54 protein-coding genes are annotated in these 55,782 nt (G+C 73.1%); 33 read left to right on the top strand and 21 right to left on the bottom strand.

Annotation, left to right across the window (positions count from 1 at the left end; translation table 11 throughout):
* Window positions 1–77 precede the first annotated feature (77 nt).
* Window positions 78–1,187, top strand: coding sequence for an alpha/beta hydrolase (locus tag ACZ4M3_RS08625; RefSeq protein ID WP_467730887.1), 1,110 nt, complete (start codon window positions 78–80; stop codon window positions 1,185–1,187).
* A gap of 98 nt (window positions 1,188–1,285) precedes the next feature.
* Here the strand turns inward: ACZ4M3_RS08625 and ACZ4M3_RS08620 are convergent, their stop codons facing one another.
* Window positions 1,286–2,251: an ABC transporter ATP-binding protein gene (locus ACZ4M3_RS08620; protein WP_467730886.1), complete on the bottom strand. Its 966-nt coding sequence runs from the start codon at window positions 2,249–2,251 to the stop codon at window positions 1,286–1,288.
* Window positions 2,252–2,420: 169 nt separating this feature from the next.
* On the opposite strand from ACZ4M3_RS08620, the gene ACZ4M3_RS08615 reads away from it, so the two are divergent.
* The 4 genes from ACZ4M3_RS08615 to ACZ4M3_RS08600 all read left to right on the top strand — a co-directional run bounded on the left by ACZ4M3_RS08615 (window position 2,421) and on the right by ACZ4M3_RS08600 (window position 6,024).
* A complete protein-coding gene (locus tag ACZ4M3_RS08615) occupies window positions 2,421–3,149 on the top strand; it encodes an ABC transporter permease (RefSeq protein WP_467730885.1) in 729 nt (242 codons plus the stop codon).
* Window positions 3,150–3,152: 3 nt separating this feature from the next.
* Window positions 3,153–3,824 (top strand): ABC transporter permease, encoded by a 672-nt coding sequence (locus tag ACZ4M3_RS08610; protein WP_467730884.1) that lies wholly within the window; start codon window positions 3,153–3,155, stop codon window positions 3,822–3,824.
* 69 nt (window positions 3,825–3,893) lie between these two features.
* Window positions 3,894–4,877 carry an ABC transporter substrate-binding protein gene (locus tag ACZ4M3_RS08605; protein ID WP_467730883.1) on the top strand — a complete coding sequence of 328 codons (984 nt, stop codon included), beginning with the start codon at window positions 3,894–3,896 and terminating at the stop codon, window positions 4,875–4,877.
* A 112-nt stretch (window positions 4,878–4,989) separates the two neighbouring features.
* On the top strand, window positions 4,990–6,024 hold the full coding sequence (locus tag ACZ4M3_RS08600) for a coiled-coil domain-containing protein (RefSeq protein WP_467730882.1): 1,035 nt from the start codon (window positions 4,990–4,992) through the stop codon (window positions 6,022–6,024).
* 62 nt (window positions 6,025–6,086) lie between these two features.
* On the opposite strand, the gene ACZ4M3_RS08595 is transcribed toward ACZ4M3_RS08600, so the two are convergent.
* Entirely contained in the window at window positions 6,087–6,302 is a 216-nt protein-coding gene (locus ACZ4M3_RS08595) for a hypothetical protein (protein ID WP_190185956.1), read from the bottom strand.
* An 83-nt stretch (window positions 6,303–6,385) separates the two neighbouring features.
* Window positions 6,386–7,528 (bottom strand): NADH-quinone oxidoreductase subunit D, encoded by a 1,143-nt coding sequence (locus ACZ4M3_RS08590; protein WP_467730881.1) that lies wholly within the window; start codon window positions 7,526–7,528, stop codon window positions 6,386–6,388.
* A 31-nt stretch (window positions 7,529–7,559) separates the two neighbouring features.
* On the opposite strand from ACZ4M3_RS08590, the gene ACZ4M3_RS08585 reads away from it, so the two are divergent.
* The 3 genes from ACZ4M3_RS08585 (at window position 7,560) to ACZ4M3_RS08575 (ending at window position 9,994) form a co-directional block, all read left to right on the top strand.
* Window positions 7,560–8,051, top strand: coding sequence for a PH domain-containing protein (locus tag ACZ4M3_RS08585; protein WP_467730880.1), 492 nt, complete (start codon window positions 7,560–7,562; stop codon window positions 8,049–8,051).
* Window positions 8,048–9,418: a PH domain-containing protein gene (locus ACZ4M3_RS08580; RefSeq protein ID WP_467730879.1), complete on the top strand. Its 1,371-nt coding sequence runs from the start codon at window positions 8,048–8,050 to the stop codon at window positions 9,416–9,418. Before ACZ4M3_RS08585 ends, ACZ4M3_RS08580 begins: the two co-directional genes overlap by 4 nt.
* 102 nt (window positions 9,419–9,520) lie before the next feature.
* On the top strand, window positions 9,521–9,994 hold the full coding sequence (locus ACZ4M3_RS08575; protein WP_467730878.1) for a carboxymuconolactone decarboxylase family protein: 474 nt from the start codon (window positions 9,521–9,523) through the stop codon (window positions 9,992–9,994).
* A gap of 50 nt (window positions 9,995–10,044) precedes the next feature.
* Here ACZ4M3_RS08575 and ACZ4M3_RS08570 read toward each other — a convergent pair whose 3' ends face one another.
* Window positions 10,045–10,722: a response regulator gene (locus tag ACZ4M3_RS08570; RefSeq protein ID WP_467730877.1), complete on the bottom strand. Its 678-nt coding sequence runs from the start codon at window positions 10,720–10,722 to the stop codon at window positions 10,045–10,047.
* 3 nt (window positions 10,723–10,725) lie between these two features.
* Window positions 10,726–11,928 (bottom strand): sensor histidine kinase, encoded by a 1,203-nt coding sequence (locus ACZ4M3_RS08565; RefSeq protein ID WP_467730876.1) that lies wholly within the window; start codon window positions 11,926–11,928, stop codon window positions 10,726–10,728.
* Between the two features lie 107 nt (window positions 11,929–12,035).
* On the opposite strand from ACZ4M3_RS08565, the gene ACZ4M3_RS08560 reads away from it, so the two are divergent.
* A complete protein-coding gene (locus ACZ4M3_RS08560) occupies window positions 12,036–13,052 on the top strand; it encodes an SAM-dependent methyltransferase (protein WP_467730875.1) in 1,017 nt (338 codons plus the stop codon).
* A 39-nt stretch (window positions 13,053–13,091) separates the two neighbouring features.
* Here ACZ4M3_RS08560 and ACZ4M3_RS08555 read toward each other — a convergent pair whose 3' ends face one another.
* From ACZ4M3_RS08555 to ACZ4M3_RS08545, 3 genes are all read right to left on the bottom strand, one after another.
* The gene (locus ACZ4M3_RS08555) at window positions 13,092–14,648 is read right to left on the bottom strand and encodes a M28 family metallopeptidase (RefSeq protein ID WP_467730874.1); all 1,557 of its coding nucleotides are present in this window, start codon (window positions 14,646–14,648) and stop codon (window positions 13,092–13,094) included.
* Window positions 14,649–14,773: 125 nt separating this feature from the next.
* Window positions 14,774–15,898, bottom strand: coding sequence for a DUF5937 family protein (locus ACZ4M3_RS08550; RefSeq protein WP_467730873.1), 1,125 nt, complete (start codon window positions 15,896–15,898; stop codon window positions 14,774–14,776).
* A gap of 487 nt (window positions 15,899–16,385) precedes the next feature.
* A complete protein-coding gene (locus tag ACZ4M3_RS08545) occupies window positions 16,386–17,510 on the bottom strand; it encodes a threonine aldolase family protein (protein ID WP_467730872.1) in 1,125 nt (374 codons plus the stop codon).
* Window positions 17,511–17,619: 109 nt separating this feature from the next.
* Between ACZ4M3_RS08545 and ACZ4M3_RS08540 the strand changes: the two genes are divergently transcribed.
* The 11 genes from ACZ4M3_RS08540 to ACZ4M3_RS08490 all read left to right on the top strand — a co-directional run bounded on the left by ACZ4M3_RS08540 (window position 17,620) and on the right by ACZ4M3_RS08490 (window position 26,603).
* Window positions 17,620–18,621 carry a Rossmann-like and DUF2520 domain-containing protein gene (locus tag ACZ4M3_RS08540; RefSeq protein ID WP_467730871.1) on the top strand — a complete coding sequence of 334 codons (1,002 nt, stop codon included), beginning with the start codon at window positions 17,620–17,622 and terminating at the stop codon, window positions 18,619–18,621.
* Complete coding sequence (gene panC / locus ACZ4M3_RS08535) at window positions 18,618–19,628, top strand: pantoate--beta-alanine ligase (protein ID WP_467730870.1); 1,011 nt, start codon at window positions 18,618–18,620, stop codon at window positions 19,626–19,628. The genes ACZ4M3_RS08540 and panC overlap by 4 nt, the downstream gene beginning before the upstream one ends.
* The gene (locus tag ACZ4M3_RS08530; RefSeq protein ID WP_467730869.1) at window positions 19,625–21,367 is read left to right on the top strand and encodes an L-aspartate oxidase; all 1,743 of its coding nucleotides are present in this window, start codon (window positions 19,625–19,627) and stop codon (window positions 21,365–21,367) included. The genes panC and ACZ4M3_RS08530 overlap by 4 nt, the downstream gene beginning before the upstream one ends.
* Window positions 21,364–22,353, top strand: a complete 990-nt coding sequence (gene nadC, locus ACZ4M3_RS08525; protein ID WP_467730868.1) for a carboxylating nicotinate-nucleotide diphosphorylase — start codon at window positions 21,364–21,366, stop codon at window positions 22,351–22,353. Before ACZ4M3_RS08530 ends, nadC begins: the two co-directional genes overlap by 4 nt.
* Before the next feature lie 3 nt (window positions 22,354–22,356).
* Window positions 22,357–23,166 carry a type III pantothenate kinase gene (locus ACZ4M3_RS08520; protein ID WP_467730867.1) on the top strand — a complete coding sequence of 270 codons (810 nt, stop codon included), beginning with the start codon at window positions 22,357–22,359 and terminating at the stop codon, window positions 23,164–23,166.
* Between the two features lie 704 nt (window positions 23,167–23,870).
* Window positions 23,871–24,065, top strand: a complete 195-nt coding sequence (locus ACZ4M3_RS08515) for a DUF397 domain-containing protein (RefSeq protein WP_467730866.1) — start codon at window positions 23,871–23,873, stop codon at window positions 24,063–24,065.
* A gap of 105 nt (window positions 24,066–24,170) precedes the next feature.
* Entirely contained in the window at window positions 24,171–24,800 is a 630-nt protein-coding gene (locus ACZ4M3_RS08510; protein WP_467731329.1) for a hypothetical protein, read from the top strand.
* 14 nt (window positions 24,801–24,814) lie between these two features.
* Window positions 24,815–24,982 (top strand): hypothetical protein, encoded by a 168-nt coding sequence (locus tag ACZ4M3_RS08505; protein WP_453408385.1) that lies wholly within the window; start codon window positions 24,815–24,817, stop codon window positions 24,980–24,982.
* A gap of 108 nt (window positions 24,983–25,090) precedes the next feature.
* Window positions 25,091–25,552, top strand: coding sequence for a BlaI/MecI/CopY family transcriptional regulator (locus ACZ4M3_RS08500; RefSeq protein WP_467730865.1), 462 nt, complete (start codon window positions 25,091–25,093; stop codon window positions 25,550–25,552).
* Window positions 25,553–25,561: 9 nt separating this feature from the next.
* A complete protein-coding gene (locus ACZ4M3_RS08495; RefSeq protein WP_467730864.1) occupies window positions 25,562–26,092 on the top strand; it encodes an amino-acid N-acetyltransferase in 531 nt (176 codons plus the stop codon).
* 175 nt (window positions 26,093–26,267) lie between these two features.
* On the top strand, window positions 26,268–26,603 hold the full coding sequence (locus tag ACZ4M3_RS08490; protein WP_467730863.1) for a histone-like nucleoid-structuring protein Lsr2: 336 nt from the start codon (window positions 26,268–26,270) through the stop codon (window positions 26,601–26,603).
* On the opposite strand, the gene ACZ4M3_RS08485 is transcribed toward ACZ4M3_RS08490, so the two are convergent.
* Window positions 26,585–27,190 (bottom strand): SCO3374 family protein, encoded by a 606-nt coding sequence (locus ACZ4M3_RS08485; protein WP_467730862.1) that lies wholly within the window; start codon window positions 27,188–27,190, stop codon window positions 26,585–26,587. The genes ACZ4M3_RS08490 and ACZ4M3_RS08485 overlap by 19 nt on opposite strands.
* Before the next feature lie 462 nt (window positions 27,191–27,652).
* Between ACZ4M3_RS08485 and ACZ4M3_RS08480 the strand changes: the two genes are divergently transcribed.
* Window positions 27,653–30,178 (top strand): ATP-dependent Clp protease ATP-binding subunit, encoded by a 2,526-nt coding sequence (locus ACZ4M3_RS08480; protein ID WP_453355881.1) that lies wholly within the window; start codon window positions 27,653–27,655, stop codon window positions 30,176–30,178.
* A gap of 390 nt (window positions 30,179–30,568) precedes the next feature.
* A complete protein-coding gene (locus ACZ4M3_RS08475; RefSeq protein ID WP_467730861.1) occupies window positions 30,569–31,189 on the top strand; it encodes a M23 family metallopeptidase in 621 nt (206 codons plus the stop codon).
* Between the two features lie 63 nt (window positions 31,190–31,252).
* Here ACZ4M3_RS08475 and ACZ4M3_RS08470 read toward each other — a convergent pair whose 3' ends face one another.
* The 6 genes from ACZ4M3_RS08470 to ACZ4M3_RS08445 form a co-directional block, all read right to left on the bottom strand.
* Window positions 31,253–32,437 carry a LamG-like jellyroll fold domain-containing protein gene (locus ACZ4M3_RS08470; protein ID WP_467730860.1) on the bottom strand — a complete coding sequence of 395 codons (1,185 nt, stop codon included), beginning with the start codon at window positions 32,435–32,437 and terminating at the stop codon, window positions 31,253–31,255.
* A 69-nt stretch (window positions 32,438–32,506) separates the two neighbouring features.
* The gene (cseC, locus tag ACZ4M3_RS08465) at window positions 32,507–33,841 is read right to left on the bottom strand and encodes a two-component system sensor histidine kinase CseC (protein WP_467730859.1); all 1,335 of its coding nucleotides are present in this window, start codon (window positions 33,839–33,841) and stop codon (window positions 32,507–32,509) included.
* Window positions 33,842–33,854: 13 nt separating this feature from the next.
* On the bottom strand, window positions 33,855–34,565 hold the full coding sequence (cseB, locus tag ACZ4M3_RS08460) for a two-component system response regulator CseB (protein ID WP_467730858.1): 711 nt from the start codon (window positions 34,563–34,565) through the stop codon (window positions 33,855–33,857).
* Window positions 34,566–34,578: 13 nt separating this feature from the next.
* Entirely contained in the window at window positions 34,579–35,220 is a 642-nt protein-coding gene (locus tag ACZ4M3_RS08455; protein ID WP_467731328.1) for a hypothetical protein, read from the bottom strand.
* 44 nt (window positions 35,221–35,264) lie between these two features.
* A complete protein-coding gene (locus ACZ4M3_RS08450) occupies window positions 35,265–35,825 on the bottom strand; it encodes a SigE family RNA polymerase sigma factor (RefSeq protein ID WP_467730857.1) in 561 nt (186 codons plus the stop codon).
* Window positions 35,826–36,042: 217 nt separating this feature from the next.
* Window positions 36,043–36,948: an HhH-GPD family protein gene (locus ACZ4M3_RS08445; protein ID WP_467730856.1), complete on the bottom strand. Its 906-nt coding sequence runs from the start codon at window positions 36,946–36,948 to the stop codon at window positions 36,043–36,045.
* A gap of 302 nt (window positions 36,949–37,250) precedes the next feature.
* Between ACZ4M3_RS08445 and ACZ4M3_RS08440 the strand changes: the two genes are divergently transcribed.
* Window positions 37,251–38,036 carry a hypothetical protein gene (locus ACZ4M3_RS08440; RefSeq protein WP_467730855.1) on the top strand — a complete coding sequence of 262 codons (786 nt, stop codon included), beginning with the start codon at window positions 37,251–37,253 and terminating at the stop codon, window positions 38,034–38,036.
* Between the two features lie 36 nt (window positions 38,037–38,072).
* Here ACZ4M3_RS08440 and disA read toward each other — a convergent pair whose 3' ends face one another.
* Together disA and radA are read right to left on the bottom strand one after the other, a co-directional pair.
* Complete coding sequence (disA, locus tag ACZ4M3_RS08435) at window positions 38,073–39,197, bottom strand: DNA integrity scanning diadenylate cyclase DisA (protein ID WP_453353541.1); 1,125 nt, start codon at window positions 39,195–39,197, stop codon at window positions 38,073–38,075.
* Window positions 39,198–39,375: 178 nt separating this feature from the next.
* A complete protein-coding gene (radA, locus tag ACZ4M3_RS08430; RefSeq protein WP_467730854.1) occupies window positions 39,376–40,788 on the bottom strand; it encodes a DNA repair protein RadA in 1,413 nt (470 codons plus the stop codon).
* A 195-nt stretch (window positions 40,789–40,983) separates the two neighbouring features.
* Between radA and ACZ4M3_RS08425 the strand changes: the two genes are divergently transcribed.
* Entirely contained in the window at window positions 40,984–42,714 is a 1,731-nt protein-coding gene (locus tag ACZ4M3_RS08425) for a BACON domain-containing protein (RefSeq protein WP_467730853.1), read from the top strand.
* A gap of 9 nt (window positions 42,715–42,723) precedes the next feature.
* Here the strand turns inward: ACZ4M3_RS08425 and ACZ4M3_RS08420 are convergent, their stop codons facing one another.
* Window positions 42,724–43,545 (bottom strand): DUF3109 family protein, encoded by an 822-nt coding sequence (locus tag ACZ4M3_RS08420; protein WP_467730852.1) that lies wholly within the window; start codon window positions 43,543–43,545, stop codon window positions 42,724–42,726.
* A 63-nt stretch (window positions 43,546–43,608) separates the two neighbouring features.
* Between ACZ4M3_RS08420 and ACZ4M3_RS08415 the strand changes: the two genes are divergently transcribed.
* The 4 genes from ACZ4M3_RS08415 to ilvD all read left to right on the top strand — a co-directional run bounded on the left by ACZ4M3_RS08415 (window position 43,609) and on the right by ilvD (window position 48,292).
* On the top strand, window positions 43,609–44,538 hold the full coding sequence (locus tag ACZ4M3_RS08415) for a Ppx/GppA family phosphatase (protein WP_467730851.1): 930 nt from the start codon (window positions 43,609–43,611) through the stop codon (window positions 44,536–44,538).
* Window positions 44,539–44,865: 327 nt separating this feature from the next.
* Window positions 44,866–45,699 carry a sugar phosphate isomerase/epimerase family protein gene (locus ACZ4M3_RS08410; protein WP_467730850.1) on the top strand — a complete coding sequence of 278 codons (834 nt, stop codon included), beginning with the start codon at window positions 44,866–44,868 and terminating at the stop codon, window positions 45,697–45,699.
* Window positions 45,696–46,316 (top strand): TetR/AcrR family transcriptional regulator, encoded by a 621-nt coding sequence (locus ACZ4M3_RS08405; RefSeq protein ID WP_467730849.1) that lies wholly within the window; start codon window positions 45,696–45,698, stop codon window positions 46,314–46,316. Before ACZ4M3_RS08410 ends, ACZ4M3_RS08405 begins: the two co-directional genes overlap by 4 nt.
* A gap of 125 nt (window positions 46,317–46,441) precedes the next feature.
* Complete coding sequence (ilvD, locus tag ACZ4M3_RS08400) at window positions 46,442–48,292, top strand: dihydroxy-acid dehydratase (protein ID WP_467730848.1); 1,851 nt, start codon at window positions 46,442–46,444, stop codon at window positions 48,290–48,292.
* Between the two features lie 35 nt (window positions 48,293–48,327).
* Here the strand turns inward: ilvD and ACZ4M3_RS08395 are convergent, their stop codons facing one another.
* Complete coding sequence (locus ACZ4M3_RS08395; RefSeq protein ID WP_467730847.1) at window positions 48,328–50,490, bottom strand: protein kinase domain-containing protein; 2,163 nt, start codon at window positions 50,488–50,490, stop codon at window positions 48,328–48,330.
* A gap of 106 nt (window positions 50,491–50,596) precedes the next feature.
* Here ACZ4M3_RS08395 and ACZ4M3_RS08390 point away from each other — a divergent pair, with 106 nt between their 5' ends.
* The 5 genes from ACZ4M3_RS08390 (at window position 50,597) to proC (ending at window position 53,989) form a co-directional block, all read left to right on the top strand.
* Window positions 50,597–50,896 (top strand): peptidase, encoded by a 300-nt coding sequence (locus tag ACZ4M3_RS08390; protein WP_453355726.1) that lies wholly within the window; start codon window positions 50,597–50,599, stop codon window positions 50,894–50,896.
* Between the two features lie 89 nt (window positions 50,897–50,985).
* Entirely contained in the window at window positions 50,986–51,507 is a 522-nt protein-coding gene (locus ACZ4M3_RS08385; RefSeq protein ID WP_467730846.1) for a hypothetical protein, read from the top strand.
* Window positions 51,508–51,589: 82 nt separating this feature from the next.
* The gene (locus ACZ4M3_RS08380) at window positions 51,590–52,381 is read left to right on the top strand and encodes an ABC transporter ATP-binding protein (protein ID WP_467731327.1); all 792 of its coding nucleotides are present in this window, start codon (window positions 51,590–51,592) and stop codon (window positions 52,379–52,381) included.
* Complete coding sequence (locus ACZ4M3_RS08375; protein ID WP_467730845.1) at window positions 52,378–53,115, top strand: ABC transporter permease; 738 nt, start codon at window positions 52,378–52,380, stop codon at window positions 53,113–53,115. Before ACZ4M3_RS08380 ends, ACZ4M3_RS08375 begins: the two co-directional genes overlap by 4 nt.
* A 64-nt stretch (window positions 53,116–53,179) precedes the next feature.
* Window positions 53,180–53,989: a pyrroline-5-carboxylate reductase gene (proC, locus tag ACZ4M3_RS08370; protein ID WP_136217535.1), complete on the top strand. Its 810-nt coding sequence runs from the start codon at window positions 53,180–53,182 to the stop codon at window positions 53,987–53,989.
* A 47-nt stretch (window positions 53,990–54,036) separates the two neighbouring features.
* Here the strand turns inward: proC and trpS are convergent, their stop codons facing one another.
* Together trpS and ACZ4M3_RS08360 are read right to left on the bottom strand one after the other, a co-directional pair.
* A complete protein-coding gene (gene trpS / locus ACZ4M3_RS08365; RefSeq protein ID WP_467730844.1) occupies window positions 54,037–55,035 on the bottom strand; it encodes a tryptophan--tRNA ligase in 999 nt (332 codons plus the stop codon).
* A gap of 453 nt (window positions 55,036–55,488) precedes the next feature.
* Window positions 55,489–55,782, bottom strand: a 294-nt coding sequence (locus ACZ4M3_RS08360; protein ID WP_467730843.1) for a hypothetical protein, incomplete at its 5' end; no start/stop codon positions are given.

Below are 55,782 nucleotides of genomic sequence, written 5' to 3'. Positions count from 1 at the left end.
GACGACATCGAGGGCGAGCGGGTTCACTCTTCCGTCGAGAAAACTAGCCCTGCCACCAGAAAGTCGACTGACTGCTCATGGGTCTCACCAGTAATACGGTTCTGGTCCTGGCCATCATCCTCGGTGTGCTGCTGTTCGCGGCCACGGTGTGGTTCTGGCCGCGGCTCTCGGGCCGCACCTGGCGTGCGTTGCTCGGCCGGATCGGCCTCCTGCTCGTGACCCAGCTGGCGCTGTTCTCGGCGGTCGGCCTCGCGGCGAACAAGTCTTTCCTCTTCTACGGTTCCTGGGCCGACCTGTTCGGCCAGCAGACGTCCATGGGCAAGGTCGTCGACCACTCGATGAGCACGAAGGACATCAAGGTCGTCGACAAGCAGAGCCTGGACGTGCCGGGCGGCGCCAAGCCCCAGGTCGGTGGTCAGATCCTCAAGGTTGCCATAACCGGCGACAAGTCGAAGATAACCAGCCCCGGGTACGTGTGGCTGCCGCCGGAGTACTTCCAGCCGCACTACAAGAACAAGAACTTCCCGGCCTCCATCGTGCTGACGGGCTACCCGGGTACGGCCGAAAACCTGATCAAAGGGCTGAACTACCCGATGACGGCCTTCAAGCAGGCCAAAGCGGGCAAGATGCAGCCGATGATCCTCGTGATGCTCCGCCCGACGGTCGCGCCCCCGCGCGACACGGAGTGCGTGGACATCCCGGGCGGCCCGCAGACCGAGACCTTCTTCGGGCAGGACCTGCCGCGGGCGATCCAGTCCACCTTCCGGGTGGGCAAGAAGCCGCAGAACATGGGCTTCGTCGGGAACTCCACGGGCGGCTACTGCGCCTTGAAGATCGCCGCGCACTACCCGCAGACCTTCGGCGCCGGGGTGGGCCTGTCCGCCTACTACCAGGCCGCGGACGACCCGACGACCGGTGACCTGTTCAAGGGCGACGACAAGCTGAAGAAGCGCGCCGACGTCCTGCACAGCGTCGAAAACAAGAAGCCGACCGGCACCTCCTTCCTGGTCACGACCAGCGAGAAGGGCGAGGACAACCTGGGTGACACCAAGAAGTTCATCAAGCTGGTCAAGGGCTCGGACCGGGTCTCCTCGATCGTCCTCGACAGCGGCGGCCACAACTTCAACACCTGGCGCCGCGAGATCGCGCCGATGCTGGTCTGGCTGAGCGGCCGGATGCAGGCCTGACCCGGGCCGCCGGCGGGGATCCGGCGGGTGGAAGGCAGGAGAGTGACGGGCCCTGACGGCCGGTCACTCTCCTTTTGGTTTCCGCCCGCTCGCGGCCGTCAGGCCTCCTGGAGCTGGGCCCGCCGCAGCGCCCGGTGCACGGCCTCGGGGGTCAGTACGCCGAGCAGCGCGCCGGAGTCCGGGTCCTTGACGCCGATCCGGCCGGAGTCCTCCTGGAGCAGCGCCGCGAGCGCCTCGCGCAGCGTGGCGCCCAGCGGTACGTCGGCGGCCGGGGCCGCGGCGCCGCCCGCCGGGGCCAGGTCGGCCGGGTCGACGGCGGTGACCGCGAGCCGCTTGAGGCCGCGGTCGGCGCCGACGAAGGAGGCCACGTACTCGGTGGCGGGCGCGGCCAGCACCACGGCCGGGCGGGCGAACTGCTCGATGGTGCCCGTGCCGTAGACGGCGATGCGGTCGCCGAGCCGGATCGCCTCCTCCAGGTCGTGCGTGACCAGCAGGATCGTCTTGCGCACGGTGCGCTGGAGTTCCAGGAACTCGTTCTGGAGGCGTTCGCGCACCACCGGGTCCACCGCGCCGAACGGCTCGTCCATCAGCAGTACCGGTGGGTCGGCGGCCAACGCGCGGGCCACGCCGACGCGCTGGCGCTGGCCGCCGGACAACTGCTGCGGGTACCGGTCCCCGTACACCGACGGATCCAGTCCGACGAGGTCGAGGAGTTCGGCGGCGCGGGCCCGGGCCTTGGCCTTGGGGGTGCCGATCAGCTGGGGCACGGTCGCCGTGTTCTCCAGCACCGTTTTGTGGGGGAACAGCCCGACCTGCTGGATGACGTAGCCGATGCGGCGGCGCAGCTCCACGGGATCGGCGGCCGAAATGTCCTCGCCGGCCAGCAGGATCCGGCCCGACGTCGGCTCGATCAGCCGGTTGACCATCTTCATGGTGGTCGTCTTGCCGCAGCCGGAGGGGCCGACCAGCGTGACCAGCTCGCCTTCCGCCACCTCGAAGGACAGGTCCTCGACGGCCGTGGTCCCGTCGGGGTAGCGCTTGGTCACATGCTCGAATCGGATCACCTCGCCATCTTTCCTCACTCGGCGGGCAACGTGTGTGACGAGAGTGTTACCCGACTGCGAAGGATTCCGGCCAATGTCGGTGCTGGGGGTTAGGGTCGGTTCCGGCCGGGTCCCCGCGCGGCGGCCCTCGATCGCACACGTATGCGTCCGGTGACAGGAGGTGAGCAGGATGGACAAGCGGAACTGCCTGGTGGACAACGACTGGTTCTGCTGGGAGTACGTCACCTCCCGCTCCCAGGAGCTCACCGACGCCACCGTCCAGCACGTGTGGATCACCCTCGTCTCGGTGCTGATCGGTCTCGTCGTCTCGGTGCCGCTCGCGCTGCTGGCCCGCCGCGGCCGCCGTTGGGCGGCGCCGGTCCTCGGGCTGACCACCCTGCTCTACACGATCCCGTCCCTCGCGATGTTCTCGCTGCTGCTGCCGCTCTTCGGGCTGTCCGCGGCGCTGGTGGTGACCGGGCTCGTGCTGTACTCGCTGACCATCCTGGTCCGCAACGTGCTGGCCGGCCTCGCGGCCGTGCCCGAGGACGTACGGGAAGCGGCGCGCGGGATGGGGTACGGCCCGGGGCGGCTGCTGTGGCAGGTCGAACTGCCCCTGGCACTGCCCGCGCTGCTGGCCGGAGTGCGGATCGCCACCGTGTCCACGGTGGCGCTGACGACCGTCGGCTCCATCGTGGGCAAGGGCGGCCTGGGCAACCTGATCGCCCCCGCCGTGAACAGCTCCTTCAAGGCCCAGGTGCTCACCGCGTCGGTGCTCTGCGTGCTGCTCGCCCTGGCGGCCGACCTGCTGCTGCTCGGGGTGCAGCGGCTGCTCACGCCGTGGACCCGGGCGGCCCGCGCGCCGCGCAGGGCGGCGGCCCCGGACGTTCCCGTGCCGGTCCCGTCCGGAGGTGCCTGAGCCGTGGGCGTACTGGGCGGGGCGTGGGACTGGCTGACGGACGGCGCCAACTGGGCCGGGGAGAACGGTGTCTGGCACCGGCTCGGCGAGCACGTGTTCGTCAGCGGGATCGCGCTGGCCGTCGCCTGCGCGGTGGCGCTGCCGCTCGGGCTGTGGCTCGGCCACCTCGGCAAGGGCGGCACCCTCGCGGTGAACGTGTCCAATGCCGGGCGGGCCGTCCCGGTCTTCGCGGTGCTCGCCCTGTTCATGGTCTCGCCCCTGCGCAGCGCCGGCTATCTGCCGACCGTCATCGCGCTGGTGCTGTTCGCGATCCCGCCGCTGCTGACCAACGCGTACGTGGGCATGCGCGAGGTGGACCGTTCGGTGGTCGAGGCGGCCCGGGGCATGGGGATGTCCGGTGGGCAGCTGTTCCTGCGGGTGGAACTGCCGCTCGCTCGGGGGCTGGTGATGACGGGGCTGCGCTCGGGCGCCGTCCAGGTCATCGCCACCGCCACGATCGCGGCGATGGTCGGCCAGGGCGGCCTGGGCCGGATCATCACCGCCGGGTTCAACACGTACAACACAGCGCAGGTGGTGGCGGGCGCCGTGCTCGTGGCGCTGCTGGCCCTGCTGGTGGAGGGGGCGCTGGTGGCGGCCGACCGGCTGTTGCCGCGCCACCCGTCGGCGGCCCGCTGACCGTCCGCCCGCCGTCCCGTTCGACCTCTCACGTTTCCCGTCGGCCCCACTCCTCTGGAGGAGCACCACATGAGCAAGTCCCTGCACGTCCTCGGCGCGGCGCTGGGTGCGGCCGCCCTCGCCGCATCGCTCACCGCGTGCGGCGGCGACAGCCTGGAGAAGGCGAAGAACGGCGGCTCGGCCTCCTCCGCCCCGGGCGGCGGCGCGAAGGGCAAGCTGGTGATCGGCGCGGCCGGCTTCACCGAGTCCAACGTGCTGGCGGAGCTGTACGCGCAGGTCCTGCGGAACGCGGGCTACTCGACCTCCGTCACCACGGTCAACAACCGCGAGCTGTACGAGCCGTCGCTGGAGAAGGGCGAGATCGACGTCGTCCCCGAGTACGCGGCCACGCTCGCGGAGTTCCTGAACGCCAAGGTCAACGGCAAGGACGCGCCGAAGGACAAGCCGGTCGCGTCGAGCGACGCGACGGCGACGGTGGCGGCGCTGGAGAAGCTCGCGACCCCGCTCGGGCTCAAGGTGCTGCCGGCGGGTTCGGCGGTCGACCAGAACGCTTTCGCGGTGACCAAGGAATTCGCCGCGAAGAACAACCTCAAGAGCCTTTCCGATCTTGGTAAGTCGGGACTCAAGGTGAAGATCGCGGCCGGTGACGAATGCGCCGTCCGCCCCTTCTGCCAGCCCGGGTTGGAGAAGACATACGGAATTGCGGTCTCCGGTATTGACCCGAAGGGGGTCGGCACCCCGCAGGCCAAGCAGGCAGTCAAGGACGGCGTGGACCAGCTCGTGCTGACCACGACCACCGACGCCACCCTCGACGGCTACGGGCTGGTGCTGCTGGAGGACGACAAGAAGCTCCAGAACGCCGACAACGTCCTGCCGGTCGTCAACGCCAAGGACGCCGGCGCACCGGAGGTCGCGGCGGCGCTCGACGGGCTCACCAAGACGCTGACGACGGCCGACCTCGTCGACCTCAACCGGAAGGTGGACGCGGAGCGCGCGAAGGCCGCCGACGTCGCCAAGGCGTACCTGGAATCCAAGGGTCTGATCAAGAAGTAGCCCCGGGCGAAGATCAGTTACGCGTTTGATGCGGAAATGGCGGGTAACCGCCTGGTAAGAGATTGCCGGGCGGCTACCCCACACCACGCCCACGCCCTGTAAATTTCAGGCCATGCCCCGTGGACGCCACCGCAATCCAGAACCTCTGCACCGTCTGCTCACTCCGACGGCCCTCGCCGGTGTTTCCGTGGCCGGTGCCGGCGCGGCCTGGCTGCTCGCGGAACCGGTGGCGCTGCGCCTGCTCGTGGCCCTCACGGCCGCCGCGGGCGTGGCCGGCGCCGTCGTGATGCGCTCCTGGGACCGCTCGGCCGGACGCCGGGTGGCGGAGCTCGCCCGCGAGCGGGTCAAGGACGAGTGGAAGACGGAAGAGCGGATAGCCGAGCTCGAAACCGACCTGGAAGAAGCCCGCGTGCTGCGCGCCAAGCTCGATGCGAAGCTGCGCGCCAAGCGTGTGGAACTGGCGGGCCTGCGCGGCGAACACGCCGCGCTGCTGCGCCGGTACGCCACCGCCGAAACCGAACGCGCCAGCGCCCTGGAGCGGCGCCGGCTGCTCGCCCTTGAGGCGGCCTCGGGTCCGGCCGCGCCGAAGGAACTCCCGGCGGTGTCGCAGGAACGTACCAGCAGCGGCGCGCCCACGGCGGTCGGGTACGCCCGCGCCAACGCGGCGATGGCCGCGCTGGTGCGCAAGGCGGAGCAGCGGGCCGCGGTGGCGGGCCCGTCGGGCGCGCCCGGGGCGCAGGCCCCGGCGGGCGAGCCGGACGCGCACGGCCGTACGGCCGCGGCGGCTGCGCCGGGCGGTCCCGCCGCTCAGGTCCCGGCCCGGCGGCTCGCGGCGGCGGTGGCCCCGTACTCGCCTCCCCGGCGGTCGGCTTCGCGGGTCGAGGGCGGCTTCGACTTCTTCGGCACCAAGACCGCCGCGCAGGCCCGCGCCGTGATCGAGTCCGTGCAGAACGAGGACCTCGCGGACGTCGTCGGCGCGGAGGCCCTCGCGGTGCACAAGGCGGAGTCGGCCGGACAGGGCGACACCGAACCGGAGTTCAAGGCGCTCACCGCCGAACAGCGCGCGGTGGGCCAGGTCATCGACCTGACGGCCCACGACGAGACCGAGCCGGTCGACGTGGCCCGCCTGCGCAGCGCCATCTCGTAGGACCCGCCGTACTCGTAGCCCGGGTCCAGTCCGGCCGGGTCCCGGCTACGAGGCCGGCGCCGTCAGAACAGCGGCAGCTGGCCCGGGTGCGGGCCCAACGTGAAGCCGTCCAGGGTGGGGGCCGAGGCGCCCAGGACCACCCGGGCCCGGGAGCCGGGGCAGGACACCAGCCCACCGCGCTCCCGGCCGCCGGGCGGGTCGTGGCGGGCGATCCGGCCGGCCGTCACCGCGCAGTCGCGGCCGCAGGCGGGGCAGGCCCGCCGGGGGGAGTGGGACATGCCCCCAGTCTGCACCCCGCCACCGACATCCGGGCCGCCGGACCCGGCGGCGCCCCGGTCCGGCCGGCGGCCGCCCCGGCCCGTTACTTGTCGATGTCCCCGACCACGAAGAACAGCGAGCCGAGGATCGCCACCATGTCCGCGACCAGCTGGCCGGGCAGCAGCACCGCCAGCGCCTGGATGTTGTTGAAGGACGCCGAGCGCAGCTTCAGCCGGTAGGGGGTCTTCTCGCCCTTCGAGACGAGGTAGTAGCCGTTGATGCCGAGGGGGTTCTCGGTCCAGGCGTACGTGCTCCCCTCGGGCGCCTTCAGGACCTTCGGCAGGCGCTGGTTGACCGGCCCGGGCGGCAGCTCCGCCATCCGGTCCAGGCAGGCCACGGCGAGGTCGAGGGCGTTGTGGGTCTGGTCGAGCAGCACCTCGAAGCGGGCCAGGCAGTCGCCCTCGGTCCGGGTGATCACCTTGAGCACGTCCTGGAGTTCGCCGTAGGCCAGGTACGGCTCGTCGCGGCGCAGGTCGAAGTCGACGCCGGAGGCGCGGGCGATGGGGCCGGAGACCCCGTACGCGTGCACGGCCTCCGCCGACAGCACCCCCACCCCGCGGGTGCGGCCGCGGAAGATCTCGTTGCCGTGGACCAGCTTGTCGTAGACGTCCATGCGGGTGCGGACGTCGGCGATCGCGGCGCGGGCCCGGCCGAGCCAGCCGGCGGGCAGGTCCTCCTTGAGGCCGCCGACCCGGTTGAACATGTAGTGCATCCGGCCGCCGGAGATCTCCTCCATGACGGCCTGGAGCTCCTCGCGCTCACGGAACGCGTGGAAGATCGGGGTGATCCCGCCAAGTTCGAGCGGGTACGACCCGAGGAACATCAGGTGGTTCAGCACCCGGTTCAGCTCGGCGAGCAGGGTCCGCATCCACACGGCCCGCTCGGGGACCTCCATGCCCAGCATCCGCTCGACGGCCATGACCACGCCGAGTTCGTTCGAGAACGCGGACAGCCAGTCGTGGCGGTTGGCCAGCATCACGATCTGCCGGTAGTCGCGGGCCTCGAAGAGCTTCTCGGCGCCGCGGTGCATGTAGCCGACCACCGGCTCGGCGCTGACGATGCGCTCGCCGTCCAGGACGAGGCGCAGGCGCAGGACGCCGTGCGTGGAAGGGTGCTGCGGTCCGATGTTGAGCACCATGTCGGTGCTCTCCGCCGCCCCGCCGATGCCGACCGTGGTCTCCGTCATGGCCGTATTCTCGCAGCCCTACGCTGTGCGCATGGAAATCGGGACAACGGGTGAGACGAGCCTCCCCGACTGGGTGGGACTGCCGGGCGGCCTGCTCAGGCTGCGTCGGCTGCTGCTGGCGTGCTGGGCACTGCTCCTCACGGCGGTGACGGGGGTCGTGCTGGGGCTCACCGCCGGCCCGGCGTGGGCGGCCTGCGGGGCGGTGTGGCTGGCGGCGCTGGCGTGGGGCTGGGTGCTGCTCGGGCGGAACTGGCGGTCGTGGCGGTACGCGGAGCGGGCCGATGACCTGCTGATCACCCGGGGCGTGCTGTGGCGGGCCCAGACGGTGGTGCCGTACGGGCGCATGCAGCTGGTGGAGGTGACCTCGGGGCCGCTGGAGCGGCGCTTCGGGCTGGCCTCCGTACAGCTGCACACGGCGGCCGCGGCGACCGACGCGAAGATCCCCGGGCTGGTCCCGGCGGAGGCCGAGCGGCTGCGCGACCGGCTGACCGAGCTGGGCGAGGCAAGATCGGCCGGCCTGTGAGCACGGCGGACGCCCGGGGCGCCGAGGGGGTGGAGCTGCCGGAGCCGCCGGGGCTGCCGGGGGCGCCCGCGGCAGCCGCGTACGAGCGCCGGCTGCACCCGCTGACTCCGCTGCTGCGCGCCTGGGTGCCGATCGCGGCGGTCATCGGCGTGGTCGCCCAGCAGGGCGACCGGGCCGAGGAGTGGATCACGGAGCTGTCCGTGCCGCTCCGTTTCCTGGTCCTCCTCGCCCTGCTCCTCGTCTTCGGTACGTACGGGCTGCTGAGCTGGTGGTTCACGCACTACGCCGTCACCGGAACCGAGCTGCGCATCCGCAGCGGGCTGCTCTTCCGCCGCACCGCCCACATCCGGCTCGACCGGATCCAGGCGGTGGACGTCACCCGGCCGCTGCTGGCCCGGCTCGCGGGGGTCGCGAAGCTGCGGATCGACGTCATCGGCACCGACGACAAGGACGAGCTGGCGTACCTGGCGGAGCAGGACGCCGCCGCGCTGCGCGCCGAACTGCTGGCCCGGGCCGCCGGCTTCGCCCCGGCCGAGGCGGTGGCGCTCGGCGAGGCGCCGGAGCGGGCGCTGCTCCGGGTCGGGCCGCGCGAGCTGGTGGTCTCGATGCTGCTGAGCCTGGAGGTGCTCGCGGCGGTCGTCGGCGGGCTGCTCGTCCCCGTGGCGGTGTGGTGGTTCAGCGCCAACCCGTGGGCGGCCGCGGCGGTCCTGCTGCCGATGCTGGGCGGGGCCTGGAAAAGCAGCGCGGGCCGGTTCCTCACCGAGTACGACTGGACGGTCGCGGAGTCCCCCGACGGGCTGCGGCTCGACCACGGGCTGGCGGACCGGGTGCACGAGACGGTGCCGCCGGGCCGGGTGCAGACCGTACGGATCGTCGAGCCGCTGCTGTGGCGGCGGCGCGGCTGGGTGCGGGTGGAGCTGGCGGTGGCGGGCTCGAAGAACGACGTCCTGGTGCCGGTGGCCGCGCGGGACGCCGCGTACGGGGTGATCGCGCGCGTGCTGCCGGGCGTGGACCTGGCGGCGCTGCGCTTCGCCCCCGCCCCGCGGTCCGGCGCCCGGTGGGTGGCTCCGGTCCGGTGGCGCGGCTACGCCGTGGCCGTCTCCGCGGAGGTGTTCGCCGCCCGGCGCGGGCTGCTGCGCCGCCGTACGGAGATCGTCCCGCACGCCAAGGTGCAGAGCGTCCGGCTCACCCGGGGCCCGTGGATGCGGGTGCACGGCGTGGCCGACGTACACCTCGACACCGGGGCCAACGGCACGGTGACGGCCCGGCTCCGTCCGGCGCCGGAGGCGGCCGCCCTGCTCCACGCCCAGGCCGACCGCTCGCGCACCTCGCGCGGCACGGCCCGGCCGGACCGCTGGATGACCTGACGGCCCGGGGCGGTGACGTGCGTCTCGTCCGGGGCCTGTCACATCGGGCCGGGCCGCGCCGTCAGAGCTGTGTCAGCCCGTACCACGGCAGAGGAGTCCACGATGAGCGCCCGTTTGAACGTCTTCGGCAACGCGACCGCAGGCAAGTTCCTCAAGCACATCAATTCGGCGGGGAAGGTGATCTCCGACTCGGCGCTGCCCGCCGCGACGCAGGAGCTGGTGAAGATCCGTGCCAGCCAGGTCAACGGGTGCGGGTTCTGCACCGACATGCATGTCAAGGACGCCCTCGCCGCCGGTGAGGACGCGCAGCGCCTGCACCTGGTCGCGGTGTGGCGGGAGGCCACGGTGTTCACCGACGCCGAGCGCGCCGCACTGGAGCTGGTGGAGCAGGGGACCCGCATCGCGGACGCGGCCGGCGGCGTCCCGGACGAGGTGTGGGCGAACGCCGCCAAGCACTACGACGAGGAGCAGCTCGTCGCCCTCGTATCGCTGATCGCCCTCATCAACGCCTACAACCGGCTCAACGTCATCGTCCAGCAGCCCGCCGGCGACTACCAGCCCGGCCAGTTCGGCTAGGCCGTCTCCACTGGATACCGCCGGATACCGCCGGAACCGCCCGGCCGCCGTCAGGCGGCCGGGCCGCCGCCCGCGCGGACCAGGCCGGACTCGTAGGCCAGGACGACCACTTGCACCCGGTCGCGCAGGCCCAGCTTCGTCAGGATCCGGCCCACGTGCGTCTTCACCGTCGCCTCCGACAGCACCAGCCGGGCCGCGATCTCCCCGTTCGACAGGCCCTGCGCCACCAGCAGCATGACCTCCCGCTCCCGCTCCGTCAGCCGCTCGATCTCCTTGTTCCGCGGTTCCTGCGAGGTCGTCGGCAGCATCGGCGCGAACCGGTCCAGCAGCCGCCGCGTCGTCGACGGCGCCACCACCGCGTCGCCGCTGTGCACCGAGCGGATCGCGGCCAGCAGCTCCGCCGGCGGGACGTCCTTGAGCATGAAGCCGCTCGCGCCCGCCTTGAGACCGGAGAACGCGTACTCGTCCAGGTCGAAGGTGGTCAGGATGATCACCTTGGGGTGCTCCTCCGGCTCACAGATGCGCCGCGTCGCCTCGACCCCGTCGAGCCTGGGCATCCGCACGTCCATCAGCACCACGTCCACCTGGGTGGCCCGCAGCACCTCCAGCGCCTCCAGGCCGTCACCCGCCTCGGCCACGACCTCCATGTCCGGCTGGGCCGCGAGCACCATCCGGAAGCCCGTGCGCAGCAGTACCTGGTCGTCGACCAGCATCACGCGGATGGACATCAATCACCTCTTCTTGAGTGGGAGGAGCGCGCTGATCCGGAAGCCGCCGCCCGGCCGCGGGCCCGCGTCCAGCGTGCCGCCGACCATACCGATGCGCTCCCGCATGCCGATCAGTCCGTGCCCGGCGCCGTCGACGCCGCCGTCCTCGTACAGTTCGTGGGCGGCGCCCCGCCCGTCGTCCTCGATCAGCAGGCCGAGCCCGTCGTCGAAGTACACCAGCCGGACGCTCGCCTTCGCCTCCGGGCCGCCGTGCTTGCGCGTATTGGTCAGTGCCTCCTGCACGATCCGGTACGCCGTCAGCTCCACCCCGCTCGGCAGCCGCCGCGGCGCGCCCTCGACGGCGAAGTCCACGTCGAGCCCGGCCGTGCGGACCTGCTCCACCAGGACCTCGATCTGTTCGACGTCCGGCTGCGGCACGTAGTCCTCGGACTCCTGCGGTTCGCCGGTGCGCAGCACGCCCAGCAGCCGCCGCATCTCGGCCAGTGCCTGGCGGCCGGTGCCGGAGATGGTCTGGAGCGCCTCCTTGGCCTGTTCCGGTGCCACGTCCATGACGTACGCGGCACCGTCCGCCTGGACCACCATCACCGAGACGTTGTGCGCGACGACGTCGTGCAGCTCGCGGGCGATCCGGGCGCGTTCGGCGGCGACGGCCACCTTGGACTGCGCCTCGCGCTCCTTCTCCAGCCGCTGGTTGCGCTCGACGAGCTGCGCGTAGTAGGCGCGGCGGGTGCGCAGCGAGTCGCCCAGCACCCAGGCGAGGGCGAAGGGGACGACGGCGAAGAGGGTGAAGAAGAAGTTGTCGCTGGTGTTGCCCTTGTCGACGTGGAAGCGCAGGGCGTACAGCGGCGAGGCGGTCAGCCCGAGCGCGAACGCGAACCGGGAGAGCCGGCGCGAGACCTCGCCCGAGGCCGCCACGGTGTAGAGGATCACCAGCATCCCGAAGTCGCCGTTGTGCACCTCGACACCGGCGGCCAGCTGGTAGGCGCCGGTGCCCACCGCCAGCCAGAACATCTGCGGCGTCCACTTGCGGCGCAGCGCGATGACGACGCCCATCGCGAGCACCGAGGGCACGATGAGCAGCCGTTGCCCGGTGCTGTAGTGGTCGGCGGACGCCAGGTCCAGCAGCGCGATCCCGCACAGGAGGACGGCCCAGAAGCTGTCGACCCCTGTCGGGTGTCTGCGGAGGAAATCGTAGAGGCGCTGCACGTAACCCAGCGTAGGCAAAGGAGATAGGTGCGGGAGTCAACCACAGGGGCGATCCGTACGAAGGGGGCGTACTCCCCAAGGTGGAGGGTGACCTTAGCCTGTGGGGGATGAGCGCTCAGGGTGAAGGGATCGGGCCGGTCCGGTGGCGGACGGCCATGGAGGCGGCGCTGTACGGACCGGGCGGCTTCTACGTGGACCCCCGCGGCCCCGGCCCCGCCGGGCACTTCCGTACCTCCGTGCACGCCTCGCCGCTCTACGCGGGGGCCGTGGCCCGGCTGCTCCGCGCGGTGGACGAGGCCCTCGGCCGGCCCGCGGGGCTGGACCTGGTCGACATGGGGGCCGGCCGCGGGGAACTGCTGACCGCGGTGCTCGCCGCCCTGCCGGCGGAGACGGCGGCGCGGGTGCGTCCGTACGCCGTGGAGCGCGCGGCCCGGCCCGCCGGGCTGGACCCCCGCGTCCGCTGGGTCGCGGCGCCGCCCCGGGGGACGACCGGGCTGCTGTTCGCCAACGAATGGCTGGACAACGTACCGCTGGAGATCGCCGAGGACGGGCGGTACGTCCTGGTCGCGCCCGACGGTACGGAGCAGCCCGGCGGCCCGCTGGAGGGCCGGGACCGCGGCTGGCTGGAGCGGTGGTGGCCGGGCCCGGGCCGGGCGGAGATCGGCCGCCCGCGCGACGAGGCCTGGGCGGCGGCCGTCGCGACCCTGGACCGGGGCCTGGCGGTGGCGGTGGACTACGCGCACACCCGCGGGGCCCGGCCCCCGTACGGCACCCTGACCGGATTCCGCGGCGGCCGTGAGGTCCGGCCGGTCCCGGACGGCAGCTGCGACATCACCGCGCACGTAGCCCTGGACGCCTGCGCGGGACCGGGCGCCGTGCTGCTCGCGCAACGGGAGGCGCTGGCCGCCCTCGGCGTCTCGGGCACCCGCCCGCCGCTCGCGCTGGCGTCGAGCGACCCGGCGGCGTACGTGCGCGCCCTCGCCGCGGCGGGGGAGGCGGCCGAACTCACCGCGCGCGGCGGCCTCGGCGACTTCGGCTGGCTGGTGCAGCCGGTCGGCATCGACTGCGGGAAGGGCCCGGACGGCCCGGGCCCGCTGGACGGCCTGGGGCTCCGGCCGGGCTGACGCTGACGCCGTGCGGCGCCGCCCGGCCGGAGCGCCGCACTACTGCGTCACGTTGTGGTCGTGGCCCTCGCGCAGGCCGCCGCCGCTGCCGCCCGCGCCGCCGCCCGCGGGGGCGGGGGCGACCGGCCGGGCGAGCGGGGCCAGGTCGTAGGCGTAGTGGCCGACCGCGTTCGCGATGACGTCGACGTTGAGGTCGAGCGCCTTGTGGTCGATGTTGGCGAGGGTGTCGCCCTTGCCGTGGTAGTTCACGTCGTAGGCCACCCCGGCCTGGCCGCCGAACTTGGCCGCCTGCGCCGCGGTCTTGATGCCCTCGGCGCCGGTGTCGGTGCCCCCGGACGGGATCCCGGCCTCGATGAAGGGGCCGTAATCCGAGCGGCCGGTGAAGTCCGAGCCCTCGTGCGGGATCCTCCGCTCGTCCAGGAAGTCGGTGATGCCCTTCTCCAGCTGGGCGGAGCCCGCGGGCCCGGGGCCGGAGCCGACCTTGTCCGAGTCGTCGCCGTCGTAGACGAAGTAGGCGGCGTTCGGCGAGGCGATCATGTCGAAGTTCAGGTAGAGCCGGATCTGCTTCTTCTGCGCGTCCGTCAGGCCGCCCACGTACGCCTCGGAGCCGAGCAGGCCGAACTCCTCCGCCGACCACCAGGCGAACTTGACCTTGTTCTTGATGTGCTTCTGGCTGCTCGCGAGGCGCTGCGCGACCTGGAGGATGCCGGCCGAGCCGGAGCCGTTGTCGTTGATGCCGGGACCGGCCGCGACCGAGTCGAGGTGCGCGCCGAGGAAGACGGTGTTGTCCTCGTCGCCGCCGCTGGTCTCGGCGACGACGTTGTACGTGGTGCGGTTCTCGCGCAGCTCGCGGATGTCCAGGGTGACCTCGACCGGTCCGGCCGCGGCCTCGGCGGCGAGCTTCTCGCCCTCGGCCTGGGTGACGCCGCCGGTGGGGACCTTGCCCGCGTCGGCGCTGCCGAGGGTGCCGTTCAGGGCTCCCTCGGTGTTGTTGTAGATGATCGCGCCGACCGCGCCGGCCGCCGCGGCGTTGGCCTGCTTGGCGGCGAAGGTGCAGCCGCCGCGCTTGACGAGCGCGATGCGCCCGGTGAAGGCGCCGGCCGCGAAGTCGCCCGGCTCGCAGCCGTTCGTACCGTCCGCGTCGACGGGGACGACCGCGAGCCGCGCGGTGACGCCGTCGGCCGGGCCGCTCGCGGTGTACGTCATCAGCTTCACCGGGACCTCGCGCGGGGAGGCGCCGTTCACCTTGAGGGTCTCGGCGACGGTCTCGACGTACACGAAGTCGAAGGCGTTCCTCGTGACCTTGTACCCGGCCGCCTTCATCACGGCTTCCACGTACTGGGCGGACTGCACGTGGCCCTTGGAACCGGCCACCCGGGTGCCGTTGTTGTAGTCGGCGATCGACTGCAGGACCTTCAGGTGGGTCTCGGCGCCCTTGCCGGTCGCCTCCTTGACCAGCTTCTTCGCCAGCGCGTCGCCCCGGGCGGCGTCGCTCTGCGGGCTGCTGGCACCGGCGGGGCCGGCGAGCAGCAACGGGGAGGCCAGGGCCAGTGCGGCCAGGGCGGCGGTGGCTGCGGCTATACGGCGTGAGGGCATGAACGTCCTTTCACGGCGGGCAGGCTGGGCGGTGGACGCACGGTAAGCAGCGGGGAGCCGCTCCCGCCATGCCTTTCACTGTTTCCGGTTCGTGAAATCCGGATACCGGTGTGTCCGGGGGCGGGTCACCGCAGGATCCCCTCGATGAAGTCGGAGCCGATGCGGGCCACCACGGACAGGTCCAACTGGTGCTGCACGTACCGCCCTTGGCGACGGGTGTGCAGGAGTCCGGCCTTCTTCAGCGCGGCGAGGTGCCGGGACACCTCGGGGGCGGATATGCCGCATACGGTGGCCAGCTCGCCGGTCGTGTACGGGGCCCTGGCGAGGCTGCGGCACAACTGCATCCGCATCGGGTGCGCGAGGGCGTCCATGCGGAGCCGGAGCAGCTCCACCGAGCCGGGGGCGGCGGCCGGTTCGGGGGAGCCGAGGGGGTAGTGGACCACCGGGCGCCAGCCGGGGGCGTGCAGCACGAGCAGGTGCGGCCAGCCGAAGTTGGTGGGGATGAAGACCAGACCCGGGCCGATGCGGGGGTCGGTGGCGGTGGTGGAGCCGTCGACCATCTTGTCGGCGGTGATCGTGGTCCCGGCCTCGTCTACGCCGAGCGCCGCCGAGACCTCCCGGAGGGCGGCGGGCAGGCCCTTGCGGCGCAGCACCTCGGTCTTGTGCCGGGCGTCGGCGGCCTGCTGGGGGCCGGTCCGCCGCCAGGTCTCGGCGAAGAACGCCGCGTCGCAGTCCTCCAGGAGGCGGCGCAGCCAGACCCGGACGGCGGCGGTGTCGTCCAGCAGCCGCCGCGAGAACCGCAACTGCGCCGGCCCGCGGGCGGCGGCGGCCTCCAGGACCCGCGCGCGGGAGGCCGGATCCTTGAGCGGGGAGGGCGCGCCGCCCTCGTTGTAGAGCGCGAGCCAGCAGTGTTCGAGGGCGGCCGTCACGAAGCGCTCGTCGTCGAGGCCGTCGAGCACGTCGAGCTCCTCGGCCAGGGTCGCGGCGGGCAGGCCGGTGCCGCCGGGGGTCCCGGCGAAGGGCATGAAGATGTCGGAGAAGGAACTGCGCCACAGGAAGTCGGCTTCGAGCAGCCGGTCGGCGAGGCAGGGGTCGAGCGCGGCGGCGGTGGCGGCGGCCCAGGACGCGAGGCGGGGGTGGTGGGCGGGCTGGGAGAGCGCGTGCAGGGCCATGCAGAGTTCCGCGAGGGGGGAGGGCGCGAAGCGGATCCGCTCCGCGGGGAGCCCGGCGATGTCGATGGTGACGCTCATCGCCCCATTCTCCGACCCGCCCGGCCCCCCGCCCCCCGCCCGGGCCCGTCCGGGCGACCCGGCCCCGCCTCAAGCGCCGGCGGCGCTGGAAGACGCGTGCCCCGGCCGGGCAAATTCAGCCTCGTGGGGACGCCTCTGGGAGTCCTCACGGCTGCGCGTTTTCAGCCTCGCCGGCGTTTGAGGCGCGGGGGTCGGGGGCTGGGCCCCCGGCAGCGGCGCCGCACCTGTCCGCTGCGCGGAGCTGTCCCCTCCCCGCCCTTCCCCCGTTCCCCGGGCGCTGCCCGGACCTGCGCCTCGATCTCCCCCAGCTAGCGCTGGGAGGTGCCCCCACCGGGCTGGGAATGCCCGGCGGGACTGTGGTGGGTGCTGCCCGGGCCTGCGCCTCAAACGCCGGCGGGGCTCAATTTGGCCGGCCCCCGCGGCGGCGGCGCACCCGGACGCGGTGCTCACCGCCGGACGGGACGGTCCCGGACAGCCGCGCCGGAGGCTAGAGGCGGGTGGTGAAGTCCGCGACCGCCTCGCGGACGTCCGCCGGGGTCCAGGACAGGGCCGGGGCGGTGATCTCCAGTTCCGTCAGGGACACGTCCGGCGGCCCGCCGGGGGCCCAGCGGCGGAACAGGACGCGGCCCGTCTCCTCCGCCTGCCGCAGGCCCGCCTCCGTGAGCCGGTCGGCCCCGTACGGCAGCCACACCTGGAACTGGTGCGTGTGCGGCACCTCCGGGTGCACCCGGAACCACGGCACCCCCGCCTCAGCGAAGCCCTCCCGCAGCGCCGCCGCCACCACCCGCGCCTGCGCCACGTACGACGGCAGCTCCGGCAGCACCCGCTCCAGCCCGGCCAGCCCCGACAGCGCCTGCGGGAACTGCCGGAAGACCTGGCCCCCGTACCGGTGCCGCCACACCCGCGCCTCCTCGACCAGCGCGGCCGGACCGGCCAGCGCCGCCCCGCTCAGCCCGCCGAGCGACTTGTACAGGGACACGTACACCGAGTCCGCCAGCCCCGCGATCTCCGTGAGCGGCCGTCCGAAGTGCACCGTGGACTCCCACAGCCGCGCCCCGTCGAAGTGCACGACCGCGTCCCGCTCCCGCCCCGCCTCCACCAGCGCGACCAGCTCTTCCCACGTCGGCAGCAGGAACCCCGCCTCCCGCAGCGGCAGCTCCAGCATCAGCGTGCCGAACGGCTCCGCCAGCTCCGCGACCTCCCGCGCCGTCGGCTGCCGCGCCTCCCGCGTCGGGTGCACCGTCCGCAGCCCCGACACCACCGACAGCGCGCCGCCCTCCCACAGCTCGGGGTGGCTCATCGGGTGCAGCGCCACCACCGGGTTCCCGGTCCGCCCCGCCCAGCACCGCAGCGCGACCTGCTGCGCCATCGTCCCGCTCGGGAAGAACGCCGCGTCCGCCATGCCCAGCAGCTCCGCGATCCGCCGCTCCAGCCGCGCCACCACCCCGTCGCCGTACACGTCGGCGCCCTCGTCCGGGTCCGCCCCGGCCAGCCCCGGCAGGGCCGCCAGCAGCTCGCCCACCGTCGGCTCCAGCAGGCTCCGCGACAGCACCCGGTCGGCCCCCCGCCATGCCGCCACCAGCCGCTTCGTCCGGTCTTCGTCATCCGTCATGCCCCGATCATCGCCCGGGTCACCGCGGACCGGCCGACACGCCCAGGGGCTAGCATGGCGGCGTATCGTCCGGTACCCCCCGCGGACTGGAACGGAAGGCATTCCCCGCGTGAACGCACCCCATCAGACGGAGCCCCGGGATCCGTCCGACCGCCCCGCCAGGCTCGCCGTGGGCGTCGTCGGCGCCGGCCGGGTCGGCCCCGCGCTGGCCCGCGCCCTCCAGCAGGCCGGGCACCGCCCCGTCGCCGTCTCCGGCGTCTCCGACGCCTCCCGCCGCCGGGCCGACCGGATGCTGCCCGACGTGCCGCTCGTGCCGGCCGCGCAGGTGCTCGAGCACGCCGACCTGGTGCTCCTCACCGTCCCGGACGACGCCCTGCCCGCCCTCGTCGAGGGCCTCGCCGAGACGGGCGCGATCCGCCCCGGCCAGCTCCTCGTCCACACCTCCGGGCGCTACGGGACCGCCGTGCTGGACCCCGCCCGCCGGGCGGGCGCCCTCCCGCTGGCCCTGCATCCCGCGATGACCTTCACCGGCACCGAGGTCGACGTGCAGCGCCTGGCCGGCTGCTCCTTCGGCGTGACCGCCCCCGACGAGCTGCGGCTCGCCGCCGAGGCCCTGGTCATCGAGATGGGCGGGGAACCGGAGTGGATCGCGGAAGAGAGCCGTCCGCTCTACCACGCCGCCCTCGCCCTGGGCGCGAACCACCTGGTCACCCTGGTCGCCCAGGCCATGGAGCTGCTGGGCAAGGCCGGCGTCGAGCACCCCGACCGGATGCTCGGCCCGCTCCTCGGCGCGGCCCTCGACAACGCCCTGCGCTCCGGCGACTCCGCCCTGACCGGCCCGGTGGCCCGTGGTGACGCCGGTACGGTCGCCGCGCACATCGCCGAGCTGCGCGAGCACGCGCCCGCCGCCGTCCCCGGCTACCTGGCGATGGCCCGGACCACCGCGGACCGCGCCCTCGCGCACGGCCTGCTCAAGCCGGAGCTCGCCGAGGACCTGCTCGGCGCCCTCGCGGGCACCGCGACCACCGCCCCGGCGGCCGGCCCCCGTACCGACCCGGGGACCGGCCCCGGCCCCGACCCCGACACCGACCCCGAGGGCGACGGCCGATGACCGAGCACCCGCTGCTGCTGAACACCGCCGACGCGCTGCACCGGCTCCCGCGCACCGGCCGCCGCGCCGTCGTCATGACCATGGGCGCCCTGCACGACGGCCACGCCACCTTGGTCCGCACCGCCCGGGACCTGGCCGGCCCGACCGGCCAGGTCGTGGTCACCGTCTTCGTCAACCCCCTCCAGTTCGGGGCCAACGAGGACCTCGACCGCTACCCCCGCACCCTCGACGCAGACCTCGCGGTCGCCGCGGCGGCGGGCGCCGACGCCGTGTTCGCCCCGGCCGTCGACGAGGTGTACCCCGGCGGCGACCCGCAGGTACGGATCAGCGCCGGTCCCATGGGCGGGCGCCTCGAAGGGGCCACCCGCCCGGGCCACTTCGACGGCATGCTCACCGTCGTCGCCAAGCTGCTCCACCTCACCCGCCCCGACCTGGCCCTCTTCGGCCAGAAGGACGCGCAGCAGCTGGCCCTGATCCGCCGCATGGTCACCGACCTCAACTTCGCCGTGGACGTCGTGGGCGTGCCCACCGTCCGCGAGGAGGACGGCCTCGCCCTGTCCTCCCGCAACCGCTACCTCTCCGCCGCCGAGCGCCGGACCGCCCTGGCCCTGTCCCGCGCCCTGTTCGCGGGCCGCGACCGGCTCGCCGCCCAGGCCGCGCTGCGCGCCCGCGCCGTGGCCTCCCCGGCCAGCGACCAGCGGGCCACCGCCCTGGCCCGGCTCGGCGAGATCCGCGCCTCCGCCGACGCGCACGCCGTCTCGGCGGCGGTCTCCGCCGCCGGGGCCGGCCTGCCCGATGCCGTACGGGCGGCCGCCCTGCACGTCCTGGACGAGGCGGCCCGCCAGGACCCGCCGCTGGCGCTGGACTACCTGGCGCTGGTGGACCCGCAGGACTTCACCGAGGTCGGCCCCGGCTTCACCGGCCAGGCCGTGCTGGCCGTCGCCGCGAAGGTGGGCTCGACCCGGCTGATCGACAACATCCCATTGGAGTTCGGAGCACACACGTGAGCACCCCAGGCACAGGCACCGCCGGCACCGGCATACGGCTGCACGCCCCCGCCCCCGGCTGGGCCGTCGACGCCGACGTCGTGGTCGTCGGGTCCGGCGTGGCGGGCCTGACGGTGGCGCTGCGCTGCGCCGCCGCGGGCCGCCGTACGGTCGTGGTCACCAAGGCCCGGCTCGACGACGGCTCCACCCGCTGGGCCCAGGGCGGCATCGCGGCCGCCCTCGGCGAGGGCGACACCCCCGAGCAGCACCTGGACGACACCCTGGTGGCCGGTGCGGGGCTGTGCGACGAGGCCGCCGTCCGGCTGCTCGTCACCGAGGGCCCCGGCGCCGTACGCCGCCTCATGGCGTCCGGCGCCGTCTTCGACACCTCCGCCGAGACGGGCGAGATCGAGCTGACCCGCGAGGGCGGCCACCACCGCCGCCGGATCGCCCACGCGGGCGGCGACGCGACGGGCGCCGAGATCTCCCGGGCCCTGGTCGAGGCCGTCCAGGCGGCCGGTATCCGCACCGTCGAGAACGCGCTCGTACTGGACCTGCTCCAGGACGCCGAAGGCCGTACCGCCGGCGTCACCCTGCACGTCATGGGCGAGGGCCAGCACGACGGCGTCGGCGCCGTCCACGCCCCGGCCGTGATCCTCGCCACCGGCGGCATGGGCCAGGTCTTCTCCGCCACCACCAACCCGGCCGTCTCCACCGGCGACGGCGTGGCCCTCGCCCTGCGCGCCGGCGCCGAGGTCTCCGACCTGGAGTTCGTGCAGTTCCACCCGACCGTGCTGTTCCTGGGACCGGACGCCGAGGGCCAGCAGCCGCTGGTGTCGGAAGCGGTCCGCGGCGAGGGCGCCCACCTCGTGGACGCCGACGGGGTGCGGTTCATGGTGGGCCAGCACGAACTCGCCGAGCTCGCACCGCGCGACATCGTCGCCAAGGGCATCATGCGCCGCATGCAGGAACAGGGCACCGGCCACATGTACCTGGACGCCCGGCACTTCGGCGCCCAGATGTGGGAGCAGCGCTTCCCCACCATCCTCGCCGCGTGCCGCGCCCACGGCATCGACCCGGTGACCGAGCCCATCCCGGTCGCGCCCGCCGCCCACTACGCCTCCGGCGGCGTCCGTACCGACCTGCACGGCCGGACCACCGTGCCCGGCCTGTACGCCTGCGGCGAGGTCGCCTGCACCGGCGTGCACGGCGCGAACCGGCTCGCCTCCAACTCCCTGCTGGAGGGCCTGGTCTTCGCCGAGCGCATCGCCGAGGACATCGTCGCCCATCCGCCGGCCGTGGGCGCCCCGGTCGTCCCCGTCCCCTCCACCGGCCCGCTGCAGCCCGCCGGGGCGCGCTACGAGGTCCAGCGGATCATGACGGACGGCGCGGGCGTCCTGCGCTCCGCCGAGTCCCTCGCCGGGGCCGCCGCCGCGCTCGAAGACCTGTACGCGGCCGCCCTGTACGACCTGGAGGCGCACGGCAAGACCGCCGAACCCGGCGTCGACACCTGGGAGGCCACCAACCTGCTGTGCGTGGCCCGGGTCCTGGTCGCCGCCGCGCGGCGGCGCGAGGAGACCCGCGGCTGCCACTGGCGCGAGGACCACCCCGACCGGGACGACGCGAACTGGCGGCGCCACCTCGTCGTACGGCTCTCCGCGACCGAGCAGCGGGCCCTGGTCGTCACCCCCACCGACTCCGCGGACTTCCCGTCCGTACGGCACCCCCTCATCTCCGACAGCATGGAGCAGTCAGCGTGAGCACGCACGAGCACGACCACCAGCACGACGAACTTCCCCTCCTCGACCGGGCGGAGGGCGGCTGCGGCGACGACTGTGCCTGCGGTGACGGCGAGGAGTCGGGCCTGGACCCGGCGCTGGCCCAGCTGCTGACCGACGCCGGACTGGACCCGATCGAGGTCGAGGACATCGCGCACATGGCGCTGTCCGAGGACCTGGACGGCGGGGTCGACGTCACCACCGTCGCCACCGTGCCCGAAGAGGCCGAGGCCGTCGCGGACTTCGTCGCCCGCGAGGACGGCGTCGTGTCCGGCCTGCGCGTCGCCGAGGCCGTGTTCTCGATGGTGTGCACCGAGGCGTTCGAGGTGGAGCGGCACGCGGAGGACGGCGACACCGTCAAGGCCGGCCAGGTGCTGCTCTCCGTCCGCTCCCGCACCCGCGACCTGCTGACCGCCGAGCGCAGCGCGCTGAACATCCTGTGCCGGATGTCCGGCATCGCGACCGCCACCCGCCGCTGGGCCGACGTCCTGGAGGGCACGACGGCCAAGGTCCGCGACACCCGCAAGACCACGCCCGGGCTGCGCGCGCTGGAGAAGTACGCGGTCCGCTGCGGCGGCGGCGTCAACCACCGCATGTCCCTCTCGGACGCGGCGCTGGTCAAGGACAACCACGTCGTCGCCGCGGGCGGCGTCGCGCAGGCGTTCACCGCCGTGCGCGAGGCCTTCCCGGAGGTTCCGATCGAGGTCGAGGTGGACACCCTGGAGCAGATCGGCGAGGTCCTGGAGGCGGGCGCCGACCTGATCCTGCTGGACAACTTCACGGTGGCGCAGACGGCCGAGGCCGTGGCCCTCGTCGCGGGCCGCGCCACCCTGGAGTCCTCGGGCCGGCTCACCCTGGACACCGCCCGCGACTACGCCCTGACCGGCGTGGACTACCTGGCGGTGGGCGCGCTCACCCACTCCTCGCCGATCCTCGACATCGGCCTCGATCTGCGCGAGGCGGTGTAACCGGTGCTCCTCACCATCGACGTGGGCAACACCCATACGGTTCTGGGCCTGTTCGACGGTGACGAGATCGTCGAGCACTGGCGCATCTCGACCGACCCGCGCCGTACGGCCGACGAGATGGCCGTCCTGATGCAGGGCCTGATGGGTACGCACCCGATGCTCGGCACCGAGCTGGGCGACGGCATCCACGGCATCGCGATCTGCTCGACGGTGCCCTCGGTGCTGCACGAGCTCCGCGAGGTCACCCGCCGGTACTACGGGGACGTCCCGGCGGTGCTGGTGGAGCCCGGAATCAAGACCGGGGTGCCGATCCTGATGGACAACCCGAAGGAGGTCGGGGCGGACCGCATCATCAACGCGGTCGCGGCCGTCGAGCTCTACGGCGGGCCGGCCATCGTGGTCGACTTCGGTACGGCGACCACCTTCGACGCGGTCTCGGCCAAGGGCGAGTACGTGGGCGGGGTGATCGCCCCGGGCATCGAGATCTCGATGGAGGCGCTGGGCGTCCGGGGCGCCCAGCTGCGCAAGATCGAGCTGGCCCGGCCGCGCAACGTGATCGGCAAGTCCACGGTCGAGGCGATGCAGTCGGGCGTGGTGTACGGCTTCGCCGGCCAGGTGGACGGGGTCGTCGCACGCATGGCCAAGGAGCTGGCCGGGCCGCACGGCGAGCCGGACGACGTGCGTGTGATCGCGACGGGCGGGCTGGCCCCGATGGTGCTCGGTGAGTCCACGGCGATCGACGACCACGAGCCGTGGCTGACGCTGATCGGGCTGCGGCTGGTCTACGAGCGCAACGCGCCCAACTTCGCCTGACGCGCCCGGGACCGCGGCCGCGCCCCGGGTCACCGGTCGGCGTCGTGCCGGACGCCTGTGCCCGTACGCGCGGCCGGGTTCCGCAGCACCCATCGCGGCCCGTCCGGAGCCCGCCGCCCCCGGTGGCCTGTGCGGGCCGGCCCGCTGCGGGTCCTCGGCCGCCGGGAGCCGGGCCGGGCCGTCCCTGTTCCGGTGCCGTTGGCGGTCACCAGCGACACCTCGACGTCGGGCGGCCGCGGTCGGGTCCCGCCACTCATGCCCCCCGGGGGAGTCCGTCCGCCCCCCGGGGGCCTGAGCGGGCCGGCCCGCTGCGGATCAGTGGCCGCCGGGAGCCCGGCCGGGCCGTCCTTGCCCGGGGCGCCGTGGGGGATCACCAGCGACGCCCCGACGCCGGAGGTGCCCCGGTGGTCCCCGGGCCCGCCCGCGCCGCCACACGGGCCCGTGCCGGCCCGCGTGGGACCGGCGTCGACTCGGCGAGCAGGCGGAACCGGGCGCGGTGTCGGTCTGCGGGGGACCGGCCCTGGATCCGTGATCAGCCGGAACCGGCGCCCGCCCCCGGAAAACGGCCCGCCCCGGCGTGCGCGAGGCCCCGATCGCGCAGCCTCCCGAGGAATTTCCCCGGAAATGGCCGGAACGCGCGCCTGTCGGGGATACGGTCCCTTCCGGGAAACACCCGAACCCTTCCCCGGCGGAGGAGAACCACCATGACCGCGACCGCTCGGCTCACCTGGCAGAAGTCGTCCTACTGCGGCGAAGGCGAAGACGCCTGTGTCTACGTCGCCTCCGCCCCGGGCGTCCTGGTCCGCGTCGCGGACCGCGCGGACCCGGCCCACCTGGTCCTGGCCACCACCCACGCGGCGTGGGCCGCCTTCCTGGAAGCGGTCAAAGCGGCGCCGTGAGCGGCGGCGGGCCCCCGGCGCGCCGGGAACGGGCCATATCGGGGATTTTGTCCGATTAGCGCGTATCTTCGCCCCATGCCCACGCCCTACGGTTCCCGCGGCGGCATGGCGTTCAGCGCTGCTGAGCTGCACCTGCTCAGGCGTTCGCTCGCCCACGCCCTCCAGTCCTCCACGGCCCCCCTGACGGCCGGCGAGGTCCAGGACTGCCTGCGCCTCGCGGCGTCGGTGGACGACGCGGTGCAGGAGGCGGGGCGGCTCAGAGCGTTCCTCCTCGCCGACCTGGCCCGCTACAGAGCCGCCCTGCCGGGGAGCCTGCCCGGCTACCTGGAGCTGCTCCAGGACGCCCTGGCCGCCGGCTACGAGCCCGTCCCCGACGACCTCGCCGCGCTACGGGCGCTGCGCGCCAACCCGGTCGCCGCCGCGGTGCTGGAGCGGGCCCAGACGGTGGCGGAGCGCTCCGTGCGCCGTCGGCTCTCCACCACCCCGGCGCCCAGGACGCGGCTGCTGGCCCTGGCCGGCGGCCGCGAGGAGGAGCGGCGCCCCGAACCCCGCCCCGGCCCCAAACCGGCCGAGCGGCCCGCGGAGAAGCCCGCCGAGAAGCCCGCCGAGAAGCCCGCGCAGCCGGGCGGGAAGCCGGCCCCGCACCCGCAGCGGCCCGTCCCCACCCCGGGCGAGGTGTTCCCGCCGCGCCGCAAGCCCACCCCGCCCCCGACGGAGGACCGCGCCGTCGGCTAGCTACGCTGGTGGGCATGGACTACGTTTCCGCGCTCGTGCCCCCCTTCGTGATGGCCGTGTTCTTCATCTTCCTCGTCAGGACGATCGTGAAGAGCCAGGGCGGCGCCAACAAGGCAAAGGAAGACGCGGCGGTCGATGCCGTTCTCGCCCGCGCCGAGGCCGCCCGGCAGACCGGGAACTGACCCGGACAACTCGTTGTGGGGCCCCGACTTCGTCGGGGCCCCACATTTGTCGCGCGTTGCCCTCCGAATAGTCGGGCAATTCCCCACAAGCCGCACTATCGTGCTGTTGTGCCTCGGCCCCTGGGAGAACTCGAAGACGCCGTGATGACACGGGTGTGGCAGTGGAACCGCCCGGTCACCGTTCGTGAAGTCCTGGAAGACCTCCAGCAGGAACGGTCCATCGCCTACACCACGGTCATGACCGTTATGGACAATCTCCACCAGAAGGGCTGGGTCCGGCGGGAAGCCGAAGGCCGCGCCTATCGCTATACGGCGGTCTCCACCCGCGCCGCCTACTCGGCCGCGCTGATGAACGAGGCGTGGTCGACCAGTGACAACCCGGCGGCCGCCCTCGTGGCGTTCTTCGGCATGATGTCCCAGGAACAGCGGGAAGCCCTCCGGGACGCCGTACGGATCGTCGGCCACGACGACGAGGCGCCCGCGGAAGTCGTCGGAACCGAAGCGCCGCCCGCGGAAGTCGCCGAAGCCCGGGGGGACACCGGCGAGCGGCCGCCCGAGCCGGGGCGATAGCGTCGCCGCATGGGAGAGTTTTCCGCCGAAGACGCTAAAACAGTGACCATCCGCCGCGCGCGCACGGGCGATGTCCCCGCGCTGCGCCGCCTGCTCGACCAGTACGTGCAGCAGCGGATCCTGCTCGACAAAGCCCCCGTGGTCCTTTACGAGGACATCCAGGAGTTCTGGGTCGCGGAACGCGACGGCGACGGCCAGGTCGTCGGCTGCGGCGCTCTGCACGTCATGTGGGAAGACCTCGCCGAAGTACGCACTCTCGCGGTCGACCGCACGTTGAAGGGGGCCGGCGTGGGGCACCGGGTGCTGGACAAGTTGTTGGAGACCGCGCGCCGGCTCGGTGTGAGCCGGGTTTTCTGCCTCACCTTCGAAGTGGACTTCTTCGCGAAGCACGGCTTCGTCGAGATCGGCGAGACTCCGGTCGAGACCGATGTCTACATGGAGCTCCTGCGTTCCTATGACGAGGGCGTAGCCGAGTTCCTCGGTCTCGAACGAGTGAAGCCGAACACCTTGGGCAACAGTCGGATGCTTCTGCACCTCTGATCGGTGGCCGCTCGATCAGAGCCGCTTTTACGGGCTCCGCCCGCCTGTGGCCTATGTCCGAATCGCGCACGTTTCCCGCTCGGTGGCGGTCCTGAACCTTCCCCCGGGGGTTTGTGTTTTCCCGGCAAAAGCGGTTTCCTTTCCGCGTACTGCATTTTCGATGAAAGGAAATCCGGTGGCACAGAAGGTTCAGGTCCTTCTTGTCGACGACCTCGACGGTGGCGAGGCGGACGAGACCGTGACGTTCGCTCTGGACGGCAAGACCTACGAGATCGACCTCACCGCCGCCAACGCTGAAAAGCTCCGCGGCCTGCTCGACCCTTACACCAAGAGCGGCCGCCGCACCGGTGGCCGTGCCGCCGCGGGCCGCGCCAAGGGCCGTACCGCCGCGGGGTCCGGCAACCCGGACACCGCGGAGATCCGCGCCTGGGCGAAGGCCAAGGGCCTCACGGTCAACGACCGCGGCCGCGTCCCCGCCGAGATCCGCGAGGCCTACGAGAACCGGGGCTGACCCACGGCGCCGGCCCGTCCCGCCAGGGCCGTACGCCGCCGCAGGCGCGCCCGGTGGCACTCCGTCGCCGCCGCGGCGACCAGGCGTACGAGATCGGGCCCGGCGCCCTGGCCCGGACCGGGCAGGGCGGGCAGTGATGCCTCGCACCCCTGCTCGGGGGGTCGCAGCCATACGGCGGCCCCCTGCGGGCCGCCCGCCGCGGCCTGCCCGGGAGGCGCCGGGGCGGTGATCAGGCCACCCGCGCCGAGGGCGGTGAGGCCCAGCTCCACCCCGCCCCATTCCAGCCAGTCGAGGAGCCCGTCCAGCTCCTCCGCGCTCCCCGGCGCCACCAGGAACCGCATCCGGCGGCCCGCGACGGCCACCGGCCCGGTGGCGACCCGGCGGCGCAGCACCTGTGTCCCCGCGTCGGCCGGCAGTTCCAGTACGTCGAACCCGGTCCCGGTGGCGAGCCTCGCGGGCGCGGTGCCCGCCAGGGTCCAGCCGGGTACCCGGGCGTACCAGGCCGCGTAGGAGTCCGCGTCCGGCGCGCAGCGGGGCGGCGGGACGACGGTGAGACCTGGGGCGTTCTGGGCGGCGGTGAGTGCCATGTCCCGAGCAACTCCGGAATCGGCTCCGGGTTACGCACCGTGTACGGAAGAATGCGGAACGTAAACATCCGGCGCGCTCCGTCCCACAATCGAAGACGGAAGTCTGTTCGCCCGTAGCGGAGGGAACCCGGTCCGCCGGCATGGACTGTTCCTCCTCGGGGGTAAGACATTCCTAGTGGATAGGGGCGACACGCTGAGGTGAACGGCCTTCGAGAGGCTTCCGTTCGCCATCGGCGTACACGTGTGACGGGTATCTGCCTGGCCTGCGGGAACATCGTCTCGCACCATCGGGTTGGAGCAGGTGTCGGCTCTTACGGCCGGTTTTCCCACAGAACGTGGGGGTGAGCCGCGGACGGATGTCGGCAGTTGGAATGAGCTGTCCCGCCCCGCGGGACTAGCATGCGGAAGGACAGGGCGGGGACCGACCCCGAACTGCCCGACCGCTCTGAGGAGCGATAAACGATGTTCGAGAGGTTCACCGACCGCGCGCGGCGGGTTGTCGTCCTGGCTCAGGAAGAAGCCCGGATGCTCAACCACAACTACATCGGCACCGAGCACATCCTCCTGGGCTTGATCCACGAGGGTGAGGGTGTCGCCGCTAAGGCCCTGGAGAGCCTCGGGATTTCGCTCGAGGCTGTTCGCCAGCAGGTTGAGGAGATCATCGGTCAGGGGCAGCAGGCCCCGTCCGGCCACATCCCCTTCACCCCGCGGGCGAAGAAGGTCCTGGAGCTTTCGCTCCGAGAGGCCCTCCAGCTCGGCCACAACTACATCGGCACCGAGCACATCCTGCTCGGCCTGATCCGCGAGGGCGAGGGCGTCGCCGCCCAGGTCCTCGTGAAGCTGGGCGCCGATCTGAACAGGGTCCGGCAGCAGGTCATCCAGCTGCTCTCCGGGTACTCCGGAGGCGGCAAGGAGTCGGCCACGGCAGGCGGCCCGGCCGAGGGCACCCCCTCGACCTCGCTCGTCCTCGACCAGTTCGGCCGCAACCTCACCCAGGCTGCCCGCGAATCCAAGCTCGACCCGGTCATCGGGCGCGAGAAGGAGATCGAGCGGGTCATGCAGGTGCTGTCCCGCCGGACCAAGAACAACCCGGTCCTCATCGGCGAGCCCGGCGTCGGCAAGACCGCCGTCGTGGAGGGCCTGGCCCAGGCCATCGTCAAGGGCGAGGTGCCCGAGACCCTCAAGGACAAGCACCTCTACACCCTCGACCTGGGCGCCCTGGTCGCCGGTTCCCGCTACCGCGGTGACTTCGAGGAGCGCCTCAAGAAGGTGCTGAAGGAGATCCGCACCCGCGGCGACATCATCCTGTTCATCGACGAGCTCCACACCCTCGTGGGTGCGGGTGCCGCCGAGGGCGCGATCGATGCCGCCAGCATCCTCAAGCCCATGCTGGCCCGTGGTGAGCTCCAGACCATCGGTGCCACGACCCTGGACGAGTACCGCAAGCACCTTGAGAAGGACGCGGCGCTGGAGCGCCGTTTCCAGCCGATCCAGGTGGCGGAGCCTTCCCTCCCCCACACGATCGAGATCCTCAAGGGCCTGCGCGACCGCTACGAGGCCCACCACCGCGTCTCCATCACGGACGAGGCCCTCGTGCAGGCGGCCACCCTGGCGGACCGCTACATCTCGGACCGCTTCCTGCCGGACAAGGCGATCGACCTGATCGACGAGGCCGGCTCCCGGATGCGCATCCGCCGGATGACCGCACCGCCGGACCTCCGCGAGTTCGACGAGAAGATCGCGAACGTCCGTCGCGACAAGGAGTCGGCCATCGACTCCCAGGACTTCGAGAAGGCGGCCTCCCTCCGTGATTCGGAGAAGCAGCTGCTGGCGGGGAAGGCCAAGCGCGAGAAGGAATGGAAGGCCGGCGACATGGACGTCGTCGCCGAGGTCGACGGCGAGCTCATCGCCGAAGTCCTCGCGACCGCGACCGGCATTCCCGTGTTCAAGCTGACCGAGGAGGAGTCCTCGCGGCTCCTGCGCATGGAGGACGAGCTCCACCGTCGCGTCATCGGCCAGAAGGACGCCATCAAGGCCCTCTCGCAGGCGATCCGCCGTACTCGTGCGGGTCTCAAGGACCCGAAGCGTCCCGGTGGCTCGTTCATCTTCGCCGGCCCCTCCGGTGTCGGTAAGACCGAGCTCTCCAAGACGCTCGCCGAATTCCTCTTCGGCGACGAGGACGCGCTGATCTCCCTCGACATGTCGGAGTTCAGCGAGAAGCACACGGTTTCCCGTCTCTTCGGTTCGCCCCCCGGCTACGTGGGCTACGAAGAGGGCGGCCAGCTGACCGAGAAGGTCCGCCGGAAGCCGTTCTCCGTCGTCCTCTTCGACGAGGTCGAGAAGGCGCACCCGGATATCTTCAATTCCCTTCTGCAGATCCTGGAGGACGGTCGCCTGACCGACTCCCAGGGCCGGGTCGTGGACTTCAAGAACACGGTCATCATCATGACGACCAACCTGGGTACGCGGGACATCTCGAAGGGCTTCAACCTGGGCTTCGCGGCCCAGGGCGACACCAAGACCGGATACGACCGGATGAAGGCGAAGGTCAACGAAGAGCTCAAGCAGCACTTCCGGCCCGAGTTCCTGAACCGTGTCGACGACACGGTCGTCTTCCACCAGCTCACGCAGGAAGACATCATCCAGATCGTCGACCTGATGATCGCCAAGGTGGACGAGCGCCTCAAGGACCGCGACATGGGCATCGAGCTCAGCGGTGAGGCGAAGCAGCTCCTGGCGAAGCGCGGTTACGACCCGATCATGGGTGCGCGCCCGCTGCGCCGGACCATCCAGCGCGAGATCGAGGACATGCTGTCGGAGAAGATCCTCTTCGGCGAGCTGCGCCCCGGTCACATCGTGGTCGTGGGTGTGGAGGGTGAGGGCGACGACGCCAAGTTCACCTTCCGCGGCGAGGAGAAGACGGCTCTGCCGGACATGCCTCCGATCGAGGCGACGGGCTCCGGCCCGGACCTCTCCAAGGGCGCCTAGCCCCAGCCGCACGTAGCGGTACGAAGGGCGGCCCCGGGACCGAAAGGTCCCGGGGCCGCCCTTTCGCGTGCGCGGGGCGCGGGCGCGCTGCCCCGGGAAGCCGGCCGTACTCGTCCTCCCGGCGGTGACAAGCCGCACAGGGCAAATCGGACCTCCTATCACCTTTCGTAGATCGAGTGTCCGTTTTGCCCCCCACTTCCCCCTGGTAGGGGGCCGTCAACAGGTTCGGGTGGACCGTCCATATCTACGAGGTTGGGTAGTAAAAGGGCGGTTTGGGGCAGCGCGGGGGGCCGGGTTACCAAAGTGGGCGAGCCCAGCCCGGTACCCCTCGGCAGTCGCCGAGCGCGCCGGGCGGTTTGTTGCCCTGTTCCCGGCCCCGGAGGTCCCCGCATGTCCGCGAAGCGCGCCAGCACCCGTCGTACCCGTCTCGCCCTCGTCGCCACCGGTCTCGGTGCGGCACTGGCTCTCGGGGCGGGGACGACCGCCGCCTTCGCCGACGAGGCACAGAGCACCCTCACCGGTACCGCCGGGCTCGTGGCCGCCCAGGCGCAGGCCCAGGCCAAGGCGGCCGCGACCGCCGCGAAGCCGGCGGTCACCTGGAGCAAGCCGGTCGCCCGCTACACGCTCTCCGCGACCTTCGCCCAGGCCGGCGGCCTGTGGGCGCACAAGCACTCCGGCCAGGACTTCGCCTGCCCGATCGGCACCCCGGTGCACGCGGCGAGCGCGGGCGTGGTCGTCAAGGCCGGCCCCAACGGCGGCGGCGACGGCCCGGCGTACGGCAACGCCATCGTGATCCGGCACGCGAACAACACGTACTCCCAGTACGCTCACCTCTCGCGGATCCAGGTCAAGATCGGCCAGAAGGTCGCCATGGGCGCCCAGATCGGCCTCTCCGGCAACACCGGCAACTCGACGGGCCCGCACCTGCACTTCGAGATCCGCACGACCCCGAACTACGGCTCGGCCATCAACCCCGTCGCCTTCCTGCGCACGGTCGGCATCACCGTCTGAGTCCCGTTCCGCTCGGGGCGGGGGCGGCGGCAGCAGCCGCGGACCCCACCCCGGTCCGGGGGCTCAGTACAGCAGCCAGGCAGCCGTCCGGCGGGCCATCGGGTCCAGCTTGCCCGCCTTGAGGGCGTCGATGCGGTCCTGGGGCAGCACATCGGCGTAGATCCGCAGGCTGTCCAGGGCGCCGTTCCAGGGGGCCGTCCAGTTGTCCTGGTGGCGGGAGCGGCCGAGCTGGAGCGGGCCGGGGGCCTGGAAGATGCCGGAGGGCACCGATGCCTCGTCCGCCTTCTTGCCGTTCACGTACAGGGTGATCTTCTTGGCGGGGACGTCGTAGGTCGCCGTAAGCTCCGACCAGGTCTTGTCCATCTTCGAGCTCACGCCGGCGACGGCCGTGGTGGTGGTCTCGGCGCCCTGGGCGCCGGTCTGCACCCGGAAGATCCAGGCCGGCTTTCCGTTCACCTCGTCCAGGCCCAGCTCGAAGGAGAACGACTTCTCGCTGCCCTGGCTGATGGCGATCTGGCGCCCCGTGGCGGTCCGGTTCCAGACGCGGGACGAGACGGTGAAGCTCTTGGAGGTGTCGACGACGCGCTGCTGGGACTCGGCGAACGAGTTGGGGTTGCCCTTGAGGCGGACCTCGTAGCGCTTGTCGATGGGGAAGACTCCGGCGTCGGGCCCCATCTTGAGGTTGGACTTGCCGATCTGGTCCCGGATGGTCGTCTGGTCGCCCGGCAGGGTCGGCGTGAGGTCGGTGGGCGTCCCGTTCTGGGAGGCGGAGGCGGACGCCGTGGGCTTGCCGTCGGCGCCTTCGTCCGGTCCGCCGTCCTTGCCCTTGCCCAGCAGCAGGAAGGTTCCGCCGCCGACGAGCAGCGCCACCACCGTCACCCCGCCGACGATCAGCCAGAGCCGCTTCTTGCGCCGCGCCGCCGCCGAGCGGTCCGCGAGCGCGTCCCAGTCGGGCTGCGCGCTCTGTGCCGGTATCGCGAGGGGCTGCTGGAACTGCTGCGGAGGCTGCGCCTGCTGGTACGGGGCCTGCTGGTAGGGGCCCGGCTGGGGCTGTTGCTGCGGGTACCCGTAGCCGTCCGGCTGCTGCGGGGGACCGAAGCCGCCCGGCGCCTGGTGGTCGCCGGGAGCGCCGGGCGGGTAGCCGTAGCCGCCGGAGGCGGGAGTTCCCGGCGGGAACCCGTAGCCGCCGCTCCCCGGGGCGGGCTGCTCGGGCTGCTGGCTGCTGGGGGGATTCGTACCGTCGGTCATTCCACGGATGCTAAGACATGAGCCGCTCGGAGCGAACGCCCGCATATTGCGATCGGGAACCGATCGCGATCAAGTACCCCGGGGGCCCGGCTGCCCCGGCGGCTGGAGGATCGGGAAACTGCCCGTCGCCGTCGGTGCGTGCTCCGGCAGCCACAGCACCGCCACCGCCCCGGCGGCCGCGCCCTCGGCCGCCGCGCCGCCCCGGGCCGCCACGTTGCGGAACGTCAGCCGGGCGCCCAGGACCCGCGCCTGACCCTCCGCGATGGTCAGCCCCAGCCCGTGCCCGACCCCGGCCCGGTCCGTGGACCCCGTACGGAAACGGCTCGGCCCCTCGCGCAGCAGCGCCTCGGGGAAGCCCGGCCCGTGGTCCCGTACGCGTACCACCCGGCCCTCGATGTCGACCTGCACCGGCGGCTGTCCGTACCGCCCGGCGTTGGCCAGCAGGTTCCCCAGGATCCGCTCCAGGCGGCGCGGATCGGTGCTGACGATCTCGTCCGCGACGACCCGTACGGACGCCTCCGGCATCAGCGACCGCACCCGCCGGGTCACGAACTCGCCCAGCGCCACGTCCTGGAGTTCGGCCCGCTCCGAGGCGCTGTCCAGCCGGGCCACCTCCAGCACGTCCTCGACCAGCGCCCGCATCGCCTGCGCCCGGTCCCGCACGAGCTCGGTCGGCCGGCCCGGGGGCAGCAGTTCCGCCGCCGTGAGCAGACCCGTCACCGGGGTGCGCAACTCGTGCGCGATGTCGGCGGTCACCCGCCGCTCGGCCTCCACCCGCTGCTGGAGGGTGTCCGCCATGGCGTCCACCGCCCGCGCGAGGTCGTCCGTCTCGTCCCGTACGACGCCGCCCACCGCGTCCCGTACCCGGACGTCGGGATCGCCGTGCGCCACCCGCTGCGCGGCGGCCGCGGCCTTGCGCAGCCGGCGCGAGATCTGCCCGCCGATGAGCACGCCGAGCGCCGAGCCGGCGAGCACCACGGACAGCGAGCCGACGACCAGCGCCCGGTCCAGGTCGCGCACCATGTTGGCGCTCTCGCGGAACTGGGTGTGCAGCGACACCACCTGCCCGTTGCCGAGCGGTACGGCGGCCCACACCTCCGGGAGCCCCTTCGGGTTCTCCTGGACGTACGTCCCGCGCCGCCCGCTGCGGGCCTTCTCGCGCAGTTCCGTCGGCAGGTCGGGGTCGTTGAGCTTGGCGCCCATGGGGGGCTTGCGCCCCGCCTCGGCGTTGCGGGAGATGAACTGCACCCGGTCGAGCTGCACCTCGCGGGCGCTCTCCAGCATCGACACGCGGGCAGCGCTGTGCACCACGAGGCTCAGCGCGACGGCGATCAGCGCCCCCACCGCGGCGACGGCGAGGGCGATCTTCCAGCGGATCCCGGTGCGCAGGGTGAACTGCTTCACAGCGTGGACCGTCTCATGCCTTGAGCTTGTATCCGAAACCGCGGACCGTCTCGATCCGGTCCTGCCCGATCTTGGTGCGCAGCCGCTGCACGTGGACGTCCACGACGCGGGTGTCGCCGCCCCAGTCGTAGTCCCACACCCGCTCCAGCAGCCGGTCGCGCGAGAGTACGGTGCCGGGCGCGGAGGAGAACTCCAGCAGCAGCCGCATCTCGGTCGGGGTCAGTGCCACGGGGGCGCCCGCCTTGCGCACCTCCATGCCCTCGGTGTCGACCTCCAGGTCGCCGAAGGCCAGTACCCCCCGCTCGCCGGAGTCCCCCTCGCCGGCCGCCGGACCGCCGCCGTTCACCCCGTTCGCGTGGCCGAAGCGGCGCAGCACGGCGCGGATCCGGGCGACGAGTACCGAGCCGTCGAACGGCTTGGTGACGTAGTCGTCGGCCCCCGCCTCCAGGCCCAGGACGACGTCGATGGAGTCGGCGCGCGCGGAAAGCATGATCACCGGCACGGTGGACTCGTCGCGGATGCGGCGGCACAGGCTCACGCCGTCCATGCCGGGCACCATCACGTCGAGCAGGGCGATGTCGGGGCGGTTCGCCCGGAAGGACTCCAGGCCGGCCAGGCCGTCGGGCATGGCCGTGACCACGAAGCCGTCGCGTTCCAGCGCCAGGGTCGTGGCCTCGCGGATGACGTCGTCGTCCTCCACGAACAGCACATGGGTCTCGGCCATGCGGAGCCTCGCTTCAGTTCTTGGGTGACACGGCCGGGGCGGGCTGGCCGTCGCCGTCCACGTTGCTGTAGTCCGTGTGGACCCGGTCCTGCTCGGCGAACTTGTCCCCGGTCCACCGGTAGGTGATCACGTCCTCGCCGGACGGGTAGGAGAGCGCGTCGCTCTTGCCGTACACCGGCTTGGTGACCACCAGGTCGCCGCGGTCGATCTCCGCGTAGACGGGCGGCTGTTCATCCGCGAACACGTTCTCGTACTTCGCGCCCTCGGCGCGGTACACGTACGACCCGCGCCCCAGCGCGTCGGCGCAGGACAGCACGTTGACCACGATGTCGACGACCGGGCTGCCGGTCACCTTCCCGTAGCTGACGTCGACGGGGTACTCCTTGCCCGTGCAGGGCTTGAGGTCGCGCTTGACCTCGGCGCTGACCTTGGGGTCCGCCTTCAGCAGTGCTACCGGGTCGACCTTCGCGGCCGGCCGGCCCGGGGCCGCGGCGGAGGACTCGCCCTGCGGGGACGCGGCCGAACCGGCCGGCGTCCCGGTCCGGGCCACGGTCTCGGTGCGGGCCGGGCCGCCGTCGCGCAGCCCCGTGCCGCCGGTCGCGCAGCCGACCGCGAGCAGCCCGGTGCCGACGAGGACGACCGTCCCCGCCGACATCAGCACCAGCGGCTTCCTGCCGCCGGCGTCCTTGCCCTGGCCGTTCAGGCCGCGCACCGCTCCCGCCCCTCGTACCGTGCCGCGTGGTCGCCGCGCTCCAGCGCGCGCATGTCGAGGTCCCGGCTCTCCAGCTCCTGCCGGAGGCGGGCCAGTGCGCGGTGCAGGGTGCTCTTCACGGTTCCCGTCGACATGCCGAGCGCCGCTGCCGTCTCCTCGGTGCTCATCTGCTCCCAGTGTCGCAGCACCACGACGCTGCGCTGCTTGGGGGCGAGCACCTTGAGGATGTCCATCAGCAGGGCGCGGTCGGCGCGCTGGTCGGAGCCGTCCTCGACGGAGGCGTCCGGGAGCTGCTCGGTGGGGACCTCGTCGAGCTTGCGGGCGCGCCACCATTCGGTACGCGTGTTGATCATGACGCGGCGCAGGTAGGCGTCAGCCAGCGCCTTGTCGGCGATGCCGTCCCAGCGGCCGTACGTGCGCACGAGCGCGGTCTGCAGGAGGTCCTGGGCGTCCGTGGGGTCCGGGACGAGGCGCCGGGCGCTGCGCAGCAGCGCGTCCTGCCGGGTGCGTACGTACTCCTCGAATTCGAGTACCTCGCCGTGCGCCATCTCAGACCGCCTCCGTTCCGTCCCACCGTGCATCCGCCGCTTACGGACCCGAAGGTACGGAGGCGTTGTCACGGCACTGTGCGGGTCAGCCCTCGGTGGGCGCACGGACACCCGTAGATTGTGTAACAGCGCCCGTGAGCTGCGGTTTCCCCGGCCGAAGCGGAGCCTCGGAGTCAACTTAGGTCGGCTCCGCGGCCGGGCCGGCCGGGCCCGGTCCTCAGCTCCGCGGCAGCCGGTACATGCCCTGCGCGAGCGGCTCCACCAGCCCGTCGGAGACCAGCCCGTCCAGCGCCCGGGCCCGCTGCACCGGTTCGTCCCAGACCGTGTCGAGCACGGACTGCGGAACCGGTCCCACCGCCTCCCGGAGCACCGCGAGGAGCCTGCCGCGCACCTGCCGGTCGGTACCGGCGTACGTCTGCCCCCGCCGCGGCGGCCCGTCGTGCGGCGGCTTCCCGGCGAGCCGCCACGCGCACTGCGCGGCCACCGGACAGCGGGCGCAGTCCGGGGACTTGGCCGTGCACACCAGCGCGCCGAGCTCCATCGAGGCCGCCGCCCAGCGCGCCGCGGTCGCCTCCTCCTCGGGCAGCAGGGCCCGGGCCAGGCGCCGTTCGGCGGCGGTCGTGGCGTTCGGCGGGTACTCGACGCCGGTCGTGGTGCGGGCGAAGACCCGCCGGACGTTGGTGTCCAGCACCGGGTGCCGCTGGCCGTACGCGAAGGAGGCCACCGCGGCCGCCGTGTACTCGCCGATCCCGGGCAGCGCGAGCAGCTGCGCGTGGTCCCGCGGTACGTCGCCCCCGTGCCGTTCCGTTATCGCGACGGCCGCGCCGTGCAGGCGCAGGGCCCGGCGCGGGTAGCCGAGCCGGCCCCATGCCCGTACGGCCTCGCCGGGCGCCTCGGCGGCCAGGTCGGCGGGGCGGGGCCACCGGGCGAGCCACTGCTCGTACACCGGCAGGACCCGGCTGACCGGGGTCTGCTGGAGCATGAACTCGCTGACCATGACCCCCCAGGGGCCGGCCTCGGGGCGGCGCCAGGGCAGGTCGCGGGCGTGCTCGTCGAACCAGGCGATGACGGGGGAGTGCAGCGCGTGGGCGACGTCGGGGGAGGGGAAGGTGGATGCAGTCATGGCACACGCATCCTGGCACGTTTCGCCCCTGCCGCGCCGGGCCCGGCGCGGCGGTCGGGACGGCGCGGGCGCTTCCGGGCGACGCCGGACTCCGCCGCCCCGGAGCCGAAGACCGTACCCGGCCGGGCGTGGCGGCCCGTGCACGGTCACCGTCCGTACGCAACACCCGGACGCGGCAGGGCCCCCGTATGGCCTGATCTTTTCGGCCGGAAGGGGCCAGCGGGATGATCATCGGCAAAACAAGCCGGATGCGCGGCATGTGGGGCGCTGATCGCGCCGCCGGTTCTCGTAAAGTTCCGTTCGTGGGATCACTGCGCAATCCGGTCGGGCCGCTCCCCTCCTCCATCTACTGGCGACGGAGGGCTGTGCTGGCGTCCGTCGCCGCGCTGCTCGCGCTGCTCGCCGTATGGACCGTCAGTTCCGGTGGCGGGAAGCCGAGTACGAACGGTGAGGGCAAGGGCGGGCCGCGTCCGGTCACCTCGATCACCCCCGGCCCCTCGGGCTCCGGCCCGGCGATCAGTCAAGCGCCGGGCGGCCGCGGGGACTCCGGTTCCGGCGGCGGCGCCGCGGCGGGTTCCGGTACGGGCGCGGGCGCGGGAAAGAACGGCGAACCGGGCGGCAGTGGCCCGGGTGACGGCGGCGCAGCCGGCGCCGCGGCCCCGGTCCCCGCGGACTCCGCACTGCCCGCCTGCGCGCCGGGCGTGGTGCAGTGGGAGGTCAAGAGCGTGAAGAACGAGTACGAGGCGAACGAGAAGCCCCGGCTCGAACTGGTCGTCCGCAACGTGTCGGGCACCACCTGCAAGGTCGGACTCGGCCCGAAGCAGGCCGTCATGACGATCACTCAGGCGAGCGGCAGCAAGCCGGTCTGGTCGGGCGCGGACTGCCCGGCGGGCCCGGGGAACGTCTTCTTCCGGCTGCCCGCGCAGGGTGAGGCGAAGCAGTCGCTGGAGTGGGACCGCAAGCCGAGCGCGCCCGACCAGTGCCAGACGCCTCCGGCGGGTTCGGCGGCCCCGGACACCTACGTGGTCGAGGTCAAGGCCCCCGGTATGCCGGTCGCCCGCACCTCGTTCGTCCTCAAGCAGGACTGAGCAGCCGGCCCGGGCACCGACCCTTGTACGTAGCGTTCATACGTAGCGTTCGAGGATCGAGGACTCGGCCAGGCGGGACAGGCCCTCGCGGACGCTGCGCGCGCGGGCCTCGCCCACGCCGTCCACGGTCTGGAGGTCGTCCACGCTCGCGGCCAGCAGCTTCTGCAGGCCGCCGAAGTGCTCGACGAGCCGCTCGATGATCGCCCCCGGCAGCCGGGGCACCTTCGCCAGGAGCCGGTACCCGCGCGGCGACACCGCCGAGTCCAGCGTCTCCGGCGAGCCCGTGTACCCGAGGGCCTTCGCGACGATCCCCAGCTCCAGCAGCTCCGGGTGGGTCAGCGCGTCCAGCGCCGGCAGCGCCTCGTCCACCGTGCGGGAACGCTTCGCTGTGGGTTCCGGAACGTAGTCCCGGATCACCAGTTCACGTTCCTGCTCGATCCCGACCGTCAGCTCGTCCAGCTGGAGCGACAGGAGGCGTCCGTCGGTGCCGAGTTCCACCACGTATTCGGCGATTTCCGTGGCAATACGGCGAACCATTTCCAGCCGCTGGGCCACCGCCGTCACGTCGCGCACCGTGACCAGGTCCTCGATCTCCAGCGCCGACAGCGTCCCCGCGACCTCGTCCAGCCGCAGCTTGTACCGCTCCAGCGTGGCCAGTGCCTGGTTCGCCCGGGACAGGATCGCCCCGGACTCCTCCAGCACCCGGCGCTCGCCGTCCACGTAGAGCGCGATCAGCCGCATCGACTGAGAGACGGACACGACGGGGAACCCGCACTGCTTCGAGACCCGGTCCGCCGTGCGGTGCCGGGTGCCGGTCTCCTCCGTCGGGATCGACGCGTCGGGGACCAGTTGCACGCCCGCGCGCAGGATCTTGGTGAGGTCCTTGTCGAGGATGAGGGCGCCGTCGAGCTTGCACAGCTCGCGCAGCCGGGTCGCGGTGAACTCCACGTCCAGCACGAAACCGCCGGTGCACATCGCCTCGACGGACTTGTCCATGCCGAGGACGATGAGGCCGCCGGTGTTGCCGCGGACGATCCGTTCGAGACCGTCGCGCAGGGGCTGACCAGGTGCGACCGCGCTCAGCGAGGCCCGCATCATGGCTTCCTGCCTGGAGCTCGCGCCCGACTTCCCGGATGCTGCTGCACCGTCCTTGGCTGCCACTGCACTCCTCCGGTTGCGGGTTGCGCCGCCTGCGTACGGCCGGGCGGACCAGCACAAAGTCTACCGGCGCGCTCCGCGCCCGCACCGTGCCTTGTCCCGTATCGCCGCCGCGGGATCCCGGGCGGGGTAGCGGGCCGGGCTCCGGGGCGGCCGCCCGGACCGGGACCGGCGGCCCGGGCTACTCGGCTGCCCGCTCCCGGGCAGGCGTACGGGCGCGCCCGCGCGGCAGGACCCGTAGCGCGTCGCCCATGTCGGCGACCTCGATCACCTTCATGCCCGCCGGCACCTTCCCCGGATCACCGGGAACCAGCGCGTGCGTGAACCCGAGCCGATGGGCCTCGGCGAGCCGCCGCTGGACGCCGGTCACCCGCCGCACCTCGCCGGCGAGGCCGACCTCCCCGATCGCGACCAGGTTCTTCGGCAGCGGGACGTCACTGGCCGCCGAGGCCAGCGCCAGCGCGATCGCCAGGTCCGCGGCCGGCTCGGTGAGCTTCACCCCGCCCACCGTCGCGCTGTAGATGTCCCGCTTGCCCAGCGCCGTGATCCGGCCGCGCTGCTCCAGCACCGCCAGCATCATCGAGACGCGCGAGGTCTCCAGGCCGGAGGTGGTCCGGCGGGGCGAGGGGATCTGCGAGTCCACCGTCAGCGCCTGTACCTCGGCGACCAGCGGCCGCTTGCCCTCCAGCGTCACCGTCAGGCAGGTCCCCGGCACCGCCTCCGCCCGGCGGGTCAGGAACAGCCCGCTCGGATCGGCGAGCCCGGTGATGCCCTCGTCGTGCAGCTCGAAGCAGCCGACCTCGTCGGTGGCCCCGTAACGGTTCTTCACCCCGCGCACCAGGCGCAGTCGCGCGTGCCGGTCGCCCTCGAAGCTCAGCACCACGTCCACCAGGTGCTCCAGCAGCCGGGGGCCGGCGATCGCGCCGTCCTTCGTGACGTGGCCGACGAGCAGGGTCGACATCCCGCGCTCCTTGGAGGCCCGGATCAGCGCCCCGGCCACCTCGCGGACCTGCGCCATCCCGCCGGGCGCGCCGTCGATCTCGGGGGATGCGACGGTCTGTACGGAGTCCAGGATCAGCAGGGAGGGCTTGACGGCGTCCAGGTGGCCGAGGACGGCGGACAGGTCGGTCTCCGCGGCGAGGTAGAGGTGGTCGTTCAGCGCGTTGATCCGGTCGGCCCGCAGCCGTACCTGGCTCGCGGATTCCTCGCCCGTCACGTACAGGGTGCGGTGGCTGTCACTGGCCGCCTTCGCCGCGACGTCCAGCAGCAGCGTCGACTTGCCCACGCCCGGCTCGCCCGCCAGCAGCACGACGGCCCCCGGCACGAGCCCGCCGCCGAGCACCCGGTCCAGCTCGTCCACGCCGGTGCTGCGGGCGGTCGCCGTGCGGCCGTCGACCTGGGCGATCGGGACGGCGGGGGCCGAGACCCGGCCGGCCGCGGTGGTCCGCACGGCGGGCGCGCCCATCTCCTCGACGGTCCCCCACGCCTGGCACTCCGGGCACCGGCCGAGCCACTTCGCGGTCGTCCAGCCGCACTCGGAGCAGCGGAAGGACGGCCGGTCCTTGGCGGATGAACGAGATGTACGGGCAGCCATGCGCACACCGTAGCCGCAGCCACCGACACCGCCGCCGGCCGTGACCGGTACGACCGGCCGCCGGGCGGCCCGACGGACCGCCGCCGGCCGCCGCGTCAGGGGCGCTGTCAGCAGGGGATCGATCTGTTCACCCGTAAGGGCTAAAACCGCTGAAGGCTTCCGGACCGTCAGCGGCGCGCCGCCTACGGTCGCCGAGTGAACAGCAGCAACCAACCACACCCCCCGGCGCGCACCGGCGCACACCGGGCGCAGGGGCGCACGCCCTCCCGTGGACCGGTACCGGGCCACGCGGACGAGCAGCCGCCCCCCTTCCGCCACGAGCCCTACCTCGACGGACTGTTCACCTACTGCCTGTCGGTGCTGTGTGACCACGACACCGCCACCGACGTGCTCGGTGATGTCCTCGCCGTCGCCGAACGGTGTCCCGGCCGGTGCCCCGACGAAGGGGACCGGCGCGCCTGGCTGTACGCGCTGGCCCGCTGGGGCTGCCTGACCCGGCTGGGCGAACAGCGGCGCACGCGCCAGGGGGCGCATTCCGCCCGGCGCACGCCGGAGCACACCGACCAGGAGTGTGCGCCGGAGGGGCTGGACGTCAGCGCCTACCGCCGTACCGAACTGGCCCGCCTCGCCTGGCCCGAAGCCGCGGGGACCACGCCCGAGCAGCGGGAGGCCCTCGAACTCGCCGTCCGCCACCGGCTCGCCGTGCCCGAGCTGGCCGCCGTCCTCGGCACCCAGGCCGCCACCGCCCGGGAACTGCTCACCGGCGCCGCCTGCGAGGTGGAGCGCACCCGCGCCGCCCTCGCCGTCGTGGAGACCGGCAACTGCCCGGCCGTCTCCCGCCTCGCCGGCGACGGCCAGGTCCTGCTGTCGACCACCCTGCGCGCCGAACTCGTCCGCCACGTCGACGACTGCCCGCGCTGCCGCCGGGTCGCCGAACGGGTGGGCGCCGCGGCCCCCTGGCCCGGCTCCGGCGGCGTCCACACCCCCGGACTCCCGCTGGTCCCCGCCCCGCGCACCGCCGTCCACGCCGCGATGCTGCGCTCCGGCCGGCGGCGCCGGGGCGCGCCCGGCCCGCGCTTCGACCGCACCGGCTTCCCGATGGACCCCAAGGACCGCGCGGCCCGCCGGGACCGGCTCCGGGCGCGGGCGGTCACCACCACCGTGGTCGCCACCGTCGTAGCCGCTCCCGTCCTGGCGCTGTGGGCCGCGTACCGGGGCGCTCCCAGCACCGGCGAACCCGTTGCGGGCAGCACCGCCCGGATCTCCGCCAGCGAATCGGAGCTCCCGCCCGCGCACGTGGACGGACACCCGCTCGCCGCCTACCAGAACGCCGGCAACACCGCCCACACCACCGGCGAGCCCGGCTTCGCGCCGGGCGCCGACGTACCGGACGTCTCCGTCGAGGTGATCAGCCCCGGCGTGGCCGGCACCCCGGAACCGGGCGGTCCGGGCGCCCCGGGCCACATCGGGGTGACCGCCACGACCCGTGGGGGCACCACCCTGCTCACCCTCACCGCCTCCGGCGGCGCCCCGGTGCACTGGCGGCTGTGGTCGGACGCGCCGTGGCTGCGGGCGAGCCGGAGCGCCGGCACCCTGGCGCCGGGAGAATCGGTCAACCTGTGGATCACCGTCGACGACGCGGCCCAGCCGGTCGGCGCCTGGACCGCCAGGGTCGGGATCGTCCCCGACGGCGCGGTGGTCTCCATCCGGGGCCGCGGCCGCCCGGCGCCGGAGCCCACGCCCCCGGTCACCCCGGATCCGACGCCGACCCCGACGCCGCCGAGCCCCACGCCGACTCCGACGCCCACGCCCCCGGTGACCCCGGATCCGACGCCGACCCCGACGCCGCCGAGCCCCACGCCGACTCCGACGGAGCCCGAAGGAACGGTTTCCCCCGCCCCGGCCCCCTCCGGCCCGGCGGCGTAGCGGCCGCCGTCAGGTCCGGCCGGCCGCCGGGGGCGGGTCCGCCGGGTGCGGGGCCATCGGCAGCAGCGACGCCAGCCGCGCCTCGCACAGCTTCACCAGCTCCGCGTAGGCCTCCTCGCCCATCAGCTCCGTCAGCTCGGGCCGGTAGGACACGTACACCGGCTGCCCGGCACCGTGCGCGGAGGTGGCCGAGGTGCACCACCAGTGCAGGTCGTGGCCGCCCGGGCCCCAGCCGCGCCGGTCGTACTCGCCGATCGACACCTGGAGCACCCGGGTGTCGTCGGGCCGGTCGATCCAGTCGTACGTACGCCGGATAGGCAGCTGCCAGCACACGTCGGGCTTGGTCTCCAGCGGCTCCTGGCCGCTCTTCAGGGCGAGGATGTGCAGCGAGCAGCCCGCGCCGGCCGGGAAGCCGGGCCGGTTCAGGAAGATGCAGGCGCCGTCCCAACGGCGGGTCTGCTTCTCCCCGTCGTCGTCCGTCTGCGTCCAGCCGGACTCGCTGCCGACGTCGTGGAACTGCCACAGCTCGGGCGTCAGGCGCGCCACGTTCTCGGCGACCCGCTTCTCGTCGTCCTCGTCCGAGAAGTGCGCGCCGAGCGTGCAGCAGCCGTCGTCCGCCCGGCCGGCCTGGATGCCCTGGCAGCCGCTGCCGAAGATGCACGTCCAGCGGGAGGTCAGCCAGGTCAGGTCGCAGCGGAAGACCTGTTCGTCGTCGGCGGGATCGGGGAACTCCACCCAGGCCCGGGGGAAGTCGATGCCCTTCTCGTCGGCCACGACCTTCGGCTTCTTCTTGGGGGTCTTGGACATGTTGGCCTTCTTCGTATTTGGCACAAACCCAAGCCTAAGCGCCCCTTACCTCACCCATACGCGACGAGCCCAGTAGCGTTTCCGGTTATGAGACTCGGTGTCCTTGATGTGGGTTCGAACACGGTTCATCTGCTGGTGGTGGACGCGCATCCCGGTGCGCGCCCGCTGTCGGCGCACTCGCACAAGGTGGAGCTTCGGCTCGCGGAGCTGCTGGACGAGCGCGGCTCGGTCACGCCGGCGGGCATAGAGCGGCTGGTGTCGGTGATCGGCCACGCCGTCCAGGCCGCCGAGGACAAGGGTTGCGAGGACCTGCTGCCGTTCGCGACGAGCGCGGTGCGGGAGGCGACGAACGCGGACGAGGTACTGGCCCGGGTCAAGGCCGAGACGGGCATCGACCTCCCGATCCTCAGCGGCGAGGACGAGGCCCGCCTCACGTTCCTCGCGGTACGGCGGTGGTTCGGCTGGTCGGCGGGGCAGCTGCTGGTCCTGGACATCGGCGGCGGCTCGCTGGAGATCGCGTACGGCATCGACGAGGAGCCGGACGCGGCGGTGTCCCTGCCGCTGGGCGCGGGCCGCCTCACCTCGGCGTGGCTCCCGGGCGACCCGCCGGCGCCGGCGGACGTGAAGGCGCTGCGCCGCCACGCGCGGGCGCAGATCGCCCGCACGGTCGGGGAGTTCAGCCGCTTCGGGACGCCGGACCACGTGGTGGCGACGTCGAAGACCTTCAAGCAGCTCGCCCGGATCGCGGGCGCGGCCCGCTCGGCGGAGGGCCTGTACGTGCAGCGGGAGCTGACGCGCAAGGCGCTGGAGGAGTGGGTCCCGCGGCTGGCGACGATGACGACCGCCCAGCGGGCGGCCCTGCCGGGCGTCTCGGAGGGCCGGGCGCACCAGCTGCTGGCGGGGGCGCTGGTGGCGGAGGGCGCGATGGACCTCTTCGGCGTGGACGAACTCGAAATCTGCCCCTGGGCCCTCCGCGAGGGCGTCATCCTCCGCCGCCTGGACCACCTCCCGACCTGAGCCTCCGGCGGCTGTCCGGCCCTGGCCGCACCGGGGCCACTTCAGCCCGCCTCCGTTTGCGGCGCGGGCCCGGCCATTTCAGCCTCGCCGGCGTTTGAGGCGCGGGTCCGGGCGGAGCCCGGGGCCCGGCGGAGCCGGGTTGGCCGTGACCCCGCCCGGGCCGGGCGGCCCGGTCCTCGGCCAGGTCCGCCCCGTCCGGCCGCCCCGTCCGGCCGCCCCGGGCGGGGGCGACGCGGGGGTCGTCCCCGTACCCGGCCGTCCGGCCCGGCCGCGCCCTCGTGACCCCGCCCCGCCCGGCCAGGGCAGCGGCATCGGTAACCTGTCCCCGTGGCAAAACCACCCCGGACCCCGACCCCCAAGGTCGCCCTCTCCACCGCCTCCGTATATCCGGAGTCCACGGCGACCGCCTTCGAGACCGCCGCACGCCTCGGCTACGACGGCGTCGAGGTCATGGTCTGGACGGATCCGGTCAGCCAGGACATCGACGCGCTGCGCCGCCTCTCCGACCGGCACGGCGTGCCGGTGCTCGCCATACACGCCCCCTGCCTCCTCATCACGCAGCGCGTGTGGTCCACCGACCCCTGGACCAAGCTCCGCCGCGCCCGGGCCGCCGCCGAACGGCTCGGCGCGAGCACCGTCGTCGTGCACCCCCCGTTCCGCTGGCAGCGCCAGTACGCCCGCGACTTCGTCACCGGCATCTGGCGCATGGCCGACGAGACCGACGTCCGCTTCGCCGTCGAGAACATGTACCCCTGGCGCTACCGCGACCGCGAGATGCTCGCGTACGCGCCCGAGTGGGACGTCACCAAGGACGACTACCGCCACTTCACCGTCGACCTCTCGCACACCGCGACCGCCCGCACCGACGCCGCCGCCATGGTCGACCGGATGGGCGACCGCCTCGCCCACATCCACCTCGCCGACGGCAACGGTTCCGCGAAGGACGAGCACCTCGTCCCCGGCCGCGGCACCCAGCCCTGCGCCGAGCTGCTGGCCGGCCTGGCCCGCACGTCCTTCGACGGGCACGTGGTGATCGAGGTCAACACCCGACGCGCCATGTCGTCCGCCGAGCGCGAGGCGGACCTCGCCGAGGCCCTCGCCTTCACCCGCGCGCACCTCGCCGCCGTCCCCACCGCGCCGAAGCCGGTCCGCCGCCCGTGACCGAGCCCGCACCCCGCCGCCGCCGCGGCCCCGGCCGCCCCCGCCAGGACGAGGCCGACGAAGGCCCCGGCACCCAGGAGCGCATCCGCGTCGCCGCCCGCGCCGAGTTCGCGGCGCGCGGCTACGACAAGACCTCCGTACGCGGCATCGCCAAGGCCGCCGGGGTGGACCCGGCCCTGGTGCACCACTACTTCGGCAGCAAGGACGACCTCTTCGCCGCCGCGATCGAGCTGAGCCTGGAGCCCGCCCTCGTCGTCCCGCAGATCCTCGGCGGCGGCCCCGAGGGCATCGGCGAACGCCTCGCCCGCTACTTCCTGGGCGTGTGGGAGAACCCCGTCACCCGGGTGCCGATGGTCGCCGTCGTACGGTCGGCGCTCACCCACGAGGCGGCGGCGAAGGTGCTGCGCGGGCTGATCCTGCGCCGGGTCCTGGAGCGGATCGCCGCCGACCTCCACGTGCCCGACCCCACCTTCCGCGCGGAGCTCGCCGCCTCCCACATGATCGGCATCGCGGTGCTGCGCTACGTGGTCCAGGTCGAGCCCCTCGCGTCCGCGGAGCCGGAGGCCATCGTGGCCCTCGTAGCACCTACGCTGCAGCGCTACCTGACCGAGGACTGAGCCGCCCGTCCCGGCATCCGGACACCCTGTCCGCATCCCGGGCGAGGAGCGTAGCCTCGTAACCGAGCCTTATCCACAGTCGCGGCGGCGTGCGAACGCCACCGTACTCATGGGGAGTGAACCCGATGCCCGAGCTGAGGTCCCGCACCGTCACCCACGGCCGCAACATGGCAGGCGCACGTGCGCTGATGCGCGCTTCGGGCGTAGCGAGCGCGGACATCGGAAAGCCGATCATCGCGGTCGCCAACTCCTTCACCGAGTTCGTCCCCGGCCACACCCACCTGGCCCCGGTCGGCCGCATCGTCTCCGACGCCATCCTGGCCGCGGGCGCCATCCCGCGCGAGTTCAACACGATCGCGGTGGACGACGGCATCGCCATGGGCCACGCCGGCATGCTGTACTCCCTGCCCTCCCGCGACCTGATCGCGGACTCGGTCGAGTACATGGTCGAGGCGCACTGCGCCGACGCGTTGATCTGCATCTCCAACTGCGACAAGATCACACCCGGCATGCTGATGGCCGCCATGCGCCTCAACATCCCGGTCGTGTTCGTCTCCGGCGGCCCGATGGAGGCCGGCCAGGCCACCCTGGTCGACGGCACCGTCCGCAAGCTCGACCTGATCGACGCCATGGTCGACGCCTCCAACGAGAACGTCTCCGACGAGGACGTCCTGCGCATCGAGGAGAACGCCTGCCCGACCTGCGGTTCGTGTTCGGGCATGTTCACCGCCAACTCGATGAACTGCCTCGCCGAGGCCATCGGCCTGGCCCTCCCCGGCAACGGCTCGGTCCTCGCGACGCACACCGCCCGCCGCGCCCTCTACGAGAACGCCGGCCGGACGGTCGTGGAGATCACCAAGCGCTACTACGAGCAGGACGACGCGTCGGTCCTGCCCCGCTCGATCGCCACCCGCCAGGCCTTCGAGAACGCCATGGCCCTCGACATCGCCATGGGCGGCTCCACGAACACGATCCTGCACCTCCTGGCCGCCGCCCAGGAGGCGGGCCTGGACTACGACCTCACCGACATCGACGAGGTCTCGCGCCGCGTCCCGTGTCTGGCCAAGGTCGCGCCGAACGTGGCGCCCGGCGGCACGTACTACATGGAGGACATCCACCGCGCCGGCGGCATCCCCGCCATCCTCGGCGAGCTGCACCGCGGCGGCCTCCTCAACAAGGACGTCACCACCGTCCACTCCGAGAACCTCGAAGACTGGCTGGCCACCTGGGACGCCCGCTCCGGCACGGCGTCCGAGGAGGCCATGGAGCTGTGGCACGCGGCCCCCGGCTGCAAGCGCTCCGCGACCGCCTTCTCCCAGTCCGAGCGCTGGGACACCCTCGACCTGGACGCCGAGGGCGGCTGCATCCGCTCCGTCCAGCACGCCTACTCCAAGGACGGCGGACTGGCCGTGCTGCGCGGCAACATCGCCGCCGACGGCTGCGTGGTCAAGACGGCCGGTGTCGACGAGTCGATCTGGACCTTCGAGGGCCCGGCCGTGGTCTGCGAATCGCAGGACGAGGCGGTCGACAAGATCCTGCGCAAGGAGATCAAGGCGGGCGACGTCGTCGTCATCCGCTACGAGGGCCCGCGCGGCGGCCCCGGCATGCAGGAGATGCTCTACCCGACCTCCTTCCTCAAGGGCCGCGGCCTCGGCAAGGTCTGCGCCCTGGTGACCGACGGCCGCTTCTCGGGCGGCACCTCGGGCCTGTCCATCGGCCACGCCTCCCCGGAGGCGGCCTCGGGCGGCACCATCGCCCTGGTCGAGGACGGCGACCGGATCCGCATCGACATCCCGAACCGCTCCATCGAGCTGCTGGTCTCCGACGAGGAACTGGAGACCCGCCGCGAGGCCCTCGGCGGCGTCTACGCGCCGAAGAACCGCGAGCGCAAGGTCTCCGCCGCACTGCGCGCCTATGCCGCGATGGCCACGAGCGCCGACAAGGGCGCGGTCCGCGACGTGTCCCGCCTGGGCTGAGCCCCCGGTCCGCGACCGAACCCCGCCGGGCGTCCTCACCACCCGGCGGGGTTCGCCGCGTCCACGGCGAACACCGACCCGTCGGGCGCGGACGCGTACACCGCGCCGTCCGCGACCACCGGCGCGGGCAGGGAAGCGGCGAAGGTGCCCTGGCCGGCGCCCATCCGCGGCTTGGTCTGTCCCACCAGCCGCCCGTCCGCGGCCTCGACCGCGAGCAGCCGCCCGTCGGGCGCCGTCAGGTAGACCCGCCCGCCGGCGACCGCGGGCCGGGACGCGACCGCCAGGCCCGTCTCCAGCCGCCACCGCTCCCGCTCCGGGCCCACCGCCGCCAGGCCGCCCGCCGAGCCGACCAGGTACACGACGCCGTCGGGGCCCGCCGTCGCCTGGACCTCGTACAACGGGACCGCCAGGCTGACCCGCCGCACCGAGCGCGTCGCCAGGTCCACCCGGACGACGGCGTCGGTCTTGCCCTGCGCGTCGTTCTCCAGCAGGTACGCCCCGCCCTGCACGGTGGCCACCGGCTGGAGGAGTCCCGCCGTACGCAGCTGCCAGCGCACCGCGCCGTCGCCCGGGTCCACCGCCGCCACCAGGGTCCGGCTGCCGTCGGGCTCGCGCGTCGCCACGTACAGCGCGGGCTTGCCCGAGGCGTCCGGGCCGGCCCACCACAGCGAGCCGGTCCCGCCGATCCGCCGGCTCCACTTCGGCGTGCCGGTCGCCGGGTCCAGCAGGGTCACGTTCCCGTCGGCGCCGGCCGTCAGGACGTGACCGGCCTCCGCGACGACCTGGGCCCCGCCGGGCATGGTCCGCTGCCAGCGCCGGGCGCCGGTCGCGGGGTCCAGCGCCTGGAGCACGTCACTGCCCGCTGCGGCCACCAGCACGAGGCCGCCCGCGTACAGGGGCGCCCGGGCGGCGGCCGGCCCGGGAGCCGCCTGCGCCGGGACCGTCCACGCCAGGGCGCCGGTCGCGGGGTCCAGCCGGGCCGCCGTCAGTCCCTGCGCCGAGCAGTACAGGGCCGCGGTGCCCCAGGAGCAGGCCCCGGTCCGCTTCCCGGCGCCGGGCCCGCCCAGCGGGACCGACCAGGGCGCGAACCGCTTCGCCGGCCCGGCCTCCGACCGCTTCGGGGCCGCCGGCCCCGCGGAGTCGTCCCCCGTGGCGGAGCCGAGGTAGCCGCCGACCGCGCCGCCCGCGAGCAGCACCACCAGCCCCGCCGCCCACGCCGTCCGGACCCGGCGGCGCACCGGGCGCCGGCCGCCCTCGCCGCTCGGGGGGCCTTCGACGGGAGCGGCCTCCCGCCGGTGCGTGTCGACCTCGGCGGCCCCGGCGGGACCCCTGGCGGCGGGCCGGCGCGGGGCCGCCGGGAACGTCTGGGTGTCCTCGCCGGTGGGGTAGGCCAGCGCCCGCATCTGCGCGATCAGCGCGTCGGCGCTCGGCCGCTCGGCCGGGTCCTTCGCCAGGCAGCGGGCGACCAGCGGGGCGAGCGGCCCCGGCAGCCCCGTCAGATCGGGTTCGCCGTGCACCACCTGGTACGCGACGAGGTAGTGGCTGTCGGAGTCGAACGGGCCGCGCCCGGTCGCCGCGTGCACCAGGACCGCGCCCAGCGCGAACACGTCGGCGGCCGTGCCGACCTCGCGCGGCCGCTGGAACTGCTCCGGCGCCATGAACGGCGGCGTCCCGATCAGCTTGCCCGTCTCGGTCCGCAGGTCGCTGTCGGCGGGCCGCGAGATGCCGAAGTCGATGACCCGCACCCCGTCGGGCGCCATCAGCACGTTGCTGGGCTTGAGGTCCCGGTGCACCACGCCCGCCCGGTGGATGTCCCGCAGCGCCTCCGCCAGCCCGGCGGCGAGCCGCGTCAGCTCGGCCGGGTCCAGCACGCGTTCCCGTACCCGCTCCGCCAGCGTCGGCGCGTCGATGAACAGGGTGGCCATCCAGGGCCGTTCGGCATCCGGATCGGCGTCGACCACCGGCGCGGTGAACGCCCCGCTCACCCGCCGCGCGGCCGCGACCTCCTGCCGGAACCGGGCCCGGAACTCCGGGTCCACCGCGTGCTGCGCGTGCACCACCTTGACGGCGAGTTTCAGCCCCGAGCTGGAGGCGGCCAGGTGGACGACGCCCATGCCGCCGGAGCCGAGCACGGATTCGAGCCGGTAGTGCCCGGCGTACTCGGGAAAGCCCGCGTGTTCCGCGCGCCGCGCATGCACCACTCACCACCCCCGCCGGAGCCTAGTCGATGGCCCGTGCGAACATCCAAGGGCTTGCCGCCCCGCGCGCGTTGTGCGGGGCACGGCCCATGGGGGGAGTTTTCGTATGACTGTTGAGAACGATTCGAGCCAGGTGCAGAGCCTGTCCGGCTCCGGTTTCCCGACGTTCCCGGTCGCTCCGGGATACCAGGTCAACGTCCGCACCGGCCCGGGCACCGGCTATTCGATCTCCCGGGTGCTGCCGCTCGGCGCGTACGTCTCCATCCACTGCCAGTGCGACGGCACCACGGTCTCCGGTCCCTACGGCACCACGGCCATCTGGGACTGCGTCGGCAACGGCGAGTTCGTGTCGGACGCGTACGTGAAGACGGGCAGCGACGGGTACGTGGCCACCCGCTGCGGCTGACCCGCCGGGCGGACCGCTCCGGCCGCCCACCGTTCTACCGGCTGAGACGCACCCGTCCGGGTGCGTCTCGGGCTGGAATAATCGGCTTCGTGAGCGACGACCAGCGAGACCAGACCCCCGCCGAGCCGGCCCCGGCCGCCGCCGGACCGCGCCCCGAGCCCCTCCGGTTCTTCGGCACCACCTGGGTCGACCACGACGGCGGCTACGCCCTGCGCCGCGCGGGGGTCGCCATCGGGTCCCTGCTGTCGGCCTTCGCCGCCGCGTACCTGCTGCGCTTCGCCTACGAGGGGCTGGAGATCGGCGACGTCGGCCCGTTCCTCAGCATCTCCGTCGTCGTCCTCTTCGCGATCGCCAGCGCCATCGCGTTCGTCAAGACCTGGGAGTCGTTCAGCCGCCGCCCCCGGCCGTCCTCCGACGAGGCCGCCCTCAAGGGGCTCAAGGCCATCGGTTTCATCGGCTCCCTCATCGCGTACTTCCTGCGCAGCCTGACCGAAGCCCCGGGCGAGAAGCTGCACCGAGCCGAGTACGAGCAGGCCGTCGCGGAATTCGCCCGCCGCCGCAGCACCCGTACGGGCAACCCCGCCGCGCGCCGCCCCAAGCGCAAGAAGTAACGCGGCCGAGGCCCTTCCGCGGTCCGCCACCCACCTGGCCGGTTGACGCCCCTGCACCGCCAGGAGCATTATTCATCACATGATGAATAAGCCCCCCGACGGTGGCGCCCCCGCCGTCCACGCCCACGCCCTCACCGTCCGCCGCGGCACCGGCCACCGGCCCCGCACCGTCCTCGACGACCTCGCCTTCGACGTGCCCCGCGGCCGCATCACCGGCCTCCTCGGCCCCTCCGGCTGCGGAAAATCCACCCTCATGCGCTCCGTCGTCGGCACCCAGGCCCACGTCACGGGCACCCTCGACGTCCTCGGCCGCCCGGCCGGCCACCCCGAGCTGCGCTCCCGCCTCGGCTACGTCACCCAGGCGCCCTCCGTCTACGACGACCTCACCGTCCAGCAGAACCTCGACTACTTCGCGGCCGTCCTCGACCCGGGCCGGGCCGCCGCCGAACGCCGCCGCGCCGCCGTCACCCGCGCCGTCGCCGACGTCGACCTCACCAGCCACGCCACCGCCCTCGCCGGAAACCTCTCCGGCGGCCAGCGCAGCCGCGTCTCCCTCGCCGTCGCCCTCCTCGGCGCCCCCGAACTGCTGGTGCTCGACGAACCCACCGTCGGCCTCGACCCCGTCCTGCGCCGCGACCTGTGGAACCTCTTCCACGAGCTCACCGCCACCCGCGGCACCACGATCCTCGTCTCCAGCCACGTCATGGACGAGGCCGAGCGCTGCCACGACCTGCTCCTCATGCGCGAGGGCCGCATCCTCGCCCAGGACACCCCCGACGCGCTCCGCACCCGTACCCACTGCGCCACCGTCGAAGAAGGCTTCCTGCGCCTCGTCGACGAGGCCGACGCCCGAGCCCGGGAGCAGACCCGATGAACGCATCCCGCACCACCGCCACCGCCGGCCGCGTCCTGCGCCAGCTCCGCCACGACCCGCGCTCCATCGCGCTGATGCTGCTGGTCCCCGTACTGATGCTGACGCTGCTCCGCTTCGTCTTCGACGGCGACGACCGCACCTTCGACGGCATCGGGGCGTCCCTCCTCGGGATCTTCCCCCTCATCACCATGTTCCTGGTGACCTCGATCGCCACCCTGCGCGAACGCACCTCCGGCACCCTCGAACGCCTCCTCGCCATGCCGCTCGGCAAGGGCGACCTGATCGCCGGCTACGCCCTCGCGTTCGGCGCCGTCGCCGTCGTCCAGTCCCTCCTCGCCACCGGACTCGCCCTCTGGGTCCTCGGCCTCCACGTCGTCGGCTCCCCCTGGCTGCTCCTGCTCGTCGCCCTCCTCGACGCGCTCCTCGGCACCGCCCTCGGCCTGTTCGTCTCCGCCTTCGCCGCCTCCGAGTTCCAGGCCGTCCAGTTCATGCCCGCGGTGATCTTCCCCCAGCTGCTGCTCTGCGGCCTCTTCGCCCGGCGCGACACCATGCATCCCGTCCTCGAAGGCCTCTCCGACGTCCTGCCCATGTCCTACGCCGTCGACGGCATGACCCAGGTCCTCACCCACACCGACATGGCCGCCGACTTCATCCGGGACGCCGTCATCGTCGCCGCCTGCGCCCTGCTCGTCCTCGCCCTCGGCGCCGCCACCCTGCGCCGCCGCACCCCGTAGCCGGCCGCCGACCGCACTGCGGACACCGAGGCCCCGCGCCCCGCCCGGATGCAAGGATGAGGACATGACCCAGACAGTCGCCGTCCTCGGCACCGGAAAGATCGGCGAGGCCCTGCTCAGCGGGATGATCCGCGGCGGTTGGCCGGCCGGAAAGCTCCTCGTCACCGCGCGCCGCGCCGAACGCGCCGCTGAACTGCGCGACCGCTACGGCGTCGAGGCCGTCAGCAACGCCGAGGCCGCGAAGCGGGCGGACACCCTCATCCTCACCGTCAAGCCGCAGGACATGGGCAAGCTCCTCGAAGAGCTCGCCCCGCACGTCCCCGCCGACCGCCTGGTCATCAGCGGCGCCGCCGGCGTCCCCACCTCGTTCTTCGAGGAACGGCTCGCCCCCGGCACCCCCGTCGTCCGCGTCATGACGAACACCCCCGCCCTCGTCGACGAGGCCATGTCCGTCATCTCGGCCGGCAGCCACGCCACCGCCGCACACCTCGCCCACACCGAGGAGATCTTCGGCGGCGTCGGCAAGACCCTGCGCGTCCCCGAGTCCCAGCAGGACGCCGCGACCGCCCTCTCCGGCTCCGGCCCCGCCTACTTCTACTTCCTGGTCGAGGCCATGACGGACGCCGGCATCCTGCTCGGCCTGCCCCGCGCCCAGGCCCACGACCTGATCGTCCAGGCCGCCATCGGCGCCGCCGTGATGCTCCGCGACAGCGGCGAGCACCCCGTCAAACTCCGCGAAGCCGTCACCTCCCCGGCCGGTACGACCATCAACGCCATCGTCGAGCTGGAGAAGCACGGCGTACGGGCGGCCCTGATCGCCGCCCTGGAAGCGGCCCGCGACCGCAGCCGCGAACTCGCCTCCGGCAACAGCTGACAGCGGTACGGTCCCGCCCCGGGGTGGGACCGTACGCCGTTTCCGCTTCAGGGCTCCAGCAACCCGATGGCCCGGTACGCCCGGTCCACCACCGGCCGCGCCAGCCCCCGGGCCCGCTCCGCCCCGGCCCGCAACACCCGCTCCACGCCGCCCGGATCGGCCGCCAGCTCGGCGTGCCGCGCCTGCACCGGGCGCAGCACCTCCACCACGGCCTCGGCGACGTCCCGCTTGAGCGCCCCGTAACCCGGGTACCGGTCGGCCAGCGCGGCCGGCTCGGCGCCCGTGCAGGCGGCGAGGATGTCGAGCAGGTTCGCCACTCCCGGGCGGGTGGCCCGGTCGTAGACGACCCCGCCGTCCCCGCTGTCGGTGACGGCCCGCATCACCTTCTTGGTGATGACCGCCGGCTCGTCGAGCAGATAGACGATCCCCGCCCCGTTCTCGTGCGACTTCCCCATCTTGGACGTCGGGTCCTGGAGGTCCATGACCCGCGCGGCCACCGTGGGCAGCACCACCCGCGGCACGGTGAAGGTGTGCCCGTACCGCTGGTTGAACCGGACCGCCAGATCCCGGGCCAGTTCCACGTGCTGCCGCTGGTCGTCACCGACCGGTACCTCCGCGGTCCCGTAGGCGAGGATGTCGGCGGCCATCAGCACCGGATAGGTCAGCAGCGACAGCCGTACGCCGTCCCCGGCGGCCCGGGCCCTGGCCGCCTTCTCCTTGTACTGGATCATCCGCCGCAGCTCACCGTCGGTGGCGGTGCACTCCAGCAGGTACGACAGCCGGGTGTGCTCGTCCACGTGGCTCTGCACGAACAGCGTGCACGTGCGCTCGTCGAGCCCGGAGGCGAGGAACAGGGTGGCCGCCTGCCTGCTGAGCCGCCGTACCCGCGCCGGATCGTGGTCGACGGTCAGCGCGTGCAGGTCCACCACGCAGAACAGCGCGTCCTGCGGCTCCTGCTCGGCCGCGACCCACTGCCGCAGGGCGCCCAGGTAGTTCCCGAGTGTCAGGTGCCCGCTCGGCTTGATCCCGCTGAAGATCCTCGTCATGTTCCGTCTCCCGGTGTGAGTGTCCGTACGGCAGGGCGGCCGTCGGGTCGGTGGCGCCGCGTGGGGCGACCGAGCCACTCCCGGGGGAGAAAACAGAAACGGCCGCCGAAGCGGCGGCCGTGAGCGCATGCGTGCTCGCGTGAAGGTCGGCCGCCGTCAGGCGGCCCACCAGCGGAGGCTGGGCGTGAGCGCATGCGTAGTCATGGAGAGAGGCTAGCGGGGAGGGGCCGCCGCCCGCCAGGGTTGACACACCTGTGGCAGATCCGTAAGGTTCTTCGAGTTGTCCGACGTGAGCGCCGACCCCGGTCGGTCCCCGGACGACCATCCCGCACTACACATTCGAACGAACGACGCACTTTGTCGTCCCGTTTTCATGCGTATTTGCGAATGAGGAATCCGTGTCCGAGGACGCAGCCGCCGATTGGCTTCGGGGGCGGGGAATCCGCTACTGTCTCACTCGCCGCGAGGGCCCAACAGCCCGACCGGCAAATCCCGCTGACTGGGAGTCAGGCCCGAAAGGATCTGATAGAGTCGGACTCGCCGGAAAGGGAAACGCGAAAGCGAAGAACTGGAAAGCGAACCCCGCTTCGGCCGGGAATCGGACCCGAAAGAGTCTGATAGAGTCGGAAACGCAAGAACGAAAAGAAAAACAAAGGAAGCGCCCGGAGGAAAACCCGCGAGGGTGAGTACAAAGGAAGCGTCCGTTCCTTGAGAACTCAACAGCGTGCCAAAAATCAACGCCAGAAG

This window comes from Streptomyces sp. NPDC026522 (assembly GCF_055567555.1).
This window is presented reverse-complemented; position numbering and strand designations above follow the sequence as displayed.

What these genes read in the sequence shown, in the direction of transcription:
- ACZ4M3_RS08615 (WP_467730885.1), top strand. Translation starts at nt 2,421, where the DNA reads ATGGACAAGCGGAACTGCCTGGTGGACAACGACTGGTTCTGCTGGGAG.
- ACZ4M3_RS08625 (WP_467730887.1), top strand. Translation starts at nt 78, where the DNA reads ATGGGTCTCACCAGTAATACGGTTCTGGTCCTGGCCATCATCCTCGGT.
- ACZ4M3_RS08560 (WP_467730875.1), top strand. Translation starts at nt 12,036, where the DNA reads ATGAGCGCTCAGGGTGAAGGGATCGGGCCGGTCCGGTGGCGGACGGCC.
- ACZ4M3_RS08595 (WP_190185956.1), bottom strand. Translation starts at nt 6,302, where the DNA reads ATGTCCCACTCCCCCCGGCGGGCCTGCCCCGCCTGCGGCCGCGACTGC.
- ACZ4M3_RS08380 (WP_467731327.1), top strand. Translation starts at nt 51,590, where the DNA reads ATGAATAAGCCCCCCGACGGTGGCGCCCCCGCCGTCCACGCCCACGCC.
- trpS (WP_467730844.1), bottom strand. Translation starts at nt 55,035, where the DNA reads ATGACGAGGATCTTCAGCGGGATCAAGCCGAGCGGGCACCTGACACTC.
- ACZ4M3_RS08510 (WP_467731329.1), top strand. Translation starts at nt 24,171, where the DNA reads ATGGCGTTCAGCGCTGCTGAGCTGCACCTGCTCAGGCGTTCGCTCGCC.
- ACZ4M3_RS08450 (WP_467730857.1), bottom strand. Translation starts at nt 35,825, where the DNA reads ATGGCGCACGGCGAGGTACTCGAATTCGAGGAGTACGTACGCACCCGG.
- ACZ4M3_RS08390 (WP_453355726.1), top strand. Translation starts at nt 50,597, where the DNA reads ATGACTGTTGAGAACGATTCGAGCCAGGTGCAGAGCCTGTCCGGCTCC.
- ACZ4M3_RS08455 (WP_467731328.1), bottom strand. Translation starts at nt 35,220, where the DNA reads ATGTCGGCGGGGACGGTCGTCCTCGTCGGCACCGGGCTGCTCGCGGTC.
- ACZ4M3_RS08480 (WP_453355881.1), top strand. Translation starts at nt 27,653, where the DNA reads ATGTTCGAGAGGTTCACCGACCGCGCGCGGCGGGTTGTCGTCCTGGCT.
- ACZ4M3_RS08475 (WP_467730861.1), top strand. Translation starts at nt 30,569, where the DNA reads ATGTCCGCGAAGCGCGCCAGCACCCGTCGTACCCGTCTCGCCCTCGTC.
- ACZ4M3_RS08415 (WP_467730851.1), top strand. Translation starts at nt 43,609, where the DNA reads ATGAGACTCGGTGTCCTTGATGTGGGTTCGAACACGGTTCATCTGCTG.
- ACZ4M3_RS08515 (WP_467730866.1), top strand. Translation starts at nt 23,871, where the DNA reads ATGACCGCGACCGCTCGGCTCACCTGGCAGAAGTCGTCCTACTGCGGC.
- ACZ4M3_RS08585 (WP_467730880.1), top strand. Translation starts at nt 7,560, where the DNA reads ATGGAAATCGGGACAACGGGTGAGACGAGCCTCCCCGACTGGGTGGGA.
- ilvD (WP_467730848.1), top strand. Translation starts at nt 46,442, where the DNA reads ATGCCCGAGCTGAGGTCCCGCACCGTCACCCACGGCCGCAACATGGCA.
- panC (WP_467730870.1), top strand. Translation starts at nt 18,618, where the DNA reads ATGACCGAGCACCCGCTGCTGCTGAACACCGCCGACGCGCTGCACCGG.
- ACZ4M3_RS08550 (WP_467730873.1), bottom strand. Translation starts at nt 15,898, where the DNA reads ATGAGCGTCACCATCGACATCGCCGGGCTCCCCGCGGAGCGGATCCGC.
- ACZ4M3_RS08445 (WP_467730856.1), bottom strand. Translation starts at nt 36,948, where the DNA reads ATGACTGCATCCACCTTCCCCTCCCCCGACGTCGCCCACGCGCTGCAC.
- cseB (WP_467730858.1), bottom strand. Translation starts at nt 34,565, where the DNA reads ATGGCCGAGACCCATGTGCTGTTCGTGGAGGACGACGACGTCATCCGC.
- ACZ4M3_RS08485 (WP_467730862.1), bottom strand. Translation starts at nt 27,190, where the DNA reads ATGGCACTCACCGCCGCCCAGAACGCCCCAGGTCTCACCGTCGTCCCG.
- ACZ4M3_RS08545 (WP_467730872.1), bottom strand. Translation starts at nt 17,510, where the DNA reads ATGACGGATGACGAAGACCGGACGAAGCGGCTGGTGGCGGCATGGCGG.
- ACZ4M3_RS08575 (WP_467730878.1), top strand. Translation starts at nt 9,521, where the DNA reads ATGAGCGCCCGTTTGAACGTCTTCGGCAACGCGACCGCAGGCAAGTTC.
- ACZ4M3_RS08600 (WP_467730882.1), top strand. Translation starts at nt 4,990, where the DNA reads ATGCCCCGTGGACGCCACCGCAATCCAGAACCTCTGCACCGTCTGCTC.
- ACZ4M3_RS08605 (WP_467730883.1), top strand. Translation starts at nt 3,894, where the DNA reads ATGAGCAAGTCCCTGCACGTCCTCGGCGCGGCGCTGGGTGCGGCCGCC.
- ACZ4M3_RS08375 (WP_467730845.1), top strand. Translation starts at nt 52,378, where the DNA reads ATGAACGCATCCCGCACCACCGCCACCGCCGGCCGCGTCCTGCGCCAG.
- ACZ4M3_RS08505 (WP_453408385.1), top strand. Translation starts at nt 24,815, where the DNA reads ATGGACTACGTTTCCGCGCTCGTGCCCCCCTTCGTGATGGCCGTGTTC.
- ACZ4M3_RS08555 (WP_467730874.1), bottom strand. Translation starts at nt 14,648, where the DNA reads ATGCCCTCACGCCGTATAGCCGCAGCCACCGCCGCCCTGGCCGCACTG.
- ACZ4M3_RS08590 (WP_467730881.1), bottom strand. Translation starts at nt 7,528, where the DNA reads ATGACGGAGACCACGGTCGGCATCGGCGGGGCGGCGGAGAGCACCGAC.
- radA (WP_467730854.1), bottom strand. Translation starts at nt 40,788, where the DNA reads ATGGCTGCCCGTACATCTCGTTCATCCGCCAAGGACCGGCCGTCCTTC.
- ACZ4M3_RS08570 (WP_467730877.1), bottom strand. Translation starts at nt 10,722, where the DNA reads ATGTCCATCCGCGTGATGCTGGTCGACGACCAGGTACTGCTGCGCACG.
- proC (WP_136217535.1), top strand. Translation starts at nt 53,180, where the DNA reads ATGACCCAGACAGTCGCCGTCCTCGGCACCGGAAAGATCGGCGAGGCC.
- ACZ4M3_RS08470 (WP_467730860.1), bottom strand. Translation starts at nt 32,437, where the DNA reads ATGACCGACGGTACGAATCCCCCCAGCAGCCAGCAGCCCGAGCAGCCC.
- ACZ4M3_RS08495 (WP_467730864.1), top strand. Translation starts at nt 25,562, where the DNA reads ATGGGAGAGTTTTCCGCCGAAGACGCTAAAACAGTGACCATCCGCCGC.